The 56033-nt window shown below is 57.1% G+C and carries 57 protein-coding genes (2 of these 57 only partly in view); 14 read left to right on the top strand and 43 right to left on the bottom strand.

The genetic code is table 11. The features are described from left to right. Nucleotides 1-384, bottom strand: partial view of a TetR/AcrR family transcriptional regulator gene (locus ACO6TI_RS11370; protein WP_196879103.1) — the 5' portion only. The gene continues 138 nt to the left of window position 1, outside the view; the window shows 384 of its 522 coding nt (coding positions 1-384); it begins with the start codon at nt 382-384; its stop codon lies beyond the left edge, outside the window. A 66-nt stretch (nt 385-450) separates the two neighbouring features. Here ACO6TI_RS11370 and ACO6TI_RS11365 point away from each other — a divergent pair, with 66 nt between their 5' ends. Next, the gene (locus tag ACO6TI_RS11365) at nt 451-1497 is read left to right on the top strand and encodes an alcohol dehydrogenase family protein (protein WP_196898199.1); all 1047 of its coding nucleotides are present in this window, start codon (nt 451-453) and stop codon (nt 1495-1497) included. 63 nt (nt 1498-1560) lie between these two features. Here the strand turns inward: ACO6TI_RS11365 and ACO6TI_RS11360 are convergent, their stop codons facing one another. Next, on the bottom strand, nt 1561-2466 hold the full coding sequence (locus tag ACO6TI_RS11360; protein WP_422384954.1) for a DMT family transporter: 906 nt from the start codon (nt 2464-2466) through the stop codon (nt 1561-1563). Between the two features lie 492 nt (nt 2467-2958). On the opposite strand from ACO6TI_RS11360, the gene dapD reads away from it, so the two are divergent. After that, on the top strand, nt 2959-3810 hold the full coding sequence (dapD, locus tag ACO6TI_RS11355) for a 2,3,4,5-tetrahydropyridine-2,6-dicarboxylate N-succinyltransferase (protein ID WP_422384953.1): 852 nt from the start codon (nt 2959-2961) through the stop codon (nt 3808-3810). A 47-nt stretch (nt 3811-3857) separates the two neighbouring features. Here dapD and ACO6TI_RS11350 read toward each other — a convergent pair whose 3' ends face one another. Genes ACO6TI_RS11350 through ACO6TI_RS11340 form a run of 3 tightly spaced genes read right to left on the bottom strand, consistent with a single transcriptional unit; the run spans nt 3858 to nt 6117 of the window. Beyond that, nucleotides 3858-4442, bottom strand: a complete 585-nt coding sequence (locus ACO6TI_RS11350) for a hypothetical protein (protein WP_235808901.1) — start codon at nt 4440-4442, stop codon at nt 3858-3860. Between the two features lie 11 nt (nt 4443-4453). Beyond that, nucleotides 4454-5629 (bottom strand): succinyl-diaminopimelate desuccinylase, encoded by a 1176-nt coding sequence (gene dapE, locus ACO6TI_RS11345; RefSeq protein ID WP_422384952.1) that lies wholly within the window; start codon nt 5627-5629, stop codon nt 4454-4456. Between the two features lie 47 nt (nt 5630-5676). Further along, nucleotides 5677-6117, bottom strand: a complete 441-nt coding sequence (locus ACO6TI_RS11340) for a DUF805 domain-containing protein (protein ID WP_104704706.1) — start codon at nt 6115-6117, stop codon at nt 5677-5679. A 225-nt stretch (nt 6118-6342) separates the two neighbouring features. Between ACO6TI_RS11340 and ACO6TI_RS11335 the strand changes: the two genes are divergently transcribed. The 3 genes from ACO6TI_RS11335 (at nt 6343) to ACO6TI_RS11325 (ending at nt 10165) form a co-directional block, all read left to right on the top strand. Continuing rightward, complete coding sequence (locus ACO6TI_RS11335; protein WP_055120034.1) at nt 6343-8592, top strand: mechanosensitive ion channel family protein; 2250 nt, start codon at nt 6343-6345, stop codon at nt 8590-8592. 223 nt (nt 8593-8815) lie between these two features. Beyond that, nucleotides 8816-9595, top strand: coding sequence for a DUF2189 domain-containing protein (locus ACO6TI_RS11330; protein WP_196892083.1), 780 nt, complete (start codon nt 8816-8818; stop codon nt 9593-9595). A gap of 105 nt (nt 9596-9700) precedes the next feature. After that, nucleotides 9701-10165: a hypothetical protein gene (locus tag ACO6TI_RS11325; protein ID WP_348316114.1), complete on the top strand. Its 465-nt coding sequence runs from the start codon at nt 9701-9703 to the stop codon at nt 10163-10165. Between the two features lie 113 nt (nt 10166-10278). On the opposite strand, the gene truA is transcribed toward ACO6TI_RS11325, so the two are convergent. The 5 genes from truA to def all read right to left on the bottom strand — a co-directional run bounded on the left by truA (nt 10279) and on the right by def (nt 14038). Continuing rightward, complete coding sequence (gene truA / locus ACO6TI_RS11320) at nt 10279-11100, bottom strand: tRNA pseudouridine(38-40) synthase TruA (protein WP_348316113.1); 822 nt, start codon at nt 11098-11100, stop codon at nt 10279-10281. Next, complete coding sequence (locus ACO6TI_RS11315) at nt 11100-11639, bottom strand: GNAT family N-acetyltransferase (protein ID WP_108873558.1); 540 nt, start codon at nt 11637-11639, stop codon at nt 11100-11102. The genes truA and ACO6TI_RS11315 overlap by 1 nt, the downstream gene beginning before the upstream one ends. A gap of 22 nt (nt 11640-11661) precedes the next feature. Further along, nucleotides 11662-12600, bottom strand: a complete 939-nt coding sequence (gene fmt, locus ACO6TI_RS11310; protein ID WP_196999019.1) for a methionyl-tRNA formyltransferase — start codon at nt 12598-12600, stop codon at nt 11662-11664. A 264-nt stretch (nt 12601-12864) separates the two neighbouring features. After that, the gene (locus ACO6TI_RS11305; protein WP_055120044.1) at nt 12865-13497 is read right to left on the bottom strand and encodes a MarC family protein; all 633 of its coding nucleotides are present in this window, start codon (nt 13495-13497) and stop codon (nt 12865-12867) included. A gap of 22 nt (nt 13498-13519) precedes the next feature. Further along, nucleotides 13520-14038 carry a peptide deformylase gene (gene def, locus ACO6TI_RS11300; protein ID WP_055120394.1) on the bottom strand — a complete coding sequence of 173 codons (519 nt, stop codon included), beginning with the start codon at nt 14036-14038 and terminating at the stop codon, nt 13520-13522. A 125-nt stretch (nt 14039-14163) separates the two neighbouring features. Between def and ACO6TI_RS11295 the strand changes: the two genes are divergently transcribed. Both ACO6TI_RS11295 and ACO6TI_RS11290 read left to right on the top strand, forming a co-directional pair. Continuing rightward, nucleotides 14164-15351 (top strand): DNA recombination protein RmuC, encoded by a 1188-nt coding sequence (locus ACO6TI_RS11295; protein ID WP_055120396.1) that lies wholly within the window; start codon nt 14164-14166, stop codon nt 15349-15351. Between the two features lie 88 nt (nt 15352-15439). Next, nucleotides 15440-15736 carry a hypothetical protein gene (locus ACO6TI_RS11290; protein ID WP_196879096.1) on the top strand — a complete coding sequence of 99 codons (297 nt, stop codon included), beginning with the start codon at nt 15440-15442 and terminating at the stop codon, nt 15734-15736. On the opposite strand, the gene ACO6TI_RS11285 is transcribed toward ACO6TI_RS11290, so the two are convergent. Genes ACO6TI_RS11285 through ACO6TI_RS11275 form a run of 3 tightly spaced genes read right to left on the bottom strand, consistent with a single transcriptional unit; the run spans nt 15728 to nt 18444 of the window. After that, nucleotides 15728-16606: an NlpC/P60 family protein gene (locus ACO6TI_RS11285; RefSeq protein WP_348316110.1), complete on the bottom strand. Its 879-nt coding sequence runs from the start codon at nt 16604-16606 to the stop codon at nt 15728-15730. The genes ACO6TI_RS11290 and ACO6TI_RS11285 overlap by 9 nt on opposite strands. 32 nt (nt 16607-16638) lie before the next feature. Continuing rightward, entirely contained in the window at nt 16639-16989 is a 351-nt protein-coding gene (locus ACO6TI_RS11280; RefSeq protein ID WP_029062280.1) for a MarR family transcriptional regulator, read from the bottom strand. A gap of 60 nt (nt 16990-17049) precedes the next feature. Then, nucleotides 17050-18444, bottom strand: a complete 1395-nt coding sequence (locus ACO6TI_RS11275) for a leucyl aminopeptidase family protein (protein WP_422384951.1) — start codon at nt 18442-18444, stop codon at nt 17050-17052. A 184-nt stretch (nt 18445-18628) separates the two neighbouring features. Here ACO6TI_RS11275 and ACO6TI_RS11270 point away from each other — a divergent pair, with 184 nt between their 5' ends. Continuing rightward, nucleotides 18629-19411 (top strand): tetratricopeptide repeat protein, encoded by a 783-nt coding sequence (locus ACO6TI_RS11270; RefSeq protein WP_055120400.1) that lies wholly within the window; start codon nt 18629-18631, stop codon nt 19409-19411. Between the two features lie 132 nt (nt 19412-19543). On the opposite strand, the gene ACO6TI_RS11265 is transcribed toward ACO6TI_RS11270, so the two are convergent. From ACO6TI_RS11265 to ACO6TI_RS11220, 10 genes are all read right to left on the bottom strand, one after another. Then, complete coding sequence (locus ACO6TI_RS11265) at nt 19544-20242, bottom strand: RraA family protein (protein ID WP_055120401.1); 699 nt, start codon at nt 20240-20242, stop codon at nt 19544-19546. A 194-nt stretch (nt 20243-20436) separates the two neighbouring features. Further along, complete coding sequence (locus ACO6TI_RS11260) at nt 20437-21417, bottom strand: type II secretion system F family protein (protein ID WP_055120050.1); 981 nt, start codon at nt 21415-21417, stop codon at nt 20437-20439. A gap of 9 nt (nt 21418-21426) precedes the next feature. Next, entirely contained in the window at nt 21427-22446 is a 1020-nt protein-coding gene (locus ACO6TI_RS11255; protein WP_055120052.1) for a type II secretion system F family protein, read from the bottom strand. A 7-nt stretch (nt 22447-22453) separates the two neighbouring features. After that, on the bottom strand, nt 22454-23989 hold the full coding sequence (locus ACO6TI_RS11250) for a CpaF family protein (protein ID WP_209013519.1): 1536 nt from the start codon (nt 23987-23989) through the stop codon (nt 22454-22456). 30 nt (nt 23990-24019) lie between these two features. After that, nucleotides 24020-25327, bottom strand: coding sequence for an AAA family ATPase (locus ACO6TI_RS11245; RefSeq protein WP_082442955.1), 1308 nt, complete (start codon nt 25325-25327; stop codon nt 24020-24022). 8 nt (nt 25328-25335) lie between these two features. Beyond that, nucleotides 25336-26049, bottom strand: a complete 714-nt coding sequence (locus tag ACO6TI_RS11240; protein ID WP_029062288.1) for a CpaD family pilus assembly protein — start codon at nt 26047-26049, stop codon at nt 25336-25338. A gap of 10 nt (nt 26050-26059) precedes the next feature. Beyond that, on the bottom strand, nt 26060-27469 hold the full coding sequence (locus tag ACO6TI_RS11235) for a type II and III secretion system protein family protein (protein ID WP_208992853.1): 1410 nt from the start codon (nt 27467-27469) through the stop codon (nt 26060-26062). A gap of 38 nt (nt 27470-27507) precedes the next feature. Then, nucleotides 27508-28275 carry a Flp pilus assembly protein CpaB gene (gene cpaB / locus ACO6TI_RS11230; protein ID WP_104704698.1) on the bottom strand — a complete coding sequence of 256 codons (768 nt, stop codon included), beginning with the start codon at nt 28273-28275 and terminating at the stop codon, nt 27508-27510. Nucleotides 28276-28993: 718 nt separating this feature from the next. Continuing rightward, the gene (locus tag ACO6TI_RS11225) at nt 28994-29509 is read right to left on the bottom strand and encodes an A24 family peptidase (protein ID WP_104704696.1); all 516 of its coding nucleotides are present in this window, start codon (nt 29507-29509) and stop codon (nt 28994-28996) included. Between the two features lie 144 nt (nt 29510-29653). Next, nucleotides 29654-29839 carry a Flp family type IVb pilin gene (locus ACO6TI_RS11220; RefSeq protein ID WP_029062292.1) on the bottom strand — a complete coding sequence of 62 codons (186 nt, stop codon included), beginning with the start codon at nt 29837-29839 and terminating at the stop codon, nt 29654-29656. A 525-nt stretch (nt 29840-30364) separates the two neighbouring features. On the opposite strand from ACO6TI_RS11220, the gene ACO6TI_RS11215 reads away from it, so the two are divergent. The 5 genes from ACO6TI_RS11215 to ACO6TI_RS11195 all read left to right on the top strand — a co-directional run bounded on the left by ACO6TI_RS11215 (nt 30365) and on the right by ACO6TI_RS11195 (nt 34729). Continuing rightward, a complete protein-coding gene (locus ACO6TI_RS11215) occupies nt 30365-30826 on the top strand; it encodes a pilus assembly protein N-terminal domain-containing protein (protein ID WP_104704695.1) in 462 nt (153 codons plus the stop codon). A 23-nt stretch (nt 30827-30849) separates the two neighbouring features. Next, a complete protein-coding gene (locus tag ACO6TI_RS11210) occupies nt 30850-31407 on the top strand; it encodes a TadE/TadG family type IV pilus assembly protein (protein ID WP_104704694.1) in 558 nt (185 codons plus the stop codon). A gap of 4 nt (nt 31408-31411) precedes the next feature. Further along, nucleotides 31412-32005: a TadE/TadG family type IV pilus assembly protein gene (locus ACO6TI_RS11205; protein ID WP_208992854.1), complete on the top strand. Its 594-nt coding sequence runs from the start codon at nt 31412-31414 to the stop codon at nt 32003-32005. A gap of 118 nt (nt 32006-32123) precedes the next feature. Continuing rightward, nucleotides 32124-33536 carry a bifunctional enoyl-CoA hydratase/phosphate acetyltransferase gene (locus tag ACO6TI_RS11200; protein ID WP_196879091.1) on the top strand — a complete coding sequence of 471 codons (1413 nt, stop codon included), beginning with the start codon at nt 32124-32126 and terminating at the stop codon, nt 33534-33536. A 2-nt stretch (nt 33537-33538) separates the two neighbouring features. After that, on the top strand, nt 33539-34729 hold the full coding sequence (locus ACO6TI_RS11195; protein WP_422385307.1) for an acetate/propionate family kinase: 1191 nt from the start codon (nt 33539-33541) through the stop codon (nt 34727-34729). Here ACO6TI_RS11195 and ACO6TI_RS11190 read toward each other — a convergent pair. Then, nucleotides 34726-35670, bottom strand: coding sequence for a PhnD/SsuA/transferrin family substrate-binding protein (locus tag ACO6TI_RS11190; RefSeq protein ID WP_422384950.1), 945 nt, complete (start codon nt 35668-35670; stop codon nt 34726-34728). The two genes, ACO6TI_RS11195 and ACO6TI_RS11190, sit on opposite strands and share 4 nt — an antisense overlap. 82 nt (nt 35671-35752) lie before the next feature. Between ACO6TI_RS11190 and ACO6TI_RS11185 the strand changes: the two genes are divergently transcribed. Continuing rightward, nucleotides 35753-36367 carry an HAD family hydrolase gene (locus ACO6TI_RS11185; protein ID WP_422384949.1) on the top strand — a complete coding sequence of 205 codons (615 nt, stop codon included), beginning with the start codon at nt 35753-35755 and terminating at the stop codon, nt 36365-36367. Here ACO6TI_RS11185 and ACO6TI_RS11180 read toward each other — a convergent pair. From ACO6TI_RS11180 to ACO6TI_RS11090, 19 genes are all read right to left on the bottom strand, one after another. After that, nucleotides 36362-37393, bottom strand: a complete 1032-nt coding sequence (locus ACO6TI_RS11180; RefSeq protein ID WP_108873548.1) for a histone deacetylase family protein — start codon at nt 37391-37393, stop codon at nt 36362-36364. The genes ACO6TI_RS11185 and ACO6TI_RS11180 overlap by 6 nt on opposite strands. A 67-nt stretch (nt 37394-37460) precedes the next feature. Continuing rightward, a complete protein-coding gene (locus ACO6TI_RS11175; RefSeq protein ID WP_422384948.1) occupies nt 37461-38459 on the bottom strand; it encodes an aldose epimerase family protein in 999 nt (332 codons plus the stop codon). A gap of 80 nt (nt 38460-38539) precedes the next feature. Beyond that, nucleotides 38540-40039 carry a phosphomannomutase/phosphoglucomutase gene (locus ACO6TI_RS11170; protein WP_422384947.1) on the bottom strand — a complete coding sequence of 500 codons (1500 nt, stop codon included), beginning with the start codon at nt 40037-40039 and terminating at the stop codon, nt 38540-38542. Nucleotides 40040-40103: 64 nt separating this feature from the next. Then, on the bottom strand, nt 40104-40607 hold the full coding sequence (locus tag ACO6TI_RS11165; RefSeq protein WP_104704688.1) for a TIGR02281 family clan AA aspartic protease: 504 nt from the start codon (nt 40605-40607) through the stop codon (nt 40104-40106). A 68-nt stretch (nt 40608-40675) separates the two neighbouring features. Continuing rightward, entirely contained in the window at nt 40676-41575 is a 900-nt protein-coding gene (locus tag ACO6TI_RS11160; protein WP_196999013.1) for a ribokinase, read from the bottom strand. 15 nt (nt 41576-41590) lie between these two features. Beyond that, nucleotides 41591-42220, bottom strand: coding sequence for a uracil phosphoribosyltransferase (gene upp / locus ACO6TI_RS11155; protein WP_029062114.1), 630 nt, complete (start codon nt 42218-42220; stop codon nt 41591-41593). A gap of 65 nt (nt 42221-42285) precedes the next feature. Next, complete coding sequence (locus tag ACO6TI_RS11150; protein ID WP_196999012.1) at nt 42286-43527, bottom strand: DUF1688 family protein; 1242 nt, start codon at nt 43525-43527, stop codon at nt 42286-42288. Nucleotides 43528-43540: 13 nt separating this feature from the next. Then, the gene (locus ACO6TI_RS11145; protein ID WP_055120081.1) at nt 43541-44548 is read right to left on the bottom strand and encodes an adenosine deaminase; all 1008 of its coding nucleotides are present in this window, start codon (nt 44546-44548) and stop codon (nt 43541-43543) included. Between the two features lie 30 nt (nt 44549-44578). After that, entirely contained in the window at nt 44579-45808 is a 1230-nt protein-coding gene (locus ACO6TI_RS11140) for a phosphopentomutase (protein ID WP_422384946.1), read from the bottom strand. Between the two features lie 77 nt (nt 45809-45885). Beyond that, a complete protein-coding gene (deoA, locus tag ACO6TI_RS11135) occupies nt 45886-47202 on the bottom strand; it encodes a thymidine phosphorylase (RefSeq protein ID WP_196999010.1) in 1317 nt (438 codons plus the stop codon). A gap of 25 nt (nt 47203-47227) precedes the next feature. Continuing rightward, nucleotides 47228-48010 carry a deoxyribose-phosphate aldolase gene (gene deoC / locus ACO6TI_RS11130; protein ID WP_196879084.1) on the bottom strand — a complete coding sequence of 261 codons (783 nt, stop codon included), beginning with the start codon at nt 48008-48010 and terminating at the stop codon, nt 47228-47230. Next, entirely contained in the window at nt 48007-48816 is an 810-nt protein-coding gene (locus ACO6TI_RS11125; protein ID WP_104704683.1) for a purine-nucleoside phosphorylase, read from the bottom strand. The genes deoC and ACO6TI_RS11125 overlap by 4 nt, the downstream gene beginning before the upstream one ends. 6 nt (nt 48817-48822) lie before the next feature. After that, on the bottom strand, nt 48823-49221 hold the full coding sequence (locus ACO6TI_RS11120) for a cytidine deaminase (protein ID WP_055120089.1): 399 nt from the start codon (nt 49219-49221) through the stop codon (nt 48823-48825). Next, on the bottom strand, nt 49218-50192 hold the full coding sequence (locus ACO6TI_RS11115; RefSeq protein ID WP_408010368.1) for an ABC transporter permease: 975 nt from the start codon (nt 50190-50192) through the stop codon (nt 49218-49220). The genes ACO6TI_RS11120 and ACO6TI_RS11115 overlap by 4 nt, the downstream gene beginning before the upstream one ends. After that, nucleotides 50189-51295: an ABC transporter permease gene (locus ACO6TI_RS11110; RefSeq protein WP_029062123.1), complete on the bottom strand. Its 1107-nt coding sequence runs from the start codon at nt 51293-51295 to the stop codon at nt 50189-50191. The genes ACO6TI_RS11115 and ACO6TI_RS11110 overlap by 4 nt, the downstream gene beginning before the upstream one ends. Then, nucleotides 51292-52845: an ABC transporter ATP-binding protein gene (locus ACO6TI_RS11105; protein ID WP_055120091.1), complete on the bottom strand. Its 1554-nt coding sequence runs from the start codon at nt 52843-52845 to the stop codon at nt 51292-51294. The genes ACO6TI_RS11110 and ACO6TI_RS11105 overlap by 4 nt, the downstream gene beginning before the upstream one ends. A gap of 64 nt (nt 52846-52909) precedes the next feature. Continuing rightward, nucleotides 52910-53905, bottom strand: a complete 996-nt coding sequence (locus ACO6TI_RS11100) for a BMP family lipoprotein (RefSeq protein WP_055120093.1) — start codon at nt 53903-53905, stop codon at nt 52910-52912. Nucleotides 53906-53984: 79 nt separating this feature from the next. Further along, nucleotides 53985-54986: a BMP family lipoprotein gene (locus tag ACO6TI_RS11095; protein WP_029062126.1), complete on the bottom strand. Its 1002-nt coding sequence runs from the start codon at nt 54984-54986 to the stop codon at nt 53985-53987. Between the two features lie 70 nt (nt 54987-55056). Further along, on the bottom strand, nt 55057-56033 hold the 3' portion of the coding sequence (locus ACO6TI_RS11090) for a sugar-binding transcriptional regulator (RefSeq protein ID WP_029062127.1). The gene runs 7 nt beyond the window's last position; 977 of the gene's 984 nt are visible here — the last part of the coding sequence; its start codon lies beyond the right edge, outside the window; it ends in the stop codon at nt 55057-55059.

Here is a 56033-nt window from a genome sequence, read left to right as displayed (position 1 = left end):
GGCAACTTCATGTGCAACGTCCGTTTTGTGCCTTGCCAGAAGGCTGCGAAGCCTCGCGTCCCTCGGGGCCGCGGCGACGGCGGCATGAAACAGGCATCCATGCGCTGCCTCTGTCGACATCCACTCTGAAACTCTTTCAAACAGCGTATGCAGAACCGGTTTTTCGTCCGATGGCAGCTTGGCGAAGACAAACTGCATATAGCGCTGATGACGGTGCTCCAGCGCGCTCAGGACCATTTCCTCACGCGAGGGCATGTATTTGTACAGCGTTCTGAGACTGACGCCCGCTGCCTCGCGAAGGCTGTCGATGTTCGGTTCCGCGAACCCGTTTTCCGCAAAGGCCCGTTCCAGTCCTGCGGCAATTCTGGTTTTTGTGTCAGGCATGCTTGACGGGGTAGAGCAAACCCTCTACCTGAGCAAGTAGAACATTCATTCTACCGGAGCAGGCCCATGACACTTCCTGACAAAATGAGCGGAGTCGTTCTTACCGGCCATGGCGGTCCCGAAGTACTCGAGTGGCGCGACGATCTGATCGTGCCAACACCTGGGCCGGGAGACGTTCTCGTCAAGGTCAGTGCGGCAGGCGTCAACAATACGGATATCAACACCCGTATCGGCTGGTATTCGAAGGGTGACAATGATGCGGAGGACGCGGCCTGGACGGGGGTGGCGCTGAAGCTTCCGCTCATCCAGGGGGCTGATGCATGCGGGACCATCGTCGCCGTTGGTGAGGGTATCGACCCGTCGCGGATCGGCGACCGTGTCCTGATTGAACCGTGTCTTGTTGAAGCGGACGGAAAGATGCTTGCCTCGCCATGGTACTTCGGATCTGAGTGCAATGGTGGCTTTGCAGAATTCACGAAGGTTGCGGGGCGGCACGCCCATACGGTTGACTGTGACCTATCCGATGCGGAACTGGCTTCTTTCCCCTGCTCCTACTCAACAGCAGAAAACATGCTAGAGCGGACGCGGGTAAAAGCTGGCGACACGGTCCTTGTCACCGGAGGCTCCGGAGGCGTTGGCTCGGCAACCATACAGCTTGCACGTGCGCGCGGAGCGAGCGTCATCGCCGTCACAAGCCCTTCGAAAGCCAAGACCCTGGAACAACTTGGTGCAGAGCGGACGCTGAACCGCGATGCCGACTACGCCGAAACGCTCGGTGTCAATTCAGTGGACGTAGTGATCGATCTCGTTGCGGGCGACAAATGGCCGTCCCTTCTGGATGTCATGAAGCCTGGTGGTCGATATGCAGTTGCAGGTGCCATTGGAGGCCCGATCGTCGAACTGGATGTTCGAACGCTGTATCTGAAGGATCTGAGCTTCTTCGGCTGCACTGTCCTCGAACCGCAGGTGTTCGGAAATCTGGTGAAGAGGATCGAAAGCGACGAAATCAAGCCACTTGTCGCGGAAACCTATCCGCTGCGAGACATCGGCGCCGCGCAAAAGGCCTTCGGTGAAAAAGATCATGTCGGAAAGATCGTTCTGAAGGTGAGTTGACCCATTTCCTCATCAAGCAGGATTGAAATGGAAACCAAATCCGGCTTGATCAAAACGAATACTCTAGCCCACCAGGATAATCCCGACGACTGCCGCGACAATCAGGACGCAGCCGAAGATCTCCGAACGCGCGATCACTTCCTTGAACACCAGCCAGGAGGCCAGGAAGGTGAAGACCAATTCTATCTGCGCGAGCGCCCGGACGTAGGCGACATTTTGAAGGGTCATGGCCGTGAACCAGCCGATGGAACCGGCGACACCCGAAGCGCCGACCCAGATCGCGGCACGCCAGGCCTTCAGGCTTTCGCGCAACTCGTCCGGTTCGCGGACAGCCATCCAGATGGTCATCGCAAGCGTTTGAAACATGGTGGCGTAAACCAACGCGGTCGCAGCCTGCATTGCGACGGTCGTCCCCTCCAGTGACAGGGATGCTGTCCTGTAGGCCACCGCTGATGCACCGAACAGGGCGGCGGATGCCAGCCCGATCAGGGCCGGGCGGCCGACCAGGGAGTTTCGGACCGCCGAAATCGTCATCGGAACACGTGCCAGCGAGATCGTTATCACGCCTGCAATGCCGACCATGATGCAGAGAGCTGCGGTCCACGTCACGTGCTCACCAAGCACCACCAGTCCGAAAAGGGCCGCCTGGATGGGTTCGGTTTTGGAGTATGCAGTACCGACTGCAAAATTGCGGAAAGAAAACAGGTAGATCAGCAGAAAGGTCGCCAGGATCTGGGAAAGGCCGCCGAGGGCTCCGGCAATCAGAAGTGTTGCTCCCGGCCGGGGCAATGGATTGTCGAACACGAAATACAGGACCGCAGCATAAAGAAGCGCGAATGGAACGCCATATCCGAAGCGGACAAATGTCGCGCCGGTGTTGCCCAGCCTGCCCTTCAGATGCTTTTGCATCGCCGTTCGCAGGTTCTGGCAGAACGCCGCGAAAATTGTGATCGGGATCCAGAGTTCCACGATGATCGCCTTTTCCCTCAGTTGATTTCAGATCATCCTAAGCCGGTCGATTTCATTAGAAACTAGCGAAAAACAGAAGAGATAAGTTATTTTATCTCAATTCAATTTCACGCACCCCGACCGGAAGTTCGTCTCAGGATCAATTGCGATCCCGGATTTTCATCCCGATTTGAAATGCCAATGCGGGGATCCGATATCTACGGCCGGCGCAAACACAAAGGTGTCGGTCACGACAGCATCACGACCATCGGCCCCGTTGCAGACGGAGGGCAATCAACTGCTGCTTCTACCCTTGCAGGTGGATGCGGCATGCCCCGGCTCGAAGCGGGGCCACATAATCATTGTACCAACAGTGTTCAGTCGTCTTCTGGAACCTTCCAGGCTCCGCAATGTCGTCCCTGGAACACATGGCTTCCCCCCAGCGCTTGACAGGTCTCGGTCCGGCGGCTTAGGTCCGCGCACGAATTGTTAACGCCCGGAGACCTCTGTCATATGCCCCATGATCTTGCCGCCCTGTCCCAGATTATCGACGCGGCTTTTGAAGACCGCGCTTCCATCGAAACCTCCACCACCGGTGAAGTCCGGGATGCCGTGGAAACCACGCTGAACCTTCTCGATCGCGGGGAACTGCGCGTTGCCGAGAAGAATGACGGTGACTGGGTCGTCAACCAATGGGCCAAGAAGGCGGTACTCCTGTCGTTCCGGCTGAACCCCATGGAGGTGATCAAGGGCGGACCGGGAGAAGCCGTCTGGTGGGACAAGGTTTCGTCCAAATTCGACAGCTGGAGCGGTCCGGATTTTGAAAATGCCGGTTTCCGCGCCGTGCCGAACTGTACCGTCCGGCGCTCGGCCTTCATCGGCAAGGGTGTGGTGCTGATGCCGTCCTTCGTCAATCTCGGCGCGTATGTGGACGAAGGCACGATGGTCGACACCTGGACAACGGTCGGTTCCTGCGCCCAGATCGGCAAGAACGTGCACCTGTCCGGCGGCGTCGGCATCGGCGGCGTGCTGGAACCCTTGCAGGCGGGTCCCGTGATCATCGAGGACAACTGCTTCATCGGTGCGCGCTCGGAAGTCGTGGAAGGCTGTATCGTGCGCGAAGGGGCCGTGCTGGGCATGGGTGTCTTTATCGGCAAATCGACGCGTATCGTGAACCGCATGACCGGTGAAATCAGCTACGGTGAAGTACCGCCCTATTCCGTTGTCGTTGCCGGGTCCATGCCGACTTCCAGCCTGATGGGCAATGGCGAGGCGGCGCCGAACCTCTACTGCGCCGTGATCGTGAAAACCGTCGATGAGAAGACAAGGTCAAAGACCGCGATCAACGAGTTGCTGCGCGACTGAACCCTGTGAAGATCACTGTTCTCCCGTTCCCTGGAGGGAACGGGGGACTATACCTGCCAAAAAATTGTAACGATTTGCGCGATTACAAGGGAAAGCAGGAAATCCAGAATCACAATTCCAACAGCAAGACTGATTGTGGCCTGCAAAGCGATGCGCGCGACCAGAAAACGGTACCAAAGAACCACCACCAGGCTTGTCAGCGACAGAAGAACCATGATGCCGAGCGGTATGATTCCGAGCATAAACAGGCTGTAGGTAATCAAGAACGGTACGGAAGCGAGCAAACTTGTCCAGTTGCGCGCGACAATGAACGGTACATAGCGATTTGAGATGCCGATAGGCGCCGCTAGGGCAGCCAGGATAATTGGCAAGGCGATCCAGTCGACTCCCAGACCCAGGAGTTGTGCCGTCCAGTAGGCACCGTCCGGAAACGCTTCGGGGTGATATACGTTTTCGGAAAAATAACCCTGTTTTTCAATCTGCCCACTGAGCAGAAAGACCGGTATCAGCAGAAACACGACCTGAAACGAGCGCCAGAACCCCTGGAGCGACTGGTCGAAAAACGCCATGCCTTCGGGCCTGTTGCGCAAAAGAAGCCAGGACCCGTCCAGCGCCGCCCGGATTTCATTCATGCCGATCAAGTTCAACCTGCTCCCGAGTCCTTGGCAAAATAACTGACGAGGAATCGTTTATAGATTGTCGCCAGCCGGTCAAGGTCCTCAATACTCACGCATTCATCAACCTTGTGCATGGTCTGTCCGACCAGCCCGAATTCAACGACTGGGCAATAGTTCTTAATAAACCGTGCATCAGAGGTACCGCCTCCGGTCGAGAGTTCGGGGCTGCGCCCGGTCTCTGCCTTTACTGCACTGCCCAGGGTTTCGATCAGTTTGTCATCCTTCGTCAGGAAGGATTCACTGGCGTCGCGCTTGAATGCGACATCCAGCTCCAGATCGCCCAGGTTCACCGCCTGGAGTGTCTCAAGTATCTTCGATTTGAGGCTTTCCAGCGACCATTCGTCATTGAAGCGGATATTGAAGCGGGCTTCGGCTCTGGCCGGTATGACATTGAATGCCGGATTGCCGACGTCCAGGTTGACGATTTCAAGGTTGGAGGGCTGAAATCGCTCATTGCCGAGATCGAGTTCCAACGCGTCAAGTGCGGCAAGCAGCCTTGTGAGCCCGGGTATCGGATTATCGGCAAGATGCGGATAGGCGGCATGTCCCTGGATGCCCGAGACCGTAACAATTCCTGACAGGGATCCCCGACGGCCAACCTTGATCGCGTCGCCGAGCTTTTCGGGGTTCGTGGGTTCGCCAACGATGCAGGCATCAAACGTGTGGCCCTGACCTGCGGCCCATTCAAGCAGCTTGACGGTACCATTCACGGCGGGTCCTTCTTCGTCCCCGGTGATCAGGAACGAAATCGTCCCGCCAAATCCGGCACTAAATTCCTCGACAAAGTCGAGTGCTGCTGCGGAAAAGGCCGCAACGCCGCCCTTCATGTCGACCGCGCCGCGTCCGTAAAGGACACCATCCTTGATGTTGCCGTCGAACGGACCCTGGCTCCAGTCGCTTGCCGCGCCAGCCGGAACGACGTCGGTATGACCGGCAAAAACGAAATGCGGTTTTCCGGACCCGATCGTTGCGAACAGATTTTCAACATCCGGCGTATCCTCATCGCGGAATGTCACCCGGGAAACTGCAAAGCCTGCATCGCCGAGCAGTTTTTCAAGCGTTGCGAGCGCTCCGCCCTCGACTGGCGTGACGGACGGGCATCGAATGAGGTCCTGGGTGATGGAAACGGCATTTGACGGCATGGCAGGCAAGGTTCCAGATTGGAAGAGTCTGACGGTTTTGATACGTTTCAGCTTTTGCGCCAGTAGCTGTTCGGCAACGGTCCGCTGCGGTTTGGCTTCGCCTGGCTGGGAACGAATCCCAGAATGATCACAAGAAGCAAACTCACAACAGGGACAAAAATCAATAGCGCCAGGAACCCGCTCAGCCCGACATCCTGAAGTCTTTTGATAACCAGGGCCAGATGTACCCAATTCAATACCAGATAAAGAATCGGCAATAGTGGATTGGACGCCATAAAGTCGTTGATCGGCAGGGTTTCCAGCGTCAGGTTTTCATTTGCCTGAAATTCCATCAGGGAAGCCAGCCAGATTTTGACGGGGATTCCGATAATTACCAGAACAAAGGCAAAACTCAGCCAATAGGGCTCCCGGCTCAGGCGACCGATGGGACTCAGCAAAGCCCAGACCGGCCCGGGCGCAATATTGGCACTAGGTGGGGGTGTGTTCATTCAATCCCGCTCACAATAATTGTTCTGGCATGGAGGTAGACGCATAAGCGGTTCGGATCAAGCACCGTTGTCCCTTTGAATTCCGCCTATTTTGCCGAAGATCCAAAGTCGCATGGCAAAAAGTTTCCACACTCTGAAAATAACGCCGCGGAATATTTATGGATTTTGCACGGCAAGCATGTCTAATTTGAGGTAATACGAACCAACACCGTCGGGGGCCCGATCATGACCGGTGCTTGTCAAAAAATTCTACTCGCCTGTGCAATCAGCGTTTTTTTCTCCATCGCCGCTTTCTCTCCTTCAACCGGATTGGCCCAGGAGACCTCGTCCGAGCTGCCGCCGGCTCTTCAGTCCGATGCAATGGAAAAGCTCGTTTCCGACCTTGATCCGGAACAGGTTGAAGCGCTGACAGACCTGATGACGCTGCTGCAGCAAAGCGCCGCAGCCAATGGTCGTACCGAAAACGTCGCTTCCGACGGCCCGGGACTGCTTCAGCAGATGCAAACGGCGTTCTCGAATTTCAGCACCATGGTCATCGGGCACTTTCAGGACCTTCCTGATCTGTTTTCCGGTATGATTTCAAGTATCGGGGCTCTCGTGTCGGGCACCGTCGCCGGTCCTATCCACATACTGATCGGCGCTATCGCCATCATTCTGGCAGCAGGCTTTGCAGCGGAATTTCTGGTCAACCGATTGACAGCTGCCAAACGCGACACGATCCAGAACAAATCCCCTGAAAGCCTGTTTGAGACGGTCAAACTGGTCTCCACGCGTGCGGGGCTCGATCTTGGTGGGCTGCTGATTTTTGCCCTTGTCGCGCTGATTGTGGGACGCATTGCCATTTTCGATCCGGTCACGCGGTTCTTTGCCCTGCAAGCCGTCTTCTGGATCGTCTTCATGCCCCGGCTGATCGCCGCCCTCCTCCGCTTTGCACTTGCACCAAACCGTAGTGAACTTCGCCTTGTTACAGCGGATGATCCGACCGCCAGGTCGCTTTATCACAATTTCACAACCCTGTTTGCGGTGGTCGGCGTGGCCTTCTTCCTGCGGAACGTCATGGAGGGCGCGGGAGCGGAAGCCGGCGGAACGTTCCGTTTCTTCGTCGGCTTCGGCGTGAATGCCTGGATTATCGCGGTTATCTGGAAGGCGCGGCACGGATTGACCAGCATCATACTGGGCGACGACGAAGATCCGACGTCCGGCCTTGAGCGCATGGCCCGGTTCTGGCCCTACTTCTCAATGGCCTTTATCGCATTCAACTGGCTGCTGGTGCAGTTTACCGCAAGCATGGGGGTCGAAGCGCTGACCGCCGGACGTTCTCTCGCCGTCATCGTCCTCGTGGTCTTTGCACCGTTTCTCGACACAATGGTGCGCGGAATCGTTTCGCACATCGTGCCGCCCATGCAGGGTGACGGTCCTGTTGCTGAAGCTGCCCATCTTCAGACACGGCACAGCTATGTCCGCATCGCACGCGTCGCTCTGCTTGCCTTTCTGATCCTAGTTGTCGGACGGATTTACGGGCTGAACCTCCTCGCCCTTGGCGGCGATGACGGTTCGGCAGTTGCGCGAAACAGCGTTATCTTTCTGCTGATCCTGGCCGCAGGTTACCTGGCCTGGGAAGTCACCAACCTCTGGGTTGCGCACCAGCTGGCGAAAGATTCGCCGCCCGCCGAGACACAGGACGACGACGCGGAAATGGGTGGGGCCGGCAAGTCTCGTCTTGCCACCATACTGCCTCTGATGCGTGTCGTCCTTCAGGTCACCATCATCACGCTTACCGGCCTCTTGGCGCTCAGCCAACTCGGCATCAACATCACGCCGCTGCTGGCCGGTGCCGGCGTCATTGGCCTGGCAATCGGCTTTGGTGCCCAGACCCTGGTTCAGGACGTCGTTTCCGGCGTGTTCTTCCTGATGGATGATGCCTTCAGGCTGGGAGAGTTCATCGATACCGGCGGCACACAGGGCACGATCGAGAAAATTTCGATCCGGTCACTGCAATTGCGCGGCACGAAAGGTGCCGTTCATATCGTGCCCTACGGCCAGATCCCCAAACTCACCAACCTTTCCCGCGACTGGGTGATCATGAAGCTGAAGTTCACGGTTCCATTCGATACGGATGTCGAGAAGGTCCGCAAGCTTTTCAAGAAGATCGGCCAGGAAATAATGGAAATGGAGGAGTTCAAGGACGACCTGCTGGCACCGTTCAAGGGTCAGGGCGTGGCGGACGTCGACGACGTCGGCATCGTGGTGCGTGGGAAGTTTACCACCAAGCCTGGCAAGCAGTTCGGCGTGCGCAAGGAAATTTACAAGCGCGTTCAAAAAACCTTCGAGGAAAACGACATCCAGTTTGCCCGCAAGGAAGTCCGCGTGCAGCTACCCGAAAACGCCAATCTGGACGAGAAACAGAAGGAAGCGCTTGCGTCCGCAGCGGCGGCAGCGTCCGCGGCCGAAGACAAGAAGCCTGCGGCGGGATAGCGCAAAGGGCGAAAACAGGGAAACGTAAGCCTTTCTCCTCATTGAGCGGGAACAGCTTCCATGCCTAAGATTGCGTGTCTGCCGGAGTGCAGATTTTTGCGATCGGCTTTTGGGAGGAAGCTGCCATATGAACGAGAAGACAACGGCACCAAGCGAAACCGGCGTCAGGACTGAGGCTGCGCCCGAGACATCCGCGTCAAAAGCAAATGACACCCTTCGCCCGATGCCGCAGGTCAACAGGATCACCGCCAACGACGTCATCGATGCACTGGCAGCCGGCTTGATGGATTTCCGGAAGGCTCCAGTCTACGGATTGGCCATCGGCGCCCTTTTTGCCGCCGGCGGGCTGTTTGTCATCCTGAGTGCCGCGGCGCTCAACATGAGCTATCTGGCATACCCTGCAGCGGCCGGCTTCGTCCTCATCGGTCCGTTCGCAGCCGTTGGGCTCTACGAGGTCAGTCGGCGCCTCGCCTCCGGGGAGGAGCTTTCCTGGTCCGCCATATTCGGTGCCATGTGGGCTCAGAAGGGCCGCGAACTTTCCTGGATGGCCTTCGTCGTACTGTTCATCCAGATCATGTGGATGTATCAGGTCCGGCTGTTGCTCGCGCTTTTCCTCGGGTTCAAGTCGTTTGCATCGTTCGACGAATTCCTGACACAGGTTATCTCAACCCCCGAAGGATTGATGTTCCTGGCTGTGGGACACGTAGTCGGTGCGATTCTCTCGTTGTTGCTCTTCTCGCTGACGGTTGTCTCCTTTCCGCTGCTTCTGGAAGAAGACCGGGACTTCATCACCGCGATGATCACCAGCGTACGCGCTGTCGTTACCTCACCGGTTCCAATGATCGGCTGGGCCTTTGTCGTAACCGCACTTTTGATTGTTTCGATGGTCCCTGCGTTTCTCGGTCTGATCGTCGTATTGCCGGTACTCGGTCACACGACCTGGCATCTCTACAAGAAGTGCGTGGTGATCCCGCAGGACAATAGTCAAGTGACATCGGCTTAACGGAAGCTTTCGATGCATGACAAATCCAGGCACCTGCCGTGAAGACAAGCTTAGGCGGAACGTGGCACTCTGCGGCCGTGGTTTCATCATCACGGAGGACGATTCATGCGCGAAGCATCAATCGACAGGAAATCGTGGTCCGGTCTTGCCGGTATAGTGTTCGGTGCCGTCGCGCTGGTTCTGGCGCTTTTTCTGCACAGCGCCGGTCCGATCGATCCCCAGCCAACCATCGGGCAGTCAATCGGGGAAATTGCGGCAGACATCCGTGAGTCCGCTCTGCGTGGCCTTAAAGGTGAGCCGCAACCGGAACCCCAGGCACAGGTCTGGGGTCTGGATCGCATTCTGCAAACATGTGCCTATGTGCTTGCCGGGATTGCAATCGTTCTCGGCGTCATCGGTTTCGTCATGCGGGAAAACAGACGGGTGGTCGCCGCTGCCGTCGGTTTGGGTGGCCTGGCAATCGGTTTTCAATTGTTCGTCTGGACGGTCATGATCATCGCCGGCGTGATCATCATCGGCTACATATTGGCAAATCTCGGCGACTTACTGGGAGGCATCACAGGGGGATAGCGATTGCGCGCGAGAATTCAGCCAGGCACTTGAGTGAACCTGATCGACGGCAGGTTCAATTCCCCCGCGGAAGAGGCAACCAGGTCATGTTTTGACAAGGCGCCGTCCCGACCTTACGCCTCACTGGCGCCCTCACCTTCCAGTAAAGCCTTGCGCGCCTGCCAGTCCCGCAGGAGTTCGATGTCCATCTCCGCCGAACGGTAATCCACGCGGGTAAGATAGAGGCCGTCCGCAGGGGCGACCGGGCCGCAGGCGTTACGGTCCCGGGCCTGGAGCGCCCTGGTGATATCTCCCGTCCCCCATTTGCCTTCTCCCACGAGTCTCAGCGTACCGACCATCGAGCGAACCTGGTTGTGCAGGAACGAACGGGACGAACATTCGGCGATGACAAGTTCCCTCTCCCGGTAAACGCGGAATTCCTCAAGCGTTTTTTCCGGACTCCTGGCCTGGCAACGGGAGTGGCGGAACGTCGTGAAGTCATGATGCCCGACAAATTCCTGGGCGGCCTCATGCATCGCGTCGGCGTCGAGATCCGGTTTCACATGCCATGCAAGACCGCGCTGATGGGTCAGCGGCGGCACGCGGTTGTGAATGCGGTAACGGTAAGAGCGGCGGATTGCTGAAAAACGGGCGTCGAAACCCTCATGCATTTCGGTGCAATCAAGGATAACCACCGGGTCCGGCTGGCAGTGAAAGTTCATTGCCCCCATAATGGTCCTGACCGGCCAGGGTTTTACCAGATCAATGTGACACACCTGCCCGGTCGCATGGACACCGGTATCGGTGCGCCCGGCGCCGCCGATCGTTACGACTTCTCCAGTAAATGCCTGGACCGCCCGTTCTATCACCGCCTGCACAGACGGCCCGTTGGCCTGTCGCTGCCAGCCGCAGAATGGCCGACCGTCATATTCCACCGTCAGCTTGTAACGCGGCATTATTCGAATTCTTCAAACGGCGTGGCAAAGGCCACTTCAATAGGCAGATCATCGGTGCCGGCAGCAGTCAGCGCAAGCGCCATGAAGGCATCGCCCGCGTAGGGCGCCTGAACCTTGCGAGCCAGAACCGGATCAAAGCCGAAACGCGGGTAATATGTCGGCGGTCCGAGGACCAGGACGAGATCTTCGCCAAGGTTCTTCAGTGTCTGAAGAGATGCCGTAATCAACGCAGAACCGACGCCTGTGTGCTGATTTTCCGGTCGAACGGATACCGGTGCCAGACAGCAGACCTGAAGACCCTGGCCGGAACCGATTGCTGCGGGCGTCACCCGGCTGTAAGCGACATGGCCGACAACATCTCCGGTTTCCTGTACGGCCACCTGCTCCAGAACGAGCGCGCCGCAATGGCGCAGTTTGTGGACAAGTCGCGCTTCGATATCAGAGGGAAAGGCGGCCATCAGCAGTTTGCGAACAACGGCCTCGTCTTCGCGCACAACATCGCGAATTGTCAGATTGAGTGTCCCGACTGCGTCGTTCATGATTTTCTCCAGCTACCTGAGCTTAATCCAGTTGCGTGCCATCAGAAAGAGATACGCCCCGCAGGAATTCCTCACCGCTCATCGGTTTCTTGCCGGCCCGCTGAATCTGTTCCAGGCGCACGGCACCCGCCCCGCATGCGACAGCCGGAACATCAGTTGTCGAAAGGACAGTCCCCGGTTTCCCGCCGGTATCGGCAACCGAGCTTCGCAGGACCTTGACTCTTTCAGGTTTGCTGCCCAAAGGCATTTCGCACCAGGCCCCTGGAAAGGGTGACAGTCCGCGAATGTGATTGTGAACCTCTTCAGCCGATTTCGACCAGTCGATACGCGTTTCCAGCTTGGACAGCTTGGCCGCATAGGTGACGCCTTCTTCAGCCTGGGATTGCTCGCCCAGCGCGCCGCGTGACAGGGCTGCCAGCGCGCGGACCATCAAGTCACCTCCAAGACCGGAAAGCCGATCATGCAATTCCCCGGCGGTCATGTTCTTGTCGATCGCAACAGTCTCCGACATGCAGACCGGGCCGGTGTCGAGCCCCTCTTCCATACGCATGACCTGAACAGCAGTTTCCTTGTCCCCCGCCATGATCGCCCGGTTGATCGGCGCGGCCCCTCGCCAGCGCGGCAGCATCGAGGCATGAAGGTTCAGGCAACCGAATTGTGGCGCGTCGAGCACAGGCCCCGGCAGCAACAGTCCGTAAGCGACAACAACCGCGACATCCGCTTCAAAATCAACAAACCGGGTTTGCTCGGCTGCGTCCTTCAGGCTCTTGGGGGTAAAAACAGGGATACCGAATGATTCAGCCGCCTCATGTACGGGAGACTTCTTCAGATCCATGCCTCTTCCGGCCGGCCTGGGTGGCTGTGAATAGCAGGCGACCACATCGTGCCCCTGTCCAACGATTTCCATGAGGGTCGGCACGGAAAATTCCGGAGTGCCCATAAAGACGACGCGAAGAGACATGAGGTTCCTGAGGGTTCTTCGAAAGTTTGCCCCTTATTACGCCTTACGCCGGTCCGGGCAAGTGTACAGATGTCCTGTCGCCTGGATATGGCATCGCACGCCTTCGATAGTCCAACGCGCTGAACGCTCGTTCCTCTTCAACCCGTGATGCGGGATTGCTCTTGTTGCGAACGACTGGCCAATGATTTCCAGGTGAGCCGCCGATCCATCGAGATTGTGCGGACACGCGCTCGCAGGATGTCGATAGTTTGCAAACGCGCCCTGTCAGGCCAGGCCGGGAAGCAGGACCTTGAGGCTGCCCGTCATCATTTCCATGGCGATTGCAGCCAGGATCATGCCCATCAAACGACTCATGACGCTGTTTGCGGTCTCACCGAGAAAGCGTGACAGGAATGGGGCGGCGAAGAATGTTGCGATCAGGAGCGCGATGGCCGCGGCAACGGCGGCGACATAGGCTATTTCCTGGCTGGTATTGTGCACTTGCCCGCGGAAAATGATCATTGTCGAAATCGAACCGGGCCCAAGAAGCACAGGCACTGTCAAAGGGTAGATCGCCGGATTGTCCTGCGACTTCATGTTTTCCTTTTCCTTCGACGAACCGTGGTGGGCCTTGGTGCTCTGCCCGGAAATGAGGTCGAGTGCAATCAGAAGAATCAGGAAACCGCCTGCAAGTCGAAAGGCATCAAGACTGATGCCGAAAACCTTCAATATGATGTCGCCGCTCAGGCCGATCACGACAGATCCGGCCGTCAGGCTGATCAGAAGCGTAAAGGCCACCTTGCGTTCAAACGCAGGTCCACGGTCCGATGTCAGCGCCAGGAATACCGGCAGGTTGGCGATCGGACTCATGATCGCAAAGAGCGCGGCGAATGTTTTCAGGAACAGTTCCTGATCCACTGGGCAATCTCCCTTGTCCCGTTCAGTCCTTGCCGGCCAGTTTTGCCTGCTTCGTGAACTTCTTGATCACCCGATCCCGCTTCAGCTTCGACAGGTAGTCTATGAACAATTTCCCGTCGAGATGGTCAAGCTCATGCTGAACACAGGTAGCCAGCAAGCCGTTCGCCCTGATTTCCTTCTCGGCGCCCTCGCGATCCAGAAACTGCACCATCACTTCTGCCGGACGCTCGACATCCTCGAAGTATTCAGGGATGGACAGGCAGCCTTCCTGATAGACGGACGAATCCTCGCTCGACCAGACAATTTTCGGGTTGATGAAAACCATCGGCTCCTTCGGCGCATCTTCCTTGGCGACATCAAGCACGAACATGCGCTTCAGGATGCCGATCTGACTGGCGGCGAGGCCGATGCCCGGCGCGTCGTACATGGTTTCAAGCATATCGTCGGACAGGGCGCGGATGTCGTCGTCAACCGTATCGACGGGCGCACAGACTTCGCGGAGAACCGGGTCGGGAATCGTAACAATCGAGCGTTTAGTCATGCGTCTGACATAGGCAATCAAACGGCAGTGGTCAACGCGGAAATCAACGGGTTCGCCTGCGTTTTGAACGCATCAGAATTGCGTTGCGGATGTGCCTTCAGGCCGAATCGTTCTATGTTTGTTTCATGAACGAGATCCTGTTTGAGTTTAGTGGCCGTCCGGTGACGGTTCTGGAAACCGCCATTGCAGGCGGACTGTTCCTGCTGACGCTGATCGTCTGGCTGGTCCTGAAGACCATGCGCCAGATCCGCCAGCGTGCGGATGCCGACAGCGCCGCGACGGAACAGATACACGAGCTTGAGAGCCACCTCTCGCAACTTCTCAAGTCTCAGGGCGAGATGACGGGACGCATGCAAACGATGGCCGAAGTGTTCGGTTCGCGCCAATCGGACATGATGCGCGCAGTCAACGAGCGCCTCGACGGGATGGGGCACAAACTCGGCATCTCGATGGCCGACACGACGAAGAAAACCCAGGACGGTCTCAGGCACCTTCACGAACGCCTCGCGGTGATCGACCGGGCTCAGCAGACGATCACCGACCTTTCCGGCCAGGTAGGTCAATTGCAGTCGATTCTTTCGAACAAGCAAACGCGCGGCGCCTTCGGACAGGGCCGGATGGAAGCCATCATCCAGGATCAGATGGCCCCAAGCACCTATTCGTTCCAGGCGACACTCTCGAACAACAACCGGCCTGACTGCCTTATCCATATGCCGAACGGCGCACCTTCCCTTGCGATCGACGCCAAGTTTCCGCTGGAAGGGTTCAACCTCCTGCGCAAGGCGGAGACAGAGGAGCAGCTGAAATACGCTCAGGCGCAGTTCCGCCGGGATTTTTCCAAGCATATCCAGGATATCGGCGAGAAGTATCTCCTGCCTGGAGAAACCCAGGACACCGCCTTCCTGTTCGTCCCTTCAGAAAGCGTGTTTGCAGAGCTCAACGAGGGCTTCGAGGACCTGGTTCAAAAGGCACACAGAACCCGCGTGGTGATCGTGTCACCTTCTCTCCTGATGCTCTCGATTCAGGTCATTCAGTCCGTGCTGCGAGACGCCAAGATGCGAGAGCAGGCACACCTGATCCAGGCGGAAGTCGGCCATCTGATTGCGGATGTCAGCCGCCTCAATGACCGTGTCGGCAAGCTTCAGTCCCATTTTACCCAGGCAAACAAGGACATTGACCAAATCCTGATCTCCACCGACAAGATTACCAAGCGCAGCCGCAAGATCGAGGATCTTGAGCTTGGTGAAATCGAAGCCGCCAAGGAGACGCAGGAACCTGATGAGCCGCGCCTGGCAATTACACCGAATTCCTAGAGCACGCCCCGAAAAACCGGAGGCTCATGTTCCTTCGCTACCAATACAAAGCCGAAAGGCTGCCCTCAATCTGAAATCAGGTGTCTCAATGTCCGAAAACACACTCATGGATGTCTCAACCGCCGAACCGTCCGATGACCTTTCCAGGCCCATGGCTGCGCTCTGGTGGCTGAAAAAGGGAGGATTGGCCATCGGACCGGAATGGGAGGCCGCACATGAAATCTGTCAAAGTGCAGAGGGCGAACCGGCCCATGACTGGATACATGCGCTTTGCCACCTCATCGAGGGTGATCATGGCAACGCAGGCTACTGGTTTCGCAGGGCCGGCAAACCCGTAGAAAACGACATCGAAACCCTGTGGCAGAACATGGTCCGGTCACTCTGACCTTCTCTGGAGCCTTCGTGCCTTCGTCACAGCTCCCCACTCCGTTGCGGCGATCCGTGATATCGCCCGGTCGAGATCTTCATAGGCAACCGTCATCGTGAAACCGTTGGCATGGAGTAACCTGTTCGGGCCGGTAACGATCGCCACATGTCCTTTCCAGAACACAAGGTCGCCCCGCTGTAACGCTGACGGATCGTCATGCGGGATCTCGTGTCCGGCCTCGGCTTCCTGCATATCGCTGTCACGCAGTATGTCGAGACCACTGGCCTGTCCGGCCAACTGGATCAGTGCGGAACAATCCAGGCCGACAGTTGTGCGACCGCCCCATAGATAGGGTGTGCCGAGCATTTCCTCCGCCACGGCGACCCAGTCCGCGTCATAGTCGTCCAGGGAAACCAGATGCTTGGCGACGACGGAAGAACCGTCATTTAGAATTGCATAGTTGAGGCCGCGCGTTTCTGTTTCGCCGACAACCGTAACCTGAGCCCCCATGGAGAGAAGACCACGCGGCGGAAATTTCAGATCGGGACCGGGATAGCGATAGGTCCTCAGCGCCCTCACCCGATGTGTTGCCGCCGTTACGGACCCTAGCCCATCAGACGAAAGCCAGCCGACATAGCCGTCCGTGTCGAGTTGGCCCCAGGCCCATCCCTCAGCCGTCTTCTCGTAAACGGTGATCCACTCCCCGCACAAGGCTTCGGTGTCGATGGGACAGTCCGGCCGTGGATCCGGCCGGATGGCAAGACTGTCAGCGGTCACCTGAAACACTTCGCCATCGACAAAACGGCCCGTTTCAACTTTTCCTTCATAGTCGCGAGCGGCAAGATCGGGTCGGACAGGATGGAGGCGGCGGTCGAAGGAAGTCGTCATGTCAGATTTTCATATCCAGGTTTGGTGCGCAATTAGCGCGGCAGTTCCTTGGCTTTCTCTACCACGAGATCGCCCAATTGCTCCAGATAAAGAGCACCGACGACTGTTCGGGTTATGATCACGTTGCGCTTGTCGGCCTCATCGCGTTTGCGCGACAGAAGCCGAAGACTGCCGAGCGTATCGAGCGCTCTCGTGATGGCCGGTTTTGTGACATTCAGTTTCGCGGCGAGACCGCGCACCGTGTGAGGTGGAGGCTCCAGATAGACCGTGAGCAGGATCGTCAACTGGCGCGCAGACAGGTCCTGTTCACTGTCGCGCACCAGCGCCAGATTGACTTCATGCAACAATTTCAACGCCTGAGAGGCGCGTATGTCGACCGCCATGACAGAGCCCGTCTCACCCATTCTTCATGGCCATAAAAGCACAAAAACGTTTCGGACCCGTTATTGTGCTGACGAATAGCGTTCGGATATCAGGTCAAACAGGCAGCGGATACCTTGTGCTTCGCCACCGGCGGGTTTCCCCGGTTTATCAGCCGGTGTCCAGCCGAATATATCGAAATGGATCCAGCTCTCCGTGTTTTCAACAAACCGGGACAGGAACAGGGCTGCCGTGATCGAGCCGGCAAATCCCGCGCCTGAGGTGTTGATGTGATTGATATCGGCGACCTTGCTGTCGAGATACTTCATGTATGGCTGCCAGAGCGGCAAACGCCACAAGGGATCGGCCGCGGCTTCCGCCATGACGGCAATGTCTTCGGCAAGACCTTCGTCATGTGTGTAATACGGCGGCAGATCCGGACCAAGCGCGACGCGCGCTGCTCCGGTCAGGGTTGCCATATCGATCAGCAGATCCGGACTTTCCTCGTCCGCCAATGCAAGCGCATCTCCCAGAATCAGACGGCCTTCGGCATCTGTATTGCCGATTTCCACGCTCAATCCCTTGCGGCTTGAGAGGATATCGCCCGGCCGGAAGGCATTCCCGGAGACCGCATTTTCAACACACGGAACGATGACCCGAAGTCGAACGGGCAGTTTTGCCGACATAATCATCGAGGCCAGGCCAAGAACATTGGCTGAGCCGCCCATGTCCTTTTTCATCAACGACATGGAAGACCCCGGCTTCAGGTTCAGACCGCCTGTATCAAAGATGACACCTTTGCCGACCAGGGTAACCTTGGGATTTGACGCCTCTCCCCAGGTAAAATCAGCGATGCGGGGTGCTCTGGAACTTGCACGCCCAACCGCGTGCACCATCGGGAAATTCTCGTCGAGAAGGTCTTCACCAACAACCACACGCCCGGCTCCGCCATGCTTGTCGAAAAGCGCCGCGACAGCAGCAGCCAGTTCCTCAGGCCCCAGATCGTTTGCCGGGGTGTTGATGAGATCCCGTGCCAGTTTCACGCCATCGAGGACAATGCCGATCCTGTCGAGGTCGACGTCCTTGCCAACGCCGAGCCTGCGGATCTTCCGGGAGGGAGCAACATACTGTTCGAAACGGTAGGCCGACAGCGCAAATCCGAGTGCTGCCTGCTCCGGATCCGGAAAGCCGTCTGCGAGGCTATAATCGCCTTTCGGCAGGCTGCCGACAATGGCCCCAAGGGCAAAGGGATGCGGCAATCCCGTCTCCTCCACACCGAAAAGAACTGTCGCTCCGCTTCCCTCTGCAGACGGGATCAGCAAACACGAGGAGGGCTTGCCGCTGAAATCGTTGATGGCGCACCAATTCCCGGCACTCTGCCCGAGCCCGGCGAGAACTTCGGCAAGCGAGGCTTCCGTGACAGCGAGAATGGGGGTTGCTTCGGACAAATCGGTATTGCGGACGAGGATTTCGCGCACAGGCAGCACTCCGTTGACTGGAACAATGTGGTTCAACAGGTAAGCCGCCTTGCCGGAAGACGCAATACGACGTGTAGAGCTTCTGTAAATCTTGCAATTCGCAACGGTGCTTAACCATCCATTAGGGTTAATTATCTATTTCTCTAGGAGATCTTTACTGCTGCGGACAACAAGGATGTTGAAAATGCAAGCGCCCAGAATCGGATCCGTATCACGCCGCACCAGAGTGGCCTCTGCGCTTGTTGCCATGACGGCCCTTGTCCTGGTAACCGGATGCGCCTCCAACAAGTCCAACACCGGGACTTACTCTCCTGCCTCCGGCAGCCATTCGGTTTCCCCCGGTTCAAATCTAGCGCGGGCGGAAGTCGGCAAATGGGCAAAGAGATACGACAAGGACCGCAGCAATCGGACAGCGATCCTCGGATATTCCAACGCCTTGAGCCAGAATGGCCAGATCGAACAATCCCTGGCCGTTCTCAGGTCCGGTGTGATTGCCCATCAGAAAGATCGCGAAATTGCATCCGCCTATGGCAAGATACTGGCCATGAACGGGCGCTTCGACGAAGCCCTCAATGTCCTCAGGCGGGCGCAGCGGCCGGATATGCCGGACTGGAAAATCATGTCGGCCGAAGCGGCTATCTATGATCAGACCGGCAACCACGAGAAGGCTCGCAGTCTTTACAAGCAGGCTCTCAAGATTGCTCCGGACGACCCCAGCCTTCTCAATAATCTCGGGCTGTCCTACCTGTTGTCCAACAAGCTGCCGGACGCAGAATACAATTTGCGACGCGCCGCCAGTCTGCCGAATGCAGACAGCCGTGTTCGCCAGAATCTTGCCCTTGTACTTGGCGTACAGGGTAAATTCGAGGAAGCGGTCGAAGTTGCCACTGCGGAACTGGACCCTCGACAGGCACAAGCGAACATCGCATACCTGCGCGACATGATGCAGACCCGTCAGCGCGGCTGAAGCCAGGGCTGAATCATCCCCCTCCCTGCTTTGCCTGGAAGGGATCCATGGCGGGAGCAAAACGAGCACTTTGCTGACAGACCAGGTCTGTCCCCACGCCGCGAACGCCCATCGGTCGGTCAGCGGGCAGCGTCAATCCCTGACGACGACCCGGTCGCTTTCCAGCAGTTCCTCCACCCACTCAGGCATGCGCATTCCTGCTGCGACCCTGGCATCCTGGGTCTGCTCCGAGACACGTATGCTTTCAAGGTTCGAGATGACTTCGTCGAGGCGTTCGAACGGGACAACAACAACCCCGTCCTGATCGGCCACGATCATGTCACCGGTTTCGACTTCCTGTGCACCGATCTGTATCGGATACCCGACGGAACCGGGACCTGACATATGCGGTGACGCAGGTGTTATGCCGGTGCACCAGACCGGCAACCCTACCCGAACCATTCCGGAATAATCACGCATCGGCCCATCGGTAACGAACCCTGCTGCGCCACAATTCTTCATCATGCCGACCAAGCCGTCTCCGCCGGCTGCACAGCCGGAGTGATTGGCAAACGACGAAACGACGATATCACCGGGCTGAATGAATTTCAGTGCGGCGAAGACAGCAAGGACGTCGGCCGCACCGCAATCCGCGGTAAGCGCCGGTCCAGCCGCCACGCAGTGCACATCCCGACCATCGCCGAGTGGGCCAATATTCTGCGACAATGCACCGCCGCCATAAAGAGCGTCGACGACAAACCCTGTCGGCACCCCCTGAAAGGAAGCGGTCTGGGCTTCTGTCGGCCGTTTCATTGAAGCCTTGACGGTTAGAAGTGGAGGGGCCTCGATCATGCCTGGTTCCTTCTTTTGCAAACTCCCACGACCCGATGTTGTCGCCACCCAACGCCAGCTTGCAAGCCTCATGATGGCCGCTGCAGCCCTTGCCAATCAATGAAAAAGCCCCCTTCGATCCGAAACGATCGAAGGGGGCTTTCTTGTTGTTCGGTCAGACTTCCGGCCATTCGCCGTTGTCGCCGGCGATTGCCTCAGAAACTGTCGAGTTCCATAACCTGCATGACGGCGGGGCTCATGATGATGAAAAACAGAACCGGCAGGAAGAACAGGATCATGGGTACGGTGAGTTTGGGCGGAAGCGATGCAGCCTTCTGCTCGGCAAACAACATGCGCTGCTCGCGCGTGTCGTCCGCCATCGTACGGATCGCGGTTCCAACCGGTGTACCGTAGCGTTCCGCCTGAATGAGTGCCATCATGACGTTCTTCACACCATCGACGCCGGTGCGCTTGGCCAGGTTTTCATAAGCGCCGCGCCGTTCGCTCAAATAGGAGAGCTCCGCAGTCGTCAAGGACAGTTCCTCGGCGAGGTCCACGGACTGAACGCCGACTTCTTCGGCGACTTTCTGGAACGCACCTTCAATGGACATGCCCGATTCAACACAGATCAGCATCAAATCCAATGCATCCGGCCAGGCACGCTGAATGTTGAGTTTGCGTTTGTCGATCTTGTTTTTCAAAAACAGATTGGGAAGGAAGGCTCCGATGCCGGCAATCGCGATACTAAGGCATACCTTGGCAACAGTCGGCAACAAATCCGGTATGACGACGAAGGCATAGAAAAGGGCAATCACCAGAATGATGGCCGGCAGTGCGATACGCGCAGTCAGGAAGTAGTAGAGCGGTGCAGAGCCACGATACCCGGCCATTCTCAACTTATCCATCGTGTGCTCGTCGGAGAGCATTTCCTTCAGGTTGAGCCGGTCGACCAGGCTCTTCATCTGGGCTTTCGGCTGGTTCCTGAGGGATGCGCGGGCATCCTGCGGGTTCGACTGAAGACGCGCCCGCTCCTTGGCACGAAGCTTGTCGCGTTCAATCGCGACCGTTTTCATGCGTGACTTCAGCACATCGCGGGACAGGATCGGCGCAACGAGCGAAAAGATCGTTCCGGTCACCGCGATCATTGCGAGCAGACCTGCCAGAAATTGACTCGATGCGATGGTTTCGAGATCCATGCCGCCCCCCTAGAAGTCGAAGTTGATCATGTGGCGCATGACCATCACGCCGATGAACATCCAGAACAGACAGCCAGCGATAATGATGTTGCCGGCCGTGGTATTGAACAGCATCATGATGTAGTCGGGCGCGATCAGGAAGATGATGCCTCCGACACCGAACGGCATGGCACCGATGATCATGGCAGAGGATTTTGCTTCCGAACTCAGTGCCTTGATCTTGCCCTTCAGTGCCTTGCGGCCGCGCAATACCTTCGACAGGTTTCCAAGTGCTTCGGCCAGGCCGCCACCGGCCTTTTGCTGAATGGCGACAACGATCGCGAAGAAATTCGCTTCCGCCAAAGGCACACGTTCCGGCATTTTTGCAACGGCTTCCGCCAGCGATACACCCATTATCTGGGTCTCGGTGATTTTCCGGAATTCGGTTGCCACGGGTTCGCGGGATTCACGGGCAACCACCTTGATGCAATCGCCGAGCGGCAAACCTGCCTTCACACCGCGCACGATGATGTCCACCCCGTTCGGCAGTTCCTCCAGGAACCTGTTGAAACGGCGCTTACGCTTGTTGCCGACATACCAGCGCGGAAAACCAAGCGCACCGGCGAAACCGGCGGCAAAGGTAATCCAGATGTTTCCGCTTGCAAGGAAACCTATCACGAGAAAAATCAGGCAGGATACAATGCTGAAAATGACGAAATGCTTCATTTCCCAGCCCAGGCCGGCCTGCTCCATCTTGACTTTGAGCGGGACTTTCTGCTGCCTGTCGTGCTTGGCCTTCTGCCGTTCCTCAAAATCCTTGAGCTGATCCTGAATGGACTTCTTGCGACGGTCGTCGTCACGTATCAGTTTTCGTTGCTTCTCTGTTTGCGGACGCGCGGCAACAGCCTGCATTCGCTGGTCCCGGCGTTTCGTTCCGGACAGGCTCGGCGCGAAAAGACTGAAAATCACGCCTGCGACCGCAAGCATGACCAGGCCGGCAACGGCAATACCCGTCACCTGTGGAGTTAGGAATTCTTCTAAACCGGACATCCGCTTCTTATTCCCCTACATAGTCGGGCACTTCGGCGGCATCGAGCGCCTGAGCAAGACGCGACTCTTCACCAAAGTAGCGCGCACGCTCCCAGAATTTCGGCCGGCCGATCCCCGTCGAGCGGTGACGACCGATGATCCGGCCATTGGGATCTTCGCCGACAATGTCATAGAGGAAGACATCCTGCGTCGTGATGATGTCACCCTCCATCCCGATGACTTCGGTCACGTGCGTGATGCGGCGCGAACCGTCGCGAAGACGCGCCGCCTGCACAACCACGTCGATTGACGACACGATCATTTCCCGGAGTGTCCTGGACGGTAGTGAGAAGCCACCCATGGTGATCATCGATTCAAGTCTGGACAGGGCTTCCCGTGGAGAGTTGGCGTGAAGTGTTCCCATCGATCCGTCGTGACCCGTGTTCATGGCCTGAAGCAGATCGAAGGCTTCCGGGCCACGCACCTCGCCCACGATAATCCGCTCAGGGCGCATACGCAGACAGTTCTTGACGAGGTCGCGCATGGTGATTTCCCCCTGACCTTCCAGGTTGGGAGGACGCGTCTCCAGACGAACGACATGAGGCTGCTGCAACTGAAGTTCAGCCGAGTCTTCGCAGGTGATGATACGTTCGGTCGATTCAATATAGGCAGTCAGGCAGTTCAAAAGCGTGGTTTTACCCGAACCGGTACCGCCAGAGATCAGCACGTTACAGCGCGAACGGCCGATAATCTGCAGGATGGTCGCCCCCTCCGGCGTGATCGAGTTGAACTTTGTGAGCTGATCGAGCGTCAGCTTGTCCTTTTTGAACTTACGAATTGTGAGCGCGGGTCCGTCGATCGCAAGAGGCGGTGCGATCACGTTGACACGCGAACCATCGGGAAGACGGGCGTCACAGATCGGGCTGGCGTCATCGACACGGCGGCCAACCTGGCTCACGATGCGCTGGCAGATGTTCATCAGCTGGGCATTGTCGCGGAAATTCACACCGGTCTGTTCGACCTTGCCGGCAGTTTCGATATAGACGGTGTGCGCACCGTTGACCATGATGTCGGCGATGTCGTCGCGCGCCAGCAGCGGTTCCAGCGGCCCGTATCCGAGTACGTCGTTACAAATGTCCTCAAGCAGGTCTTCCTGCTCGGCGATGGACATGATGACGTTTTTCAGCGCGATGATATCGTTGACAACATCGCGAATTTCGTCGCGTGCGTCTTCCGCGTCGAGACGCGCAAGCTGAGACAGATCGATCGCTTCAACAAGTGCGTTAAAGATCTGAGCCTTTGTCTCGTAATACTCGTTGTTTTTCTTTCGTGGTGCAGGTGCCGTCGCCGGTGCTTCCGGTGCTGGAGCCGGCGCAGATGTAGCGGCCGGTGCAGCCGGTGCAGCCGCCGGTTTCTCGCTCTCCACCGATTTAGGTGGCGCTTCCTGCTCTACGGTCTGGACCGGAGTTTCAGGTTCTGCAGGCCGTTCCTGCAGGCCTCCGGGAACGCCTCCCTGATGGGAGCTTTGAGCTCCAGACGATGAGTTACCGCGTCTTCCAAACATAGCGATCTATCAGCTCCGCTTACGAACCAGTCAACCGGACTTGCGTTTCAGTTTTGTAAAGAAGCCGCCCAAAGGAGACCGCGATATCTTGACCGGTTGCACCTTGCCCGAAATCGCATTGGCCAGATCGTCGAACATGCGCGATACGGCATGTTTTCCGTCCATTTCACTAATCATTTGCCCGTTGTTTGCCGCCGTTCCGAAAAGATGGGGCTCGAACGGGATCGATGCCTGAACAGTCAGCCCGAGCGCTGCCGCAAACTCTTCCGGCTTGATTTCCGGCCGTTTGGGCACGTTGACCTTGTTCATGACAAGATGGGGCGGGCGATCATTTGGACGTAGCTGCTTGAGCATGTCCACGGCATTTTTCGCGTTGCGCAGGTTGGCCAGATCCGGCTCGGCCACCAGAACGATCTCATCGACGTTCAACAACGTGTTCTTGACCCAGGAGTTCCATGTGTGTGGAACGTCGAGAACAACGTTCGGGACACTTGAGCGCATGGTCTCAAAAAGCTGCTCGAACGACTTTTCACTGTGGTCGTAGGTTCGCTCCAGGGTTGCCGGTGCCGCCAGCAGGCTCAGGTGATCGTTGCACTTGGAAAGGATCCGGTCGAGATAGGTTTCATCGAGCCGGTCCGGAGACGAAATCGCCTCGAAAACGCCTTGCAACGGATCCTGATTGTAGTCGAGTCCTGCCGTTCCGAACGGCAGATCCAGATCGGTTACGACCACTTCGCTCTGAAAGTTGCGTCCGAGCGCCCAGGCACTGTTATGTGCAACGGTGGAAGACCCGCAACCTCCCTTGACACCAAAAAAGGCAGTGGTGCGGCCGAGCGGTTCGGATTCCGGATCGGCATACAGCTCGGCAATGGAGCCGATCAACTGATAGACATTGACCGGAGTGATCAGATATTCACTGACCCCGCGAGCGATCAGGTCCCGGTAGAGAAGAACATCGTTCACATTTCCGATCACGATCACCTTGGTACCGGCATCGCAATACTCGGCGAGCTGGTCGAGGTTGGAAAGAAGTTCCTCCCTCTGCCCGTTTGTTTCCACAATGATCAGGTTCGGTGTCGGCGCCTGCGCGAAAATGTCGATCGCCGCAGGTATTCCACCCATGTCCAGCTTCAGATGCGCCTTCGCCATGCGGCGATCTTCCATGGCGGTCTCGGCCATGTGCATCGTCGCATCTGTCAGGCAGAAGCCATGCACCGTGATACGAGGTACCGAACCAATTTTCGCCGCTTCCTCGGTCCCTGCATACTGATTTTCAACAGGTTCCGAGATAGGATCGAGATAGCCCGGCGTATCTTTCAATTCTGCGTTCGTGCTCATACTTCCACCTATTCTGAGACCTCTGCACCGACACCTTCAGTGTAGCTACTCGTGGTTCCCGAACCCTCTCGGTAGTTTTCAATAACCACGGCGCGCCGTCCCTGATCGGACGGCGTAGATGCCCTTGGCGTGATGAGATCGGACGGGTTGTCGACCATTGCCGCCAGGTTGGACTGCGTTGCGCAGCCGAAGTTTTCGTACTCGGTGTTTTCGCCTATGCCGCCGCCGATATTTTTCGGCCAGGCTCCGCATGGTCCGGCGGTCGCCTGCATGGCCGCATATGACAGCCGGATCGGCGCCTCCGCGCTCGGGTCCGGCACGGCATAGGTCCGGGTAGAGATACGCGAACGGCTGACACCGCCGCGCTGCAGGGCGTTCCTGATATCTCCCGTGACCGCATGAACAGCAGCCTCGTTTGCACCGCCGGAGGGCACCAGAATCTCAACCGCCCCATTGCCCTTTCTGCGCGATTCGGCGGCAAAGGCCGTTATCGTGCCTTCAATCGGGCCATACAGGTTGCGGGTGTTCTGACCGATCGGCAGATCGAGCGTTTCCGGTTCCTCGGTGATGACAATGGGATGCCTGTAGCGATAGTCGTGCGATGCCAGCATTTCGGCATCTGTCTGGTTCCTGTTCTGGCAACCAACCGCAACGAGGCATCCGGCAATCACGAGGGCGGATTTGGATACGGTTGATATCCGGACCGTTTTTTTCGTCTTCATCCGTCCGTCCTCACTTGTAGATAAATCCGACTTGGCCGTGGTATTCACCTTCAGCCACATCGCCCGCAGGGTTGTAGATCTTGTTCAGCCGGTTCAGGAAAATGCTTTCCGCGTCAGATGGCGGGAACAGGTTCTTGTCAGGCCGGACCATCTTGTTTGCCGCCACGGGGCGAACAACGTAGGGAGTGACGAATACTGCCAGTTCCGTCTGGTCCCTCAGAAAGTCACGGCTCTTGAACAATGCGCCCAGGACCGGGATCTGCATCAGACCCGGAATGCCTTCCATCGACTGCTGATAGGATTCCTGCAGCAATCCGGCCATCACGAGAGTGCCGCCCGACGGCAACTCCACAGTTGATTCCGCGCGGCGAACCTTAAGGGCCGAGATGGTGATGCCACCGGCACTTACGGCGCCTTCGTTGCTGAGTTCGCTGACCTCTGTCAGGACGCGCAAGCTGATCCGTCCTTCCGACAAGACCACAGGCGTGAAATCGAGACCCACACCGAACTTCTTGAACTCAACACTCACGGTGTTGTCGTCCTGAGCAACCGGGATCGGGAATTCGCCACCTGCAAGGAAACTTGCATTTTCACCCGAGATCGCCGTCAGCGTAGGTTCCGCCAGCGTCCGGATGACACCTTCGCGCTGCAACGCTTCGATTTGCGCATTGATATTGGCTGCTCCGGCTGCAAACGTGATGCCTGCGACCGCCTGGTTCACAATCGACGGGTTCACATTGAACCCGGGGGCGTTTGAAAACCGGGGGGTGTAGTTGCCGGTGCCCACGGTGCCGTTGAAGGTTACGCCGAGCTGCTTGACAATCGACCGCTCGACTTCCGCCACGGTGACCTTCAAGTGGACCTGGTCCTTGCCTTGAACCGAGATCAGATTGACAACTTCCGTCGCGCTGCCTGCGCCCTGAAACTTCGCCGCGATGTCAGCGGCCTGCTGTGCCTCGAGCGTGCTTCTCGCTGTCCCGCTCAGGATCACGTTACCGTTCACCGACTCTGCAGAGATGTTCGTGCCTGGAATGAGTTTTCGGATGATCCGGGCCAGATCCGAAGTGTCGTTTTCAACACGGAGGTTGAAACTCGCCAGCTCGCGTCCGCTACGGCTGAAAAGAACAAGCCGCGCCTGACCGGCAGAATTGCCAAGAACGAAGATCCTGCGCGGTGTCCGGAGAACCGCATCTGCGATTTCTGGATTGGATATCAGAACGTCGGCAGCATCTTCAGCCAGATTGATGACAACCGATCTCCCTATCCCGACATTCAGGATACGCCCGCTGGCACGTTCACCAGCTGCGACGTGGATCTGGCTGGGAAAGTTTTCCTGCGCCTGTGTCCCGGGCGTCGACATTCCAAATGTCGCTCCGAAGATGGCAGCTACAGCTGCAAATTTGATTATATAGTTTTTCATCGCGCCCCTCATGCTGGACGTTCTCGTCAGATCCGGTTTCATGGCGCAATTGCCTTGCTTGTGATGCCGTATTTCACGTAACTCACGTCATTGCGGCGGCTCTTGTCTTCTTCGGCATCGTCCGCCGAGTCCTGTGCACTTCGCAGCGCCAGCGAAATCGTCCCGGTCTGCTGGGCCTGCGCAACGATTTCCGACTCTGCCAGCGTCAATTCCAAAGTCGCCGTTTTCTTGGGAGACAGGTTCTTCTGGTCCTGTTCGCCTGCCGTGGTGGCGTCGATCGCCAACACGCGTTTGTTTTCCAGGATGGTCTCGCTGACCGCGCCTTCGTCAAACCTGCGCGTCAGGATCAGGTCGACCTTGTCGCCGGGAAGAATGAAACCACCAGCGGTCGTTTCCTCCTCCACCCTGACGGCAATGGCGCGTTTTCCTTTCGGAAGTATGGCTGCCATGAAGCCCTTGTCGGTATTGATCAGCCGCTCCGGCCTGATCGGCTCGCCGGCGAAGATCGGCGCCTTGGCGATTTGCCCCAGGAAGTCTTCCTGCGCGGCAGGAGTATTTGCTTTGGTCACTGCGCCACGCGGCAGCGCATCTTCGGGCCAGTCGCTCCAGTCGAAATTCTCTTTCGTCAGTTTCGCACCGAGAGGAATATCCACATCGGCGATAAGAACCTGGGCTGTCTTGGTTTCTGTGGGTGCCTGGACAATCTGCGGCGCCGGTTCACCACCGCCCGACAACATGACCATGCGAAATGCCAGCAAGCCGGCGACCACCGCGACAACCAATACTAAGATTCGAGCGACTTTCATGACAAAAAATCCAATGATCCTGTGCGCAGATGCGTTTGTTGAAGACAGGATGACGGGTAATTGGTCAAAACATGGTTAATCAGGAGTAGAAGTTTTTGGTTAATTTCCGTTAACTTTACTAAAAACCTTCCTAATTCGATTTCAATTTGCGAAAAACCCGGCTTTTGACGCTGGATACACGCGGATGCCGCACCGCTACTGCACCCGAACCTATGCTGTTCAGAATGCAGAAATTTTCGTAAATCGAGCCTTCTTTGAGTACGGAGACGCTTGTCCACGGTCTGCATATCCGCCGAATCAACCGTTCAGTGCTGCCAGTGATTCGAATTAACGATTGAGCAAACAGGAGCCGGTCCCCTTCCCTTCCGGGCTCACAACCGGAAAGCGACCAATGTCACGGCGCAGAAGATGTTTTGTCCTTGATCAGGACCGAAGGCTGCAAGATCGAGCGGCTCGTCAAATACAGGCGGCGTCCAGTCCATCCTCGATGCTGTTTGGCTTTGTGCAATTTCCGATAATTCGAGTATTTTCGAAAACGGGCCAGTTTCAGCCAAAGGATCGTTCAATAGGCTGGTCTGAGCTGCGCGCGCCACGAGTGGCCATGCCGAAATTCAAGTGCCGACCGTCAGAGCCAAGAAACCGGCGACATCGAAAACCGTTCTAGAGCGCATCCATTGAATGTTGGCGGCGATGCCCTGAAGCAATGAATGGGGAACGTCTAGTAGGCCTGACTGATCTGCTGGAACCAGGACGTCATGGGATAAATCTGTAACCCGGCGACCGCGATGGCGACCCCATAGGGAATGCCGCTTTTTTGATCGTGAAGCCGTGCTAGCCATTCCTGCCGTGCCAGCGAAGCGGGGAGCACGAGACTCGTGCGCATGAAAAGCAGACCGAGGGTCAGCAACATACCGTAAGTCGATACCAGCAAGACAAATCCTGCCAATTCCGGACTAAAACCGATCCACAGGGAAATGGCGCTGATGAATTTCACGTCGCCGCCACCCATCCAGCCTGCAGCAAAAAAGCCGAAGCAGACAGGAAACACGACCAGCAATCCCAAGGCGTGTGAACCCCAGGCGGAAAGCGGCAGGCCTGTTGCCAGTGCCAACGCAGCAAATCCCGCCATCAGGAGAATTGAAACCCGGTTCCGAATGGTCATCGTCAGCAAGTCAGAGGCACCGCCGAACGCGACGAGCATTGGAAATATGACCAGAAGAGCTGCCGATAACATGGAGAACCCGTTTTTTGTTCCTGTCTTCAGAAGTATAGGCGCGGAGAGTTAACGAAAGACGGATACCAAAACGAAAAAACGGGCAGAAAACTGCCCGTTTCTCGGAAGCAAGCGCTGAAATCAGCCTTGCGAAACCAACCGAAGTTACGGAGTGGTTTTGACGGAGTCGTTCAGCTTTGTAGAAATTGTGCTGAAGACGCTCGTCAGGGACGTACCTGCAAGAGATACAGCCGCGATGATGACGATGGACAGCAAGCCGGCGATCAGGCCGTATTCAATTGCAGTTGCGCCAGATTCGTCTTTTACGAAACGGTTGATAAGAGTTTTCATGTTTTTTGCTCCAAGTACCACTGAGTTGACAGCTTCAAGTCCGCCGGATCTTGTTCTGGTCCGTTCGAACATGAACCCAACCTAGGGCAGAGAGCTTTCCAACCAGTTAAAGCGACCACATGATTCCGGGGTAATCTTCATAAATGTAACTATAGTTAAAAATCGGTATAGATAAAAAATAGTTAACTCAGCTTATTTTCTAATGAAATTCAAAATATTTTGCAGTATAAATTAAAATATCCTCATAAGATCTCCAATCATACATAACTTTTTTACGGATTTGTCAATCTTATACTTATTGTTTTATTTCGAATATTATTCTTGGTGGCATTCTCTTCGAAACAAACATTGTAACAATTCAGGAGTCTCAGGAATAATTTCGAATTTGCATTCAAAACACCTCAGACTCTTAAAGCATATCGACGTGTCAGTAGTTCTTCGCCAATTTTCGTCACGTTAGCAGATCGTTCACCACGTTTGCGGCATGATCTCGTAAGAATTGGCACTAATGGAGTATTCATAAGCATGTTTACGAACCTAATCAGATGGACTGGCGTGCTTTTGTTTGCAGCACAGACAAGCATTGCGATGGCGCAGGACGGACCGGTCATGGTGACAGTTGACCGTGCCAAGATCTTTCGGATCGACGATGGGGCCTCGGCCGTCATCGTCGGAAACCCGTTCATCGCAGACGTGTCCATGTTTGATGAGAATACGGTTGTGATAACCGGAAAGAGTTACGGCACGACCAACCTCGTCATCCTGGACAGCAACAGCAAGCCTATCGTCGACGAAGTCATAACAGTTCGCGCTTCGGAGGACGACGTTGTTGCCGTCTATCGCAAATCGCTGCGCTCGACCATGTCTTGCAATCCAAGCTGCGAGCCAACAATGCGCCTGGGCGACGATGTCAATGCATTCAACGGAATTGCCGAGCAGGCAAACTCCAGAAACTCCATGGCGGCCAGCGCGGCAGGCGTGAAGTGACCGTCATATAATGTGAGAAAACGATGAGTGGCAGAGAAAAACACCGCCGGTTCCTAGGAACCAGATTACTACGGTCGCTCCTGAAGGACCGTGAGGGTGTGACGGCCGTCGAATTTTCGATGGTGGCCCTGCCATTCTTCATAATCGTCTTCGGCATCATGGAAGTCGGCATTACGATGTTCGTCGGCCGGATGGTCGACAACTCCGTTATTAGTGCATCGAGACTGATCAGGACCGGACAGGCGCACACCAGCGGGCTTACAGCCTCTCAATTCAAGTCGCAGATCTGCGACTTCATGCCGGCGTTCATGTGTGACACCGACAGAATCGTGGTTGAGGTGGAAAGTGTCGATTCGTTTGCAGCTGCCGGGTCGACGGACAGTCTTTACGACGCTGACGGCAATCTGAAGGAAGACGACGACCTTACATACGACATCGGTGGTGCCGGCAAGATCGTGGTCGTGAAGGTCATTTACAAATGGCCGATGATGACCGCCGCTTTGAACCTCGCACTGGATGATTCCGGGACCGAGCGATTTCTGACGTCAACAATGGTATTCCGCAATGAACCCTGGGAATAACTTCATGCCAACCCTGGTTACCGCGACGAATTTCGCCACTGGAGCCATGAAAAAGTTCCGCCGTGACGACAATGCCGTGTCCGCTGTTGAATTCGCCATGATCCTTCCGTTCATGTTCTTTCTTCTGATTGGCATGACGGAGCTGGCGGAAGCTCTCAACCAGGACAGGAAGGTCAGCCGCATCGCAAACGCCGTGGCCGACCTGATCGCACAGGAAGAAGCCGTTTCCAGGACCGACCTCGATTCGCTGATGAATATCGGCGAGAAGATCCTTGACCCCTATCCGTCGACAAACCTGCAGGTGATCGTTGCCAGCGTCTCCTTTGATGACGACGGCGATGCCAGCGTTGACTGGAGCCGCGATTCAGCCGGAGCCACCCCCTGGTCGACGGGTGCCGCGCCCCCAATCACCTTGCCGGGCACCGTAGCCGTACCGAATTCTTCAATTGTCGTTGGGCAGTCCAACCTGACCTACACTCCCAGCTTCACGGGACTGTTTTCGGGAATATTCGAATGGAGTCCTTCGGTCATGAACCTTAGCGACACATATTTCCTGACGCCAAGGATCACGGGGACTGTCACCTGCAGCAATTGCTGACCCGGGTTTCAGCGGCCAACACTATCTTTCCCGTATTTGCATCGTCGCATAGCGCGCGTACCCTCATCAGGCTACATTGCATTGCAATATTCCTGTTTCAGTTGGGGACCTTGAACCGATGGCGACAAACAAGACTTTCGAACAGATTGCCGTAGGCGACACGGCGGAAATCGTCCGGGAGTGTTCCAGCAATGACCTGCTGGTTTTCGCGCATGCCTCCGGAAATCGCAATCCGATCCACTTGCCCGATACCGACTGGACCGGCGACGGTATCGTCGACAAACCGGTCGCGCCCGCCATGTGGGTCGGTGGACTGGCATCCGCGGTTCTCGGAAACATTCTGCCAGGTCCCGGCACGGTTTATAAATCACAGTCGTTTCGTTTTCTTGGTGCAGCTGCGGTGGGCGATCATTTGCACGTGAAAGTGACCGCGACCGAAAAGCGGCCGGACAACATTGTCGTCTTTGATCTGACCGTGACCCGCGGCGATGGTTTTCGCCTGGTGGAAGGCGTTGCCGAGGTCGCCGCGCCCACGGAGACCATCGAATTCGATTCCAGCGACATCCCCGCCCTGCTGGTGCAACGTCACCGCCACTTCAACAGAATGATCGAGCTCGCAAAAACACTCCCCGCCTTGCCGACGGCGGTGGTTGCTCCAGATGACCCCAATTCTCTCGAGGGTGCCCTGATGGCAGCGCGGGAAGGCCTGATCAGGCCGGTTCTTATTGGCGCGAAAAGCAGGATTGAAGACGCGGCCAAGGAACTCAGTGAAACCATCGATACCTACGAACTGATCGATATCGAAGATGAAATGGAGGCCGCCGGACGGGCCGTCGCCATGGTGCACGAAGGCAAGGTGAAAGCTGTCATGAAGGGTCACCTTCATACCGATCATCTCCTGCATCACGTGGTTAAACGCGATGGTGGCCTCAGAACGAAGCGTCGTATCAGCCATGTTTTCGTCATGGACATTCCCGGCCGCAAAACGCCTGTTCTGATCTCCGACGCGGCGATCAACATCACGCCGGACCTCAACACGAAGGTCGATATCACGCAAAACGCCATCGACGCAGCGTGTTCACTCGGTTTGGAAACGCCACGTGTCGGCATTCTGTCCGCCATCGAAACGGTCAACCCGGCCATTCCGTCGAGCCTTGATGCCGCGGTGCTGTCAAAGATGGCCGAACGTGGCCAGATCACAGGCGCTGTCGTCGACGGACCTTTGGCAATGGACAATGCAATCGACCTGCAGGCGGCGCGCACGAAGGGCATCACGTCTCTTGTCGCGGGCCGCGCCGAAGTCCTGATTGTCCCCAATCTGGAATCCGGCAACATGCTGGCAAAGGAACTGACGTTCATCGCCCATGCCGAAGCTGCCGGTCTTGTGATCGGCGCGAAAGTTCCGGTGATGCTGACCAGCCGGGCCGACGACGGCCGTTCCCGGCTCGCATCCTGCGCCCTTGCCCTGCTCTATGTGCACTGGAAAGCAAGCGGTGCGCCGGTCGGATTTCTGGACCGTGACGTGAAATGACGATGACACCCGTCATTCTTGTTCTCAATTCAGGTTCCTCGTCCATCAAGTTCACCCTCTTTGAAGGTGATCGCCCCCGGTTGGCTGGACAGATTTCAGGTCTGGGTGCAGAACCGCACATTGACCTCAAATCAGAAAGGACCGGCGGCCGAATAGACAGACAGCTATCCGCCGAAGCAGGCAGGACGCACCGGTCGGCACTCGCCGCACTGATTCCCATTCTTGAAGAGGAAACAAACGGGCAGAAGGTCGACGCGGTCGGGCATCGGGTCGTTCATGGAGGCATGCAGTACGCAACGCCTTTACAGATCACGGATAACGTTCTTTCGGATCTCAAGTCGCTCGAACCACTGGCGCCTTTGCATCAGCCGCACAATCTCGCCGGGATCGATGCGGCACGCTCAGCGTTTCCAACTGCGATCCAGACCGCCTGTTTCGATACGGCCTTTCATCGCAACCATCCCTGGGTCAACGATACATTCGCGCTGCCGCAGTCACTTTACGAAGAAGGCGTGCGCCGCTATGGATTTCACGGCCTCTCTTATGAATATATCTGCAGCCATCTCAAGGAAACCGGCCAGGACTTCGGAGCAGGCAAACTGGTTGTTGCCCATCTGGGTAACGGAGCCTCCATGTGCGCGATCCGGGATGGTCAGAGCATCGGGTCGACGATGGGTTTCACTGCCCTCGACGGCTTGCCAATGGGCACGCGCTGCGGGCAGCTCGACCCGGGGGTCGTGCTGTATCTCATGACGACAAAAGGCATGACGCCCGAGGAGATCTCGGACCTCCTCTACAAGCAATCCGGCCTCAAGGGTCTGTCCGGCATCAGCCAGGACATGCGCACACTGACAGAAAGCGACGATCCCGGGGCGACAGCGGCAATTGACTATTTTGTTTTCCGCATCAGGCGGGAACTCGGTGCGATGGCAGCAATTCTGAAAGGGCTGGACACTGTCGTCTTCACTGGCGGGATTGGTGAAAACGCAGCAGTTATCCGATCCATGGTCTGTGCCGACCAGGATTGGCTCGGGCTCTCCATCGATGAGGAGAAGAACAATGCGCGTGTCGAAGATATCACTGCTGAAACATCTCGGGTCAGGGTACTGGTAATCCCGACCAACGAAGAAGAAATGATCCGCCGCCATACTGAGCGTCTGATGCGTGCTGAAGCCTTTCCTGCAGGCAGCTAACGTCGACCCTCCACCTCAAGCAGGCTCGAATACTCATCTTCGAACGTTCTGAGAACAGGCCTGTAATCCGCATGCACCACCGGCTCGAACCCTCCGGGCAAGTCAGGTTCAATCGCCAGGTAGGCGCCTGGCGCCTCCCGGCGCATGTCCATCAAGCCGGCCCGAAGACGCCGCTTGAGCGCGTCGGGCAGATCTTTTGAAATGCTGTGCGCGGAATATGGAATGGGCGGGGACCGCCAGACGATCTGCAGATCATTGAAGCCCTTGCTGCCCGAGACGTAGTAGTCGTTCAATGTCCCTGCCGTGAAGCCGTTCTTGGCCTCACCTGCAAGGCTCGACCAGGCGAGCGAAGCCTGAACGCGTCCATCCAGAAGTGCCTGCAGGCCTTCCACGGGGTTCTGGACCTCGACCAACGTCTGAAAATGAGACCTGGCGTCAATTCCGTCGGCGGCAAGATTGGCAATCGGCACACGATATGCCGCGACTGCATGTTTGTTTCCAACAGCAAGACGAGTGCCTTTCAGATCCTCAATCGAGGTGCTGTCTCCGCCGCGCTTGCTGACGAGGATGGCATAGAAGCGGGCTGGAAAATCGTCCGGCCCGGCAGTCACAAGCGGCTCTACACATTTGCAAAGCCGATGAGCCGCCGCGTAGGCAGAAGGAGACAGGCGAACATAGTCTATCCGTCCGTTGACGAGGCCCTCGACCGCCTCCCCCAGCGTTTCCATCAAAAACAGATCAACCGGAAGATCAGCAATTTCCTCAAGAGCGAGCCGAAAAGGTTCAACGCGCTCGCGTGCATTTTCATCCGCGCCAACGACGACACCGAGACGCAGCCGGTCGGGCATGACTTCAGGATCTTTGGCCTCGGCAGAAACAACAGGGGCGTAAAGGCAAAGAATCAGAGCAACAAGTTTGGTGATATTGGTCAACAAGGCCATAGTCCTGTCATAACTCTTTGATCAAGATCGAAAATTCGCACATCGCCCAAAAATTCTCTCACAACATATATCGGACTATTCAATGCCCAATGCTATCACGACGGTTGTCTTCGATATAGGTAATGTCCTGATCGAATGGAATCCGGAATATCTCTATCGACGCCTTATTCCAGACGAAACGGAGCGGACGTCTTTTCTGGCATCAATTTGTACTCCCGACTGGAACCTGCAACAGGACCTCGGCCGCTCCTGGAAGGAAGGCGTGGAAGCGCTTTGCGCGCTTCATCCTGACAAGGCAGAGCTCATTGCGGCTTATTCGGATCATTGGCACGACATGGTCCCGGGCGAGATACCGGGGACGCGGCAATTGTTGGAGGAACTCGGGTCGAAAGGTGTTCCGCTTTACGCAGTCACCAATTTCTCGAACGAGAAATTCCTTGAGGCACAGGATCGGTTTCCGTTCCTAAAGACCAGTTTCCTGGATATCGTCGTTTCAGCTGAAGAAAGGATGATCAAGCCTGACCCGAGGATCTACAGCGTCCTGTTTGAGCGAAACCGGCTGGACGCGGGAACCTGTCTGTTCATCGACGATTCCATCGCCAACGTCGAAGCCGCCAGAGGCGTCGGCATGAGGGCGCATCACTTCACGTCGGCAGACATTCTCGCCGAAGATCTCAGGCAACTCGGCTTGCTATGAGCCCCCGAAACCTTCCAGGACGTTCACGCAATTTGTGCCAAGGGCGTCGACCGCATATCCCCCTTCCAGGAGGAAAAGCGTCGGCACACCTACCTTGGCGAGGCGTTGCCCGAGCAGGATGTAGTCCTCGCTCTTGAACCTGAACCCCGAGATCGGGTCGTTCTCGAAGCAGTCGAGCCCGAGCGACACGATCATCGCATCCGGCTTGTAGACCAGAAGCCAGCGGCAGGCCTCTTCAAGGGCAGGTGTATAGGCATCCCAATCAGTGCCGAGAGGCAAGGGCCAGTTGCGGGTGAAACCGGTTCCGGCATGTTCACCCGTTTCATCCGCAAATCCCAGAAAATAGGGATACTCATTCTTTGGATCAGCGTGGATCGACAGGAACAGGACATCCGGGCGGTCGTAGAAGAGAGCTTGCGTGCCGTTACCGTGATGATAGTCGACATCCAGAATGGCAATGCGGTTCAAACCGTAGTCGCGCAGATATTGTGCAGCGACTGCCGCATTGTTGAAGAAACAATATCCGCCGTAAAAATCAAAGCCGGCGTGGTGACCCGGTGGTCGACACAGGGCAAAAGCCGACTTTTCACCGTCCAGAATGAGCTTGGCGCCGGTCAATGCGGTGTTCGCCGATGCGCGTGCCGCCTGATAAGTGAATTCTCCAACCGGTGTTCCGGCATCCATCGAGTAGCGGCCCAACAAACCGTCGATATGCTCGATCTCGACATCCTGCCGCAGACTGCGAATGGGCCAAACGAACGGAAACGCCTCCTTGGTCCGGCCCGCGTCCGTCCACCTCCCCCAGAAGCTTTCCAGGAACGAAACATAGTGTGAGGCATGGACCCGCTGAAGTGGACGGATCGGAAACTCTTCCGAACCGACGACGTCTCCGACTTTCCTTTGCCTGACAGTTTCCAGAACGATTTCGGCGCGGCGTGGGATTTCGACAGCCGGCTTCAACTCGCCATCTGAAATCTCCTGTGCCGGCGCATGCGCGAGCTGGAGGTCAGAAAATACCGTCTTCAATCGCTGCCCCCTTTGCCTTCATCGTTTCACATCGGCTTTGCCGCCGCCTGCTCCAATGTAACCCATCTCAAGAAAAACGGAATTCCGTCACATGACTATAGGTCTGTGATGGTTGTAACAGGACAGGTGTAAATTCTTTCTGATTGATGCTGTCCGGCCATCGTTGCGCCTCCAGACACAGGCCCGCATGCGGACCGTAGGTCTTGCCACCGAGTCCTGGAACAGGCACGTTCAATCTTGCCGCATCATAAAGCTGAAGACCCGGCTCGGTCGTCCAGACTTCCATCCGCCGTTCGCCTGTAGAATCTTCCAGCGCTGCCGCGAAGCCCATCGATGACCGGGGTTCTCCCGCCAGACAGAAATTATGATCATATTGCAGATCCTCCTCGCCTGGCTTCCGTCGAAGACTGCGACCATCCTGAAAGTCGAAGGGCGTCCATTCCACGCGCCTGACTTCGCCGGTCGGGATCAGGGTCTCATCAACAGGCAGATAAGTTTCTGCCGCAATCTCAAGGCTGTGGTCCAGAATTGTCTCGCTGCCATCAAGATTGAAATAGCTGTGCTGGGTCAGATTGACGGGTGTCGCCTTGTCTGTTGTCGCGGAGATCTTCACCCTCAACGCGCCTGATCCGGTCAGCGTGTAGCGCACGAGTGCCTCGACCTGGCCCGGATATCCCATGTCTCCATCTTCGGAAACAAGTTTCAAAAGCACGCTGGCCTTGTCGCTCTGTTCCACCTGCCAGTTTCTTGAAGAAAACCCTGTCGCGCCGCCATGCAGGTGATGCAGCCGGCCGTCGTTGCAATCGAGCTGATAGGTTTCCCCTTCGATCTTGATCTTTCCGCCGGCAATTCTGTTGGCACAGCGCCCGGCAACTACCCCGAAATAAGCAGAGTGATCGAGATAACTGTGCAGATCTTCAAATCCGAGGACCACCGATTGACCGTCTACCTTCAAGTCTCGGATGATGGCACCAAATGTCAGGACGGACGCTTCAAGAAACCCTTTTTTCAACGTGATTTCCTGGACGGCCGTGCCGTCCGGAAGGGTGCCGAATTCACTGATCATGCAGATTTTTCCAAAAAGGCTTGCCTGAGATACGCCTGGACGGCGGAATCATTCGCTGCCCTGTGACATGTCGCCAAACCTTAGAGTGTCTGATTGTATTCGCCAACTTCCGGATTTTCACGAAGAATGCCGTCAACTGCCTTGAACATTTCATGCAGCCTTTCTTCCGAAACCGGGCTCTCGACCACCACAACCAGTTCTGGCTTGTTGGAAGACGCGCGAACAAGTCCCCAGGTGCCGTCGCTGCTGACGACCCTCACGCCGTTGACCGTTATCAGGTCGGTTATCTCATGGCCCGCGATTGTCTCGCCTCTGTCTTTCATTTCGTGGAACTTCGAGACAACACGCTCGACAACATCATATTTGATCTCATCGGCGCATTTCGGCGACATGGTCGGAGAACCCCAGGTCTTCGGCAGATCACGGCGCAGGTCTGCCATCGACTTTCCGGGATTCCGGTCGAGCATGTCGAGAATGGCGATCCCCGAGACAAGCCCATCGTCATATCCGCGTCCGATCGGCTTGTTGAAGAAATAATGGCCGGACTTTTCAAACCCGACGATCGCATCAAGATCCGTAACGCGGCGTTTAATGTAGGAATGCCCCGTCTTGTAATAGTCGGTCCGGGCACCGTTCGCCCGAAGCACCGGGTCGGTGTTGAACAGTCCGGTCGACTTCACATCGACGACGAATTGGCAATTGGGATGAAGTGCAGAAATATCACGCGCTAGCATCACACCAACCTTGTCCGCGAAGATTTCCTCACCCTCATTGTCGACGACACCGCAACGGTCACCGTCGCCATCGAAACCGAGGCCGACATCGGCACCGGTTTCCAGAACCTTGTCCCGGAGTGCATGCAGCATTTGCATGTCTTCCGGATTTGGATTGTAGCGGGGAAATGTGTGGTCGAGCTCGGTATCAAGCGGGATGACTTCCGCACCCACCGCTTCCAGTATTTTCGGTGCAAACGCTCCGGCTGTCCCGTTACCGCAGGCCGCGACGACCTTGATCGGGCGTTTCAGTTTGGGCCTGTCGGTAAGATCCTTGAAATAGATGTCCGGGAACCCGTCCACAAAGCGGTAGCTGCCACCGCCCTTCAAATCATAGGCCGCGTCAAGCACGATTTCCCTCAGTCGCCCCATTTCGTCCGGACCGAACGTCAATGGCCGGTCGATACCCATTTTCACGCCGGTCCAGCCATTGTCGTTGTGGGACGCGGTGATCATGGCAACAGCCGGCACGTCCAGCGCAAATTGCGCGAAGTAAGCCATCGGAGACAATGCCAGGCCAATATCGTGCACATTGACACCGGCTGCGAGCAGGCCATTCACGACCGCCATCTTGATGGATGAGGAGTATCCGCGAAAATCATGGCCGACGGCGATATCGGGACGAACGCCCCGCTCGTGAATGAGAGTACCGATCCCCATTCCGAGCGCCTGCATACCCATGAGGTTGATTTCTTTTTCAAACAACCAGCGGGCATCGTACTCCCTGAAGCCGGTCGGTTTCACCATGGGGAGAGATTCATACTCGAACGTGTTGGGAAACAGCTCCGGGCGTGGTTTTGGAAACATCGATGCCTCTCAGTGCCGGTCGGAAACCCGGACGTGGATACGGGAAATCGGATTGTATTCGGGATTACTGAACAAGTACTAACGTGCCGCTGGAAATGTCAAACCGCCTGAGCTGGCTGAGCGCGGACATGCCCAGAAGCGGCACACCCAGACTGTCATCGCTCAGGACGATCGCTTCGACATTGCGGAAACGGATCGCGCCGATGCGTACCTTGTCGATCACCGTTCTGGCACCGTAAACCCGTCCGTTTGCTGTTCCGATCGGGTGCTTGTACTCGGAGGGACTCAGGAAGATTCCAATGTCTTCGGCAACCGAAACCGGCAAGGCTGTGACGGTTGCGCCCGTGTCGACAAGCATATCGATCGCCCTGCCATTCAGATAGGCATCGGCAACATAGTGTCCTCGGCGGTCAACCGATATCCGGTGTGTCCTTGGTCCCGAACCAGCGTCCACCTCATCCTGCGCCGTGTTTGCGCGGTCATCGGTGCCGATACGCGCCTCAACGAGGATCGGCACGATCGGGGCAACCCCGACAAGGATCAACAAGATGACGGCATACCGCAGCATAGTGCACCCGGATTATTCGAAGCTTTCTTCCGGGTACCACAATTTCCTTAGTGTCCTGTAAAACCAATTCAGACGATTTGATCCGCCAGTCGGCTAATGTCTTCTTTTGCCGGCGCGCTCGATTGAGCCCCGGTCGCGGTACAGGCGAGCGCACCGGCGGCAACGCCCTCCCTGAGCGCCCGCTCGAACGCAGTTCCGGCATCTAGCGCTGCTGCGAGCGCGCCGCAGAAAGCATCCCCGGCACCGGTTGTATCGACAGGCTCAATATCAGGAGATCCAATCTGAATACGATCCGAGCCCTTACCGGCCAACACGCCTCTTGCTCCGAGCGTGACGACAATCGCATGCGTTTCGTCCGCCAGACGATCCACAAATGCATCGGGATCACCCGATATTCCCAGTCTCGATGCAATGTCCGCAGCTTCACCTTCATTGACGACAAGCGTGGTGATGCCCTCGAGCAATCCGGAGAGATCCTCCGATGGCACCGGTGCGGGATTCCAAAAAACATCGGCGCCGGCGTTGCGCGCGTGCCCTATTGACCTTTCGGTCTCGGGGAACGGAATTTCTCCCTGCAACATCAGCAATCCGCCGGCGTTCAATCCGCCAACAAGCCAGCCGGAGTCAACGCGCGCATTGGCTCCACTGGCCACAATGATCTGGTTCTCTCCTGCGGCATCAACCCCGATCAGGGCCAGGCCGGTCGAGCCGGTCAATGATCTGACGCCGGCAAGGTCCACATCCGCATTCCGCATGTTGGACAGGGCCAGCGCACCAAACGCATCCTGCCCGACTGCGCCAATCATGCGCACATTTGCTCCGGCTCGTCTTGCAGCAAGGGCCTGGTTCGCACCCTTGCCGCCCGGGAACGTCTGATGATCCGGACCGCTGACGGTTTCTCCCGCCTTTGGCAGACGCGGGAGGACGACAACAAGGTCGAGGTTGATCGAGCCAAAAACCGTGATCATGACGAAACAGCCCGTCTACTTGGTGCCATACATCCGGTCGCCGGCATCGCCGAGGCCCGGAACGATATAACCCTTTTCGTTGAGCTTCTCGTCGATCGCAGCGGTAAAGATCGGAACATCGGGGTGGTTCTCGTTGAATTTCGCAACACCCTCCGGCGCGGCCAGCAGGCACAGGAAGCGAATGTTGTTCGCCCCCCGTTCCTTGATCTTGTGAACGGCAGCGATCGCCGAGTTGGCGGTTGCCAGCATCGGGTCTACGACGATCACGAGACGCTCGTTCAGATCGTCAGGTGCCTTGAAATAATATTCGACCGGATGAAGCGTCTCCGGATCCCGGTAGAGGCCGATATGTGCAACCCGGGCTGAAGGCACGAGTTCCAGCATACCTTCGAGCAAACCGTTGCCCGCACGCAAAACGGACGCAAACACGAGTTTCTTGCCTGCCAGCATTGGCGCCTGCATCTCGGCGAGCGGCGTTTCGATGGTCTGGCGGACCAGGGGCAGATCGCGGGTCACTTCGTAACACAGCAGGGTCGATATCTCGCGCAACAGGCGCCGGAACCCCTGTGTCGATGTTCCCTTGTCGCGCATGATGGTCAACTTGTGCTGGACCAGCGGATGGCTGATGACGTTGGCTCCGGACATGTCTGCCTCTCTTTGCTCAGGTCCTGCGGACAGGACCGGTTCCGTTGTTTCTTAATGTTCAGGAGCTATGCCCCGAACGGCAACCAAAAAACAGCCCCCGGATTGAGATATCGCCCGAGTTTTTCGCTTTCGCCGAAGCCTTCCCGCAAAAATCGCGTCCCCAGGCGGCTGGTACCGCCCTCCAGGATGCATGTCAGGGGCAATTGCTCAGCCGGAACGTCCAGTTCACGCCGCAACAAGTCCGCGAGTTTGTCTATCAATGCGATGGTGATTGCGCGGATTTCAACCATCCTGTCCCGCACACCATCTTCTGTCGGAGCCTCGGGACCATCCCTGATCTTCAGCACGCCGGCTTTCAGGAATACGCTGGCATGCACGTCATCGGCCGGTGCGGTCAGGAGTTCCAGTTCCGAAACTTCGAAACCGGCCCAGGCGAACGGCTCAACAAGAGCGTAGACCATTTCCTGCGCCGCCATGTGAAAGGGAATGACAGTGTCGGTTTCCGCACTTCCGGTCCCTGAATGACGGAAGCTGTCCCCAAGCGTGATGTCACCGGTTTCCGCACCACCGACCCACACAGGAGCCAGCGCTTCCAGAAGCTTGTCCAAGATCACATTCGCACTGACAGCCTCCCCGCTTTCCTTTGCAAGTTCAACGGCCAGCAGCCCTGGCCTGGTAACGTCGCCTTTCGAGAACAGGTCGGGACGCAAGGCGAGTGCTTCACCAAGGCGCTTGAGGTGCTTTTGCATTGCCTCGAGAAGATCCACGTCGTCCTGAAGATCCCATTGAAGACCAAACGCGAGTTCGTCCTTTTCCATCCGGATCAAGGTGTCCGCGTCCACGCGATAGGGATCGGTCATTTCGCTTGAAAACGATCCGGCCGCGAACATGTGAAAAGTGGCAAGAGCTGACGCCTGATTGCCGGATACCCGGGTTTCGGTCATCTGGTCTTCATAGGTCCAGCCGGACGGATGCAACGTTTTCATATAGGCACCCAGGATGGCGAGATCGGCTGCGGCGGCCAGCAGTTCCTCAGCGTTTTCGAATGCACGGGCATTGGCAAGAGCCGACCAGCGGTCGATGTCGCCCGCCTCGAAGTCACGCCAAACACCGTAGGGCGGAATATGAAAATCCGGATAGTTTCCCCTGGTGGTCTCAAGAAGCATCACAAGGATGTCTGAAAGTCCGGAGAGGTCCACGTCAACGTGTTGGAGACCCGAAGAACCGGCAACGCCGAGAAGGTCCTGTGACCGGCGCCGGACTTCCTCGGGCCGAAAAAGATCCAGCGTGGAGTTTGATGTCTCCATGACGTATCCCCCCTCAGTTGCCGCCACGATCTTGTTTGGCGCTGTCCAGGCGCACCAGCAGCCGGTTCTTCGCCGCCGGTTCGCAGAACGCTGCCTCAATCGCGGTTCTGGTAATGGCCATCTGATCTTCAAACGACCAGCCGAATGTCTCCGCCACAGAGGTGTACTCCTTGCCGAGCGTCGTTCCGAAGAACGGCGGATCGTCGGAGTTCAGCGTGACCTTCACGCCTTCCTTGCGCAGGATATTCACCGGGTGAAAGCGAAGATGAGAATAGACGCCGAGCGAGACATTCGATCCCGGACAGACTTCCAGCACAACGTCCTCATCGACAAGCCGCTTCACAAGTTCCTTGTCCTCGATGGCACGAACGCCATGCCCGATGCGTTTGACCCGCAAGAATTCCAAGGCCGCGATGATGCTGTCCGGACCGCCGAACTCGCCTGCATGTGCGGTGGTTCCAAGACCGGCATCGGATGCCATTCTGAAAGCCTTGGCAAAATTTGCCGGATGGCCCGCGCGTTCGTCTCCTGCAAGACCAAACCCGGTCACAAGCGGATGCGGATTTCCGATGACTTCCTTGACCACGCGCTCGACGGATGCGGACCCGAAGTGGCGCACTCCGATCGCGATCATGCGGCCTTCTATAGCCGTATCGGTCTTGGCTCGTTCGATCCCGGCGGCAAGGCCCTCGACATAGGACCTGTATGACAATCCGGCTGCCTGAGCATGGTCCGGCGATATGGTAATTTCGCCGTAAATGGCACCTTCGGCGGCCAACATCCTGAAATAGGTTTCCGAAAGCAATGAATAATCCGCCGGTGTCTTGAACACCGAACTGGCCACATCATAGGCCTTCAGGAAGCTGGTAAAATCGGACCAGATGTATTTTCCGTTGCCGTCAATTGCTTCCGTCACGTCGACGCCATGCTGTCCGGCCAGTCGTCGTACGAGGCTGGGCGGCGCAGCGCCTTCGATGTGGCAATGCAGTTCGGCCTTCGGGACGTTGAGCGTTTCGTTCATTTCCGGCGAGACCTGCCTTGAGTGTGAGGATCAATCAATCTGTAGAAAACTCGTTCCATGCGGACCTTGCGCGATCCCGAGATGGGCCGCAACACTCTCGCCGATATCCGCATAGGTTTTTCTACCACCGACGCTTTTCCCCGCAATGCCCGGGCCGGTCGCAATCACCGGAACATTTTCCCGAGTATGGTCGGTTCCCTTCCAGGTTGGATCACAGCCGTGATCAGCTGTCAGAACAAGCAGGTCTCCCGCCCGCATTCTGTTGATCATTTCCGGCAACCGCCGGTCGAAGTGTTCCAGGGCAGCCGCATAGCCCGGAACGTCACGCCGATGCCCATATAGCGAATCGAAATCGATGAAGTTGGAAAAGACCAGATCGCCGTCTTGTGCCATCTCCATCGCTTCGAGGGTCCGATCGAAGAGTTGATCGTTGCCTGCCCCCTTCAAAACCCTGGCCACACCCTGATGCGCAAAGATGTCCGAAATCTTGCCGACACCTATGACCGTTCTCCCGGCATCACTCAGGCGATCCAGCAAAGTCGGTTCAGGCGGCAGGACGGAGTAATCGCGCCGGTTGGCGGTGCGTCGGAACGTTTCGGACGTTTCGCCGTCAAACGGGCGGGCAATGACACGGCCAATATTGTAGGGGTCGGCAAATTCACGAGCTGTTTCGCAGAGCTTCAGGAGCCTCTCCAGACCGAAATGTCCTTCATGTGCCGCAATCTGGATGACGGAATCCGCAGAGGTATAAAAGATCGGTTTGCCTGTCCTGACATGTTCCTCGCCAAGTTCTGCGATGATCTCGGTTCCAGATGCATGTTTGTCACCGAGAATTCCGTCCAACCCTGCGGCTTCGCTGATCTTTGCGACAAGTTCCTTCGGAAAAGCCGGAATTGTTTCCGGGAAGTAGCCCCAGTCGAAGCGCACGGGAACACCGGCGATCTCCCAGTGACCGGACGGAGTATCCTTGCCGTGCGAGACTTCAGCAGCATATCCCCAGAGACCATCTGGATCTCCCGGAAAATCCAGGCCGGGAATAGCCTTTCCGGTTGAAAGACGCCCCGCAGCCCCAAGTCCGAGCCGATCCATGTTGGGCACTGACAAGGGACCGCTTCGCAGCCCTTCCCTGTCGCCCCTACCGTCCGCGCAGTGCTCGGCGATATGGCCGAGTGTATCGGACCCGGCATCGCCGAAGGCGTCCGCATCCGTGGCACCGCCAATGCCGAAACTGTCCAGAACGCACAGGATTGCACGAGGCATGGGTTTCTCCACAAATCTGTTTGTTGCCGGTCATCCGGACCGGAAAACCGCCGGGACCGAAGTCCCGACATACCTGTTCAAGGAGCGATGCGGCCGACAATGCTCGGGTTGTCTGCAACGTCCATCGCCGCACCGATTGTGTAGGCGTTTCGAACAGCTACTGCCGCTGTTTCGGCTTCTTGCTCCGAACGCGCGTGAACAATGGCAAGTGGAGCGTCCGCATCCACGGTGTTGCCGATACCGGCCAGATCCGTCAGGCCGACAGAGGGATCGATCACGTCGGCCGCGGCCCGGCGTCCACCGCCAAGTGCCACCACAGCAACGCCGACAGCGCGTGCATCAACCGCGGTCACAACACCCTCCATTTCGGCATAGACCGGAGCCTGGACCGGCGCCTTTGCAAGATAGACCTCGCATTTTTCCAGGAAGTCGACCGGACCGCCAAGCGCGTGGACCATCTGCGCGAATTTCTCTGCGGCCTTGCCGCTGTCAAAGGCTTCACGCATCATTTCAGCACCCGCTTCGGCGGTGGGTGCGATGCCCCCGGACGCCAGCAATTCGCCACCCTGTGCAACGGTGACATCCCAGAGGCGGTTGTCCACTGCTGTGCCTTTCAGAAAATCGACTGCATTCTGCATTTCGACCGCGTTGCCCGCAGCCGACGCAAGTGGCTCGTTCATGTCGGTCAGGAGTGCAGTTGTCTTGAGACCAGCGCCGTTGGCAACCAGAACCAGGCTTTCAGCAAGAGCCCGGGCCTCTTCCAGAGACGCCATAAAAGCACCTGATCCCCATTTGACATCCAGCACCAGACCCTGGAGCCCGGCGGCCAGTTTCTTTGAAAGAATGGATGCCGTGATGAGATCGATGCTTTCGACAGTCGCCGTTACGTCCCTGATCGCATAAAAACGCTTGTCCGCTGGTGCAAGATTGCCGGTCTGGCCAATGACAGCGCACCCGATATCGCGGACCACCTTCTTGAAAAGAAGATTGTCCGGCTGCGTCTGGTAGCCCGGGATGCTGTCGAACTTGTCAAGCGTACCGCCGGTATGACCGAGGCCACGTCCGGAAATCATCGGAACGGCAGCGCCGCAGGCAGCGAGCGCCGGAGCCAACATGAGAGAAACATTGTCACCGACACCGCCGGTCGAATGCTTGTCCAGAATTGGCGCGTCGACTTCCATCCAGTCCATTACGTCACCGCTGTCACGCATGGCCAGGGTCAGCGCAACCCGTTCCTCGACCGTGAGCCCCTTGAAGAACACGGCCATGGCAAGCGCGGAAACCTGCCCTTCAGTGACCGAGCCATCTGCGAGCCCACGAACGAAGAATGCAATTTCTTCGGCGTCCAACGTTCCACCGTCGCGTTTCTTGCGAATGAGTTCCTGCGGCAACATTCTTCTTGTCCTTTTTGACGCCGTCTCAGTAGCCGTGGTGGGAATGGTCAACGATTTCCTGACCCTCGATGGTGGAAATCAGAGAGTCCAGCAAGCCACTTGCGCCAAACCGGAACGTTGTCGCCGACACCCAGTTGTGACCCATGATCCTGTCGGCCAGCGCAAGATATGCGGCCGCATCTTCAGCTGTCTTGATACCGCCAGCCGGTTTGAAGCCGATAACCCGTTCTGCATCGTCCCGGCGCGCTTCTTCAATCGCCGTCAGCATGATCTCGGCAGCTTCCAAAGTCGCGTTGACTGCAACCTTACCCGTGGAGGTCTTGATGAAATCTGCTCCGGCAGCGATCGCCACATTGGATGCGGCGTGGATCAAAAGCGGATCCTTGATTTCACCGGTTTCCAGAATGACTTTTAAAATAGCCGGCTCCGGGATCGCCGCTTTCACGCGGATGATCTGCTCCTCGGCAAAGCCCTTCCGGCCTTCGCAGAAAGCCTTGTAAGGCATGACCAGGTCGATCTCGTTGGCTCCGTCTGCGAGCGCCTTCTCAGTCTCGGCAACAACAGCGTCCGTGTCTTCGCCGCCGTCCGGAAAGTTGACGACCGTGGCAACCTTGACACCCGTTCCGGTCAATTCCTTCGCAGCCTGTGCAACAAAGCGAGGCCAGACGCACACAGCGGCCACGGAACCGTGGTCGGTCACGGTCCGATCCGTCAAACTGCTGACGTCTTCAGCAGTGCAGTCGTCATTCAGGTTGGTCAGGTCCACGAGCCCGAGGGCACGCGCTGCAATTTCGATCATATCGCTCATTGACCGATCTCCTTCACAAAGGCCCTTACGAGCTGTTTCATCCGTTCCATGCCCATCAAAGCCATGGTCTTGGTCTCATCATGGGACAGAGCATGGGTCTGCAGTCCGGCGCCATAGTTGGTGATGATCGATAGCGCCGCGACCCTGAGGCCCAGGAAGCGTGCGATGATGACCTCCGGCACCGTTGACATGCCGACTGCGTCCGCACCGAGTTTCTTTGCCAAACGGATTTCCGCAGGCGTTTCGAAGGATGGGCCGGAGAACCACATGTAGATCCCGTCCGCGACCGGATCACCGGTTTCCGCCGCGACCTTCTTCATAACGGCCCGCAGCTCCGGATCGTAGGCCGCGCTGAGATCAAGGAAGCGTTTTTCGTCCTCTTCCCCGATCAGCGGGTTCTTGCCGGACCAGTTAATGTGATCAGAGATCAGCATCGGCGACCCGGGCGCAACCTCTTCGCGCAGGGATCCCGCAGCATTGGTCGCGAGCAGAACCTCACAGCCGAGTTCCTTCAATGTTTCAACCGGCGTGCGCATGACGGTCGGATTGCCGCTTTCATAGTAGTGCGCGCGCCCGGACAGGATCACCACCGGTACACCGGCCAGCATTCCGGCGACAAGCTCGCTGGAGTGGGATGTTACCGTGGACACCGGAAACTCTGTCAGGTGTGCGTAAGGAATGCGGACGGCATCCTCGACCTCTTCCGCCAGGGCTCCAAGCCCCGAGCCGAGAATCATGCCAATTTTGTAGGAACCCTTGCGGGCTGCGCGGACGATGTCCGCGCATTCACGGCCGTAACCACTCATTGAGGGTCAGTCCTTCCTGTCTTCAAGTTCAAATGCGGCAGGCAACAGCTCCTCGAGCGTGAAACTGCGCTTGATGCCATTCAGATCGGCGATATGAACAACGAGATTGTCTGCGCCGAATTCGGCGAAACGCTGACGGCAGATGCCGCAAGGTGTGCAAAGTGCGGCGTCGCCGACAACAACCGCTTCCTCAATCTCGCGGTGACCCGCAGCAATCATGGCGCTGACCGCACCACCTTCGGCGCAGACACTGACCGGATAAGAGGCGTTTTCAACGTTGCAGCCGGTAAAAACTGACCCGTCCGGCGTGCGGAACGCTGCCCCTACCAGAAAGTTCGAATAGGGTGCATAAGCCTTTTCGCGAACAGATTTGGCCGCCTCGAACAATGCGTTCAAATCGCTCATGAGCGCTCCTTCAGATAGGGAATGCCCGCTGCCTTCGGCGGGATCGCCTTGCCAATGAAGCCGGCAAGCAGGACGACGGTGAGGACATAGGGCAGCGCCTGAAACACCTGCAGGGGGACTTCACCGATCAGCCAGATTTCAACGCCTTGCAACCGGGTGCCGGCCGCATCAAGAAAACCGAACAGCAGACAGGTAAACATTGCACTGACCGGCTTCCACTTCGCAAAGATTAGCGCGGCCAGTGCCATGAAACCCTGACCGGCCGTCATGTTGACGCCAAAGCCCGAGCCAACAGCGATCGAGAGATAGGATCCCGCAACACCGCAGAGGATGCCGCATGCAATGACGGCGCGATACCGCATCCAGACAACCGAGATGCCTGCAGTGTCAACGGCGGCCGGGTTTTCGCCCACTGCACGCAGGCGCAGGCCAAAGCGGGTTCGGAACAGGATCCACCAGGTCAACGGAACGGCAAGAAAGGCGACGTAGACGAGGATCTTGTGCCCCGACAAAACTTCTGCATAGAACGGGCCGATGATCGGAATATTGCGGACCTGTTCCGCAAACGGCCACACGATTTCGGTAAAACGTCCTCCGTCGGGCAAAGACGGAGTTCTTCCCCCCTGGCGGAACCAGGTTTGCCCCAGGAGCGCTGTCAGCCCGGCAGCCAGAAAATTGATGGCAACGCCAGAGACAATCTGGTTGCCCCGGTTTGAAATCGACGCAAATCCATGCAGAAGGCTGAGCAGAACGGAGACCGAAATCCCGGCCAGAAGACCCAGCCAGGCGTTGGCGGTGATGTAGGCAACCGCTCCTGCGCCGAATGCCGCACCGAGCATCTTGCCTTCAAGTCCGATGTCAACAACACCCGAACGTTCGGAATAGAGCCCCGCAAGGCAGGCCAGCAGCAAAGGCGTCGACACGCGGATTGTTGCGTCCATCATCAAAATGATTGTCTCGAACATGATCACGCCTCCTTCGCGGCAAGGGCCTGGGAGGGCGTGAAGAACCTGACAATCGCCGGCCGGAACATGTGTTCAAGCGCCCCTGCAAACAGTATGACAAGACCCTGGATGACGATGATCATGTCGCGGGTGATGTTCGGCATTTCAAACGAGAGTTCCGCGCCGCCCTGGTAGAGCATGCCGAACAGCACGGCCGCCAGGATGATGCCGACAGGATGGGCGCGCCCCATGAGAGCGACCGCGATACCGACAAAGCCGTAACCGGTGACGAAATCGATCAACAACCGGTGTTGCGAGCCCATGATTTCGTTGATTGCCATCATGCCCGCGAGACCGCCGGATATCAGCATCGTGACAACGATGATGCGCACCGGTGAAATCCCGGCATAGACGGCCGCCGTGGCGTTGGCGCCGAAGGACCTGATTTCATAACCGAGTTTCGTGCGCCAGATCAGGAACCAGACGGCCACACAGGCAGCCAGGGCCACGAACAAGGACAGGTTCACCGGCGCATAGCCGAAGCCGAAGGACGGGAAAACGTCGTTCAGAAACGGCAGCCGGCCGCCATCTTCAAAGGTCCGGGTCTCGTTCTGCATGGAGCCCGGCTTCTTCAGGACATTGCCCAGCAGGTACACCATGAACGAAAACGAAATGTAGTTGAACATGATGGTGGTGATAACCACGTGGCTGCCGCGCTTGGCCTGCAACCAGGCCGGAATGAAAGCCCAGGCTGCTCCCATCGCAGCCGATCCAAGGATCGCGAATGGCAATGTCACGTACCAGGGTACGTACTGGTCGAGCGCCAGGCAGGCGAACGCAACCCCGAGGCCACCGACATAAGCCTGCCCTTCACCGCCGATGTTGAACAGACCTGCGTGAAAGGCGACCGCGACAGCAAGGCCGGTGAAAATGAAGTTGGTCGCATAAAACAGCGTGAACCCGAAGCCCTCGGCATAACCGAGCGACCCCCAGAGGAGGACCTTGACGGCGTCCAGCGGATTTTCCCCGATCAGGATAACGACCAGTCCGGATACCAGAAAGGCAGCTGAAAGATTCAGGAAGGGGATTAGGCCGAGATCGACCCAGCGCGGAAGTTGACCGCCACTCATTGGACGCCTCCTTCAGCTGTCATGCGATTGTCTTCAACACCTGCCATGAGCAGGCCGAGTTCGCCCTCATCAGCGTTGCTCCCCCGCTCTCCGACAATCTTGCCATCAAACATCACCAGAACCCTGTCCGACAGTGCACGGATTTCGTCGAGTTCAACCGAAACAAGCAAAATGCCCTTGCCTGCATCGCGCAGTTCAACGATCCGCCGGTGAATAAACTCAATTGCACCAATGTCGACACCGCGTGTCGGCTGACCGATCAACAATACCTCCGGGTCCCGCTCTATCTCCCGTGCCAGAACAATTTTTTGCTGGTTGCCACCGGAGAAATTCGCCGTCTTGAGCATCGGATTGGGTGGCCGGATATCGTATTTCTCGATCTCGGCGACCGCGTTTTTCTTGATCGCCGCCAGGTCCATCAGCAGGCCCCGGGAATAGGCGGGGTCGCGGTGATAACCAAGAATGGAATTCTCGTATTCGGTGAAGCTGTTGATCAGGCCCATACGGTGCCGGTCTTCCGGCACGTGGCCCATGTTTTTCTTGCGCATGTCCGCAGCATCCAGTGTGCTGGTGCCAAGATCTATGCTTTCACCATGGATTTTTAGCGTTCCGCTTGTGGCGCGGCGAATGCCGGACAGTGTCTCCAGCAGTTCGGACTGTCCATTGCCCGACACTCCGGCGATGCCGACAATTTCGCCGGCCCGGACCGAAAGGCTCACATCCTTGACAACCTGGACACCACGGCTGTCAGTGACCGTGAGATTTTCAACTTCCATGACCGGCGCTTCCGGTTGCGCCGGCTCCTTGTCGACACGCAGCAGAACCGACCGGCCAACCATCAACTCGGCCAGTTCTTCCATGGAGGTGTTCCCCGTCTCCCTGGTCGCCACCATCTCGCCGCGGCGCATGACGGACACCGTGTCGGTGACAGCCATGATTTCGCGCAGCTTGTGCGTAATCAACAGGACAGTCTTTCCCTGATTCTTGAGAACGTCGAGGATCTTGAACAGATGGTCCGCCTCTGCCGGTGTGAGAACACCGGTCGGTTCGTCAAGGATCAGAACCTCGGCACTGCGGTAGAGTGCTTTCAATATTTCAACACGTTGCTGCAGACCTACGGGCAGATCCTGAATGAGGGCCTCCGGGTCGACGCGCAGCTCATATTCTTCTTCCAGACGCTTCAATTCGGTGCGCGCACGCGACAGCCCGCCTGCCAGCAGCGCACTGTCCTCCGCGCCGAGAACCACGTTTTCCAGAACCGAAAAATTGTCGACCAGCATGAAATGCTGGTGAACCATGCCGATCCCCATGCCGATGGCGGCCTTGGAGTCCGCGATCGTCACTTTCTTGCCTTTGATGATTATGTCGCCGTCATCAGCATGATAGAACCCGTAGAGAATTGACATGAGCGTCGACTTGCCCGCGCCATTTTCTCCTATGATCCCGTGGATGGACCCTTTTTTCACAACAAGATCAATGTCCTTGTTGGCATGAACCGGTCCAAAACTCTTGTTGATCTTGCGCAGCTCAATTGCCGGAATTTCGCTCATGCCGTCCCCCAGGCCCGACGTAGTTTGCTTTTCATTTCTGTTTGCCCATCGCCGCAAACGTACCTCAGTATGGGCACACTCCGTCACTGATGACATCATGAACCTTGATGGTTCCGTCTGATATTCCGGCAACTGCCGCATCGGCCGCAGTTTTCATTTCATCGGAAATCAATGGCCTGTTGTTCTCGTCCAGAACCCAGTCCATACCACCTTCCGCAAGGCCAAGGACTTGAATACCCGGCGAAAACGAGCCTTCCCGGGCAGAATTGAAGCTGTCAAACACGGCGTTGTCGACGCGTTTGCGGATCGACGTCAGAACCTTGCCCTTGTGCAGTCCATTCTGGTTGCTATCCGTCCCGATGCCCAGCACGCCCGCATCCGCGGCAGCCTGCAACACGCCAAGCCCGGTGCCACCCGCTGCCTGAAGCACCACATCAGCACCGCGTTTGATCTGAGCAGTTGCCAATTCGCCTCCACGAACCGGATTGGCAAACGCAGCAGGCGTGTCGCCGGTCATGTTGAACAGCACCTTGATGTCAGGGTCGGCCGACAAGGCACCCTGTTTGTAGCCGCAGAGAAATCTCTGAATGATCGGGATGTCCATGCCCCCGACAAAACCGACAGTGCCAGACTCCGAAGCCATCGCGGCGAGCAGGCCGCCGATATAGGCACCTTCGTGCTCCTTGAAGACATAGGAACGCACGTTAGGCTGATCGACCACCATGTCGACGATCGCAAAGTCGGAATTTGGAAAAGCCTCCGCCGCCTGCTTCAGGGCGTTGGCCTGGTTGAAGCCTATCGCGATGACAGGTGCGTTGCCCCTGCTTGCAAAATTGCGCAACGCCTGCAGACTTTGGGCGTCGCGTTCCAGTTCGAATTCCCTGACATTCTCGCCGGTCTCTTCCATGTACCGTTTCACGCCGGCAAAGGCGCTCTCGTTGAATGAGCCGTCGAACTTACCACCAACGGAGTAGACGATGGCCGGGTCGGCGCAGGCAGCCGTGGCAGAGAGCGCGGCAACGAATATCGCTGCGCAGGCGCTTGAGCTGAGACGGAACATCCGGTCCCCCAACTGGCTAGAACATATTATGGGAAACCTCCGCGCCCTTGCGCGGAGGCTGCAGTGGTCTGGCCGTCACTTAGCCCGGGCAGGATTCATCGGCCATGTAGTCATGGACAACAACTTCGCCGGAGATGATTTTCTGGGTGGCTTCTTCGACGGCCGCCTTCATCTCGTCGTTAACGAGTTCCGCGTTGTTGGCGTCGAGTGCCCAGTCAACGCCACCTTCCTGCAGGCCGAGAACCTCGAAGCCGGAAGACCAGTTATCGTTTTTGGCATCTTCAAACGCCTGGAAGACGGCGATGTCGACACGCTTCAGCATGGATGTCAGCACGGATCCAGGGTGCAGGCCGTTCTGATTGCTGTCGACGCCGATGCCGAGTTTACCTGCGTCGGCTGCAGCCTGGAGAACACCAATGCCGGTGCCGCCTGCCGCGTGGTAGACAACATCCGCGCCACGATCGAACTGCGACTTGGCCAACTCTCCGCCCTTGACCGGATCGTTCCAGGCGGCGCCGGTTGTGCCGGTCATGTTTTCAAACACTTCCGCATCCGACTGCACGGCCATTACGCCCTGCTTGTAGCCGCAGGCGAACTTGCGGATCAATGGAATGTCCATCCCGCCGACAAAACCGACCTTCCCGGTTTCGGAAGCCATCGCGGCAAGCATGCCGACGATGTAGGACCCTTCATGTTCCTTGAACAGGATCGAGCGGACGTTCGGCAGATCGACGACCATGTCGACAATCGCGAACTGGGTATCGGGGAATTCCTTTGCAACCTTCTCAACCGCATTGGCCTGTGAGAATCCGATAGCCACGATCGGGTTCATGCCGCGCTTGGCAAAGTTGCGCAAAGCCTGTTCACGCTGAGCGTCGTTCTGAATTTCGAAATCACGGAATTCAACGCCGTAGTCGGCCTTGAACTTCTCGGCTCCGGTGAAAGCTGCCTGGTTGAACGATTCGTCATTCCGACCGCCCAGATCGTAAAGCACGGCGGGCTTGATATCGGCTGCTTGTGCACTCGCGATGGAAAAGGCCAGTCCGGCAAGCGCCGTGCCGATGGTTAGAAACTTTTTCACGTATATGTCCTCCGACATGCGGGGGCCTGTCTTATCTGACCGGCCCGTTTCCCCTCGTGACCCAGCCGCTTCATGCGGACTGTGCCAGTTGCAATCCGACCCGCGAACTCAGAGCCCTCGCGAGGGTCTCGTCTGCCACCAGATCGGTAATGACACCGGTACGTAGTGCAGCAAGCGTGGCATCCACCTTGCTCTCGCCACCCACCAGCGCAATCACGCGGCGCCCGCGCACTTCGTCAAAGTGCAGACCGACGGCACAATCGCCGAGCGGATCGGGAGCCAGTTCTCCTTCAATCGTCAAAAAGCGGCCCATCAAATCACAGACCGCCCCGCAAGACATCAATTCTTCCTGTTCCTGCTTTGAAATCATGCCGCGCTGAACCAGATGCCCCTCATTCTCAACCGAACCGATGCCAATGAGAAACGCATCGGACTGGCGCGCGCGCGCCATCAGGTCCTGCACGCTCCGCTGTGTCAGGAACATCGCCTTCTCGTCCAGGTTCTCCGCAAAATAGGGAACAGGAAGGTAATAACCGATGCCGCCGGTTCTCTCCTGCATTTTCTGGACGATGTCATATGGGTTGGCAGCAAGAGTGCGGGTGAGCGATCCACAGATCGACATGATTTCGAGATCGGACCGCGCCGTCTTCGGCAGCGATTCTACCGCCGCCGTCAATGTCCGACCCATGCCGACACCCAACCGTGTGACGTGTGCACCCGTTAGCAGGCCAGTGAGAAACTGCGACGCTGAAACCGCAATCGCACGCAGGACAGCTTCATCATCTCCGCCGCCGAGATCGGGTGCTATGATGCAGTTGGTCAGGCTGAAATAGTGAGAAAGTTCCTTTTCCAGCTGCAGACATTCCATCGGCCTGCCGTCAACCTGGAACTTCACGTAACCTGCCTTTTGGGCGTGGGCAATGAGACGATGCACCTTTGCCGGAGACACACCCAATTGGGATGCGATCTCACCTTGCGTGCGGCCGCCCACGAACGACAGCCAGGCCGCCCGGATGGCCATGTAAGATGTCCAGTCGTCTTCGCGCG

This window comes from Roseibium album (genome assembly GCF_965233825.1).
Lineage (GTDB): Bacteria > Pseudomonadota > Alphaproteobacteria > Rhizobiales > Stappiaceae > Roseibium > Roseibium album.
This window is presented reverse-complemented; position numbering and strand designations above follow the sequence as displayed.

What these genes read in the sequence shown, in the direction of transcription:
- ACO6TI_RS11215 (WP_104704695.1), top strand. Translation starts at nt 30,365, where the DNA reads ATGTTTACGAACCTAATCAGATGGACTGGCGTGCTTTTGTTTGCAGCA.
- ACO6TI_RS11160 (WP_196999013.1), bottom strand. Translation starts at nt 41,575, where the DNA reads ATGATCACGGTTTTTGGCTCGATCAACCTCGACCTTGTTGTCGTCCTC.
- ACO6TI_RS11145 (WP_055120081.1), bottom strand. Translation starts at nt 44,548, where the DNA reads ATGAACGAAACGCTCAACGTCCCGAAGGCCGAACTGCATTGCCACATC.
- ACO6TI_RS11225 (WP_104704696.1), bottom strand. Translation starts at nt 29,509, where the DNA reads ATGTTATCGGCAGCTCTTCTGGTCATATTTCCAATGCTCGTCGCGTTC.
- ACO6TI_RS11120 (WP_055120089.1), bottom strand. Translation starts at nt 49,221, where the DNA reads ATGAGCGATTTGAACGCATTGTTCGAGGCGGCCAAATCTGTTCGCGAA.
- ACO6TI_RS11330 (WP_196892083.1), top strand. Translation starts at nt 8,816, where the DNA reads ATGCCGCAGGTCAACAGGATCACCGCCAACGACGTCATCGATGCACTG.
- ACO6TI_RS11340 (WP_104704706.1), bottom strand. Translation starts at nt 6,117, where the DNA reads ATGAACACACCCCCACCTAGTGCCAATATTGCGCCCGGGCCGGTCTGG.
- ACO6TI_RS11170 (WP_422384947.1), bottom strand. Translation starts at nt 40,039, where the DNA reads ATGTTTCCAAAACCACGCCCGGAGCTGTTTCCCAACACGTTCGAGTAT.
- ACO6TI_RS11150 (WP_196999012.1), bottom strand. Translation starts at nt 43,527, where the DNA reads ATGGAGACATCAAACTCCACGCTGGATCTTTTTCGGCCCGAGGAAGTC.
- ACO6TI_RS11265 (WP_055120401.1), bottom strand. Translation starts at nt 20,242, where the DNA reads ATGATCGAGGCCCCTCCACTTCTAACCGTCAAGGCTTCAATGAAACGG.
- dapE (WP_422384952.1), bottom strand. Translation starts at nt 5,629, where the DNA reads ATGCCGTCAAATGCCGTTTCCATCACCCAGGACCTCATTCGATGCCCG.
- ACO6TI_RS11270 (WP_055120400.1), top strand. Translation starts at nt 18,629, where the DNA reads ATGCAAGCGCCCAGAATCGGATCCGTATCACGCCGCACCAGAGTGGCC.
- ACO6TI_RS11240 (WP_029062288.1), bottom strand. Translation starts at nt 26,049, where the DNA reads ATGAAGACGAAAAAAACGGTCCGGATATCAACCGTATCCAAATCCGCC.
- ACO6TI_RS11100 (WP_055120093.1), bottom strand. Translation starts at nt 53,905, where the DNA reads ATGTTCCGTCTCAGCTCAAGCGCCTGCGCAGCGATATTCGTTGCCGCG.
- deoA (WP_196999010.1), bottom strand. Translation starts at nt 47,202, where the DNA reads ATGTTGCCGCAGGAACTCATTCGCAAGAAACGCGACGGTGGAACGTTG.
- ACO6TI_RS11335 (WP_055120034.1), top strand. Translation starts at nt 6,343, where the DNA reads ATGACCGGTGCTTGTCAAAAAATTCTACTCGCCTGTGCAATCAGCGTT.
- ACO6TI_RS11140 (WP_422384946.1), bottom strand. Translation starts at nt 45,808, where the DNA reads ATGCCTCGTGCAATCCTGTGCGTTCTGGACAGTTTCGGCATTGGCGGT.
- ACO6TI_RS11290 (WP_196879096.1), top strand. Translation starts at nt 15,440, where the DNA reads ATGTCCGAAAACACACTCATGGATGTCTCAACCGCCGAACCGTCCGAT.
- ACO6TI_RS11255 (WP_055120052.1), bottom strand. Translation starts at nt 22,446, where the DNA reads ATGTCCGGTTTAGAAGAATTCCTAACTCCACAGGTGACGGGTATTGCC.
- ACO6TI_RS11365 (WP_196898199.1), top strand. Translation starts at nt 451, where the DNA reads ATGACACTTCCTGACAAAATGAGCGGAGTCGTTCTTACCGGCCATGGC.
- ACO6TI_RS11235 (WP_208992853.1), bottom strand. Translation starts at nt 27,469, where the DNA reads ATGAAAAACTATATAATCAAATTTGCAGCTGTAGCTGCCATCTTCGGA.
- ACO6TI_RS11125 (WP_104704683.1), bottom strand. Translation starts at nt 48,816, where the DNA reads ATGAGTGGTTACGGCCGTGAATGCGCGGACATCGTCCGCGCAGCCCGC.
- ACO6TI_RS11185 (WP_422384949.1), top strand. Translation starts at nt 35,753, where the DNA reads ATGCCCAATGCTATCACGACGGTTGTCTTCGATATAGGTAATGTCCTG.
- ACO6TI_RS11295 (WP_055120396.1), top strand. Translation starts at nt 14,164, where the DNA reads ATGAACGAGATCCTGTTTGAGTTTAGTGGCCGTCCGGTGACGGTTCTG.
- upp (WP_029062114.1), bottom strand. Translation starts at nt 42,220, where the DNA reads ATGTCCGGAGCCAACGTCATCAGCCATCCGCTGGTCCAGCACAAGTTG.
- ACO6TI_RS11210 (WP_104704694.1), top strand. Translation starts at nt 30,850, where the DNA reads ATGAGTGGCAGAGAAAAACACCGCCGGTTCCTAGGAACCAGATTACTA.
- deoC (WP_196879084.1), bottom strand. Translation starts at nt 48,010, where the DNA reads ATGAGCGATATGATCGAAATTGCAGCGCGTGCCCTCGGGCTCGTGGAC.
- dapD (WP_422384953.1), top strand. Translation starts at nt 2,959, where the DNA reads ATGCCCCATGATCTTGCCGCCCTGTCCCAGATTATCGACGCGGCTTTT.
- ACO6TI_RS11325 (WP_348316114.1), top strand. Translation starts at nt 9,701, where the DNA reads ATGCGCGAAGCATCAATCGACAGGAAATCGTGGTCCGGTCTTGCCGGT.
- ACO6TI_RS11195 (WP_422385307.1), top strand. Translation starts at nt 33,539, where the DNA reads ATGACACCCGTCATTCTTGTTCTCAATTCAGGTTCCTCGTCCATCAAG.
- ACO6TI_RS11190 (WP_422384950.1), bottom strand. Translation starts at nt 35,670, where the DNA reads ATGGCCTTGTTGACCAATATCACCAAACTTGTTGCTCTGATTCTTTGC.
- cpaB (WP_104704698.1), bottom strand. Translation starts at nt 28,275, where the DNA reads ATGAAAGTCGCTCGAATCTTAGTATTGGTTGTCGCGGTGGTCGCCGGC.
- ACO6TI_RS11105 (WP_055120091.1), bottom strand. Translation starts at nt 52,845, where the DNA reads ATGAGCGAAATTCCGGCAATTGAGCTGCGCAAGATCAACAAGAGTTTT.
- truA (WP_348316113.1), bottom strand. Translation starts at nt 11,100, where the DNA reads ATGCCGCGTTACAAGCTGACGGTGGAATATGACGGTCGGCCATTCTGC.
- ACO6TI_RS11250 (WP_209013519.1), bottom strand. Translation starts at nt 23,989, where the DNA reads ATGTTTGGAAGACGCGGTAACTCATCGTCTGGAGCTCAAAGCTCCCAT.
- ACO6TI_RS11220 (WP_029062292.1), bottom strand. Translation starts at nt 29,839, where the DNA reads ATGAAAACTCTTATCAACCGTTTCGTAAAAGACGAATCTGGCGCAACT.
- ACO6TI_RS11175 (WP_422384948.1), bottom strand. Translation starts at nt 38,459, where the DNA reads ATGATCAGTGAATTCGGCACCCTTCCGGACGGCACGGCCGTCCAGGAA.
- ACO6TI_RS11165 (WP_104704688.1), bottom strand. Translation starts at nt 40,607, where the DNA reads ATGCTGCGGTATGCCGTCATCTTGTTGATCCTTGTCGGGGTTGCCCCG.
- fmt (WP_196999019.1), bottom strand. Translation starts at nt 12,600, where the DNA reads ATGTCTCTTCGCGTCGTCTTTATGGGCACTCCGGAATTTTCCGTGCCG.
- ACO6TI_RS11245 (WP_082442955.1), bottom strand. Translation starts at nt 25,327, where the DNA reads ATGAGCACGAACGCAGAATTGAAAGATACGCCGGGCTATCTCGATCCT.
- ACO6TI_RS11110 (WP_029062123.1), bottom strand. Translation starts at nt 51,295, where the DNA reads ATGAGTGGCGGTCAACTTCCGCGCTGGGTCGATCTCGGCCTAATCCCC.
- ACO6TI_RS11285 (WP_348316110.1), bottom strand. Translation starts at nt 16,606, where the DNA reads ATGACGACTTCCTTCGACCGCCGCCTCCATCCTGTCCGACCCGATCTT.
- def (WP_055120394.1), bottom strand. Translation starts at nt 14,038, where the DNA reads ATGACTAAACGCTCGATTGTTACGATTCCCGACCCGGTTCTCCGCGAA.
- ACO6TI_RS11205 (WP_208992854.1), top strand. Translation starts at nt 31,412, where the DNA reads ATGCCAACCCTGGTTACCGCGACGAATTTCGCCACTGGAGCCATGAAA.
- ACO6TI_RS11200 (WP_196879091.1), top strand. Translation starts at nt 32,124, where the DNA reads ATGGCGACAAACAAGACTTTCGAACAGATTGCCGTAGGCGACACGGCG.
- ACO6TI_RS11350 (WP_235808901.1), bottom strand. Translation starts at nt 4,442, where the DNA reads ATGAATGAAATCCGGGCGGCGCTGGACGGGTCCTGGCTTCTTTTGCGC.
- ACO6TI_RS11315 (WP_108873558.1), bottom strand. Translation starts at nt 11,639, where the DNA reads ATGAACGACGCAGTCGGGACACTCAATCTGACAATTCGCGATGTTGTG.
- ACO6TI_RS11280 (WP_029062280.1), bottom strand. Translation starts at nt 16,989, where the DNA reads ATGGCGGTCGACATACGCGCCTCTCAGGCGTTGAAATTGTTGCATGAA.
- ACO6TI_RS11260 (WP_055120050.1), bottom strand. Translation starts at nt 21,417, where the DNA reads ATGGATCTCGAAACCATCGCATCGAGTCAATTTCTGGCAGGTCTGCTC.